55 protein-coding genes and 1 pseudogene are annotated in these 57671 nt (G+C 39.8%); 32 read left to right on the top strand and 24 right to left on the bottom strand.

The annotated features are described in order from the left end of the window. Positions 1-293: 293 nt before the first annotated feature. The 3 genes from IPU53_RS03290 (at position 294) to IPU53_RS03280 (ending at position 5565) form a co-directional block, all read left to right on the top strand. Positions 294-1019, top strand: a complete 726-nt coding sequence (locus IPU53_RS03290) for a DUF998 domain-containing protein (protein ID WP_207447637.1) — start codon at positions 294-296, stop codon at positions 1017-1019. A 711-nt stretch (positions 1020-1730) separates the two neighbouring features. After that, positions 1731-4109, top strand: a complete 2379-nt coding sequence (locus tag IPU53_RS03285) for a polyprenyl synthetase family protein (protein WP_207447636.1) — start codon at positions 1731-1733, stop codon at positions 4107-4109. A gap of 238 nt (positions 4110-4347) precedes the next feature. Then, positions 4348-5565 carry a multidrug effflux MFS transporter gene (locus IPU53_RS03280; protein WP_242698044.1) on the top strand — a complete coding sequence of 406 codons (1218 nt, stop codon included), beginning with the start codon at positions 4348-4350 and terminating at the stop codon, positions 5563-5565. Positions 5566-6309: 744 nt separating this feature from the next. Here IPU53_RS03280 and IPU53_RS03275 read toward each other — a convergent pair. Further along, complete coding sequence (locus IPU53_RS03275; protein WP_242698043.1) at positions 6310-8520, bottom strand: heavy metal translocating P-type ATPase; 2211 nt, start codon at positions 8518-8520, stop codon at positions 6310-6312. 136 nt (positions 8521-8656) lie between these two features. On the opposite strand from IPU53_RS03275, the gene IPU53_RS03270 reads away from it, so the two are divergent. From IPU53_RS03270 to yunB, 3 genes are all read left to right on the top strand, one after another. Then, positions 8657-10039 carry a bifunctional metallophosphatase/5'-nucleotidase gene (locus tag IPU53_RS03270; RefSeq protein WP_207447634.1) on the top strand — a complete coding sequence of 461 codons (1383 nt, stop codon included), beginning with the start codon at positions 8657-8659 and terminating at the stop codon, positions 10037-10039. 67 nt (positions 10040-10106) lie between these two features. Continuing rightward, positions 10107-10409, top strand: a complete 303-nt coding sequence (locus IPU53_RS03265) for a YunC family protein (RefSeq protein ID WP_207447633.1) — start codon at positions 10107-10109, stop codon at positions 10407-10409. Positions 10410-10585: 176 nt separating this feature from the next. Next, positions 10586-11350: a sporulation protein YunB gene (yunB, locus tag IPU53_RS03260; protein WP_207447631.1), complete on the top strand. Its 765-nt coding sequence runs from the start codon at positions 10586-10588 to the stop codon at positions 11348-11350. A gap of 49 nt (positions 11351-11399) precedes the next feature. On the opposite strand, the gene IPU53_RS03255 is transcribed toward yunB, so the two are convergent. Beyond that, positions 11400-12401 carry a M23 family metallopeptidase gene (locus IPU53_RS03255; RefSeq protein ID WP_207448058.1) on the bottom strand — a complete coding sequence of 334 codons (1002 nt, stop codon included), beginning with the start codon at positions 12399-12401 and terminating at the stop codon, positions 11400-11402. A 41-nt stretch (positions 12402-12442) separates the two neighbouring features. Then, positions 12443-13108 (bottom strand): YhcN/YlaJ family sporulation lipoprotein, encoded by a 666-nt coding sequence (locus IPU53_RS03250; RefSeq protein ID WP_207447622.1) that lies wholly within the window; start codon positions 13106-13108, stop codon positions 12443-12445. A 364-nt stretch (positions 13109-13472) separates the two neighbouring features. Between IPU53_RS03250 and IPU53_RS03245 the strand changes: the two genes are divergently transcribed. Beyond that, positions 13473-13739, top strand: coding sequence for a YutD family protein (locus tag IPU53_RS03245; RefSeq protein ID WP_242698042.1), 267 nt, complete (start codon positions 13473-13475; stop codon positions 13737-13739). Positions 13740-13850: 111 nt separating this feature from the next. Here the strand turns inward: IPU53_RS03245 and IPU53_RS03240 are convergent, their stop codons facing one another. Further along, on the bottom strand, positions 13851-14162 hold the full coding sequence (locus IPU53_RS03240; protein ID WP_242698041.1) for a cytosolic protein: 312 nt from the start codon (positions 14160-14162) through the stop codon (positions 13851-13853). Between the two features lie 109 nt (positions 14163-14271). Between IPU53_RS03240 and IPU53_RS03235 the strand changes: the two genes are divergently transcribed. Further along, complete coding sequence (locus IPU53_RS03235) at positions 14272-14709, top strand: DUF86 domain-containing protein (protein ID WP_207447618.1); 438 nt, start codon at positions 14272-14274, stop codon at positions 14707-14709. A gap of 30 nt (positions 14710-14739) precedes the next feature. Further along, a complete protein-coding gene (locus IPU53_RS03230; RefSeq protein WP_207447616.1) occupies positions 14740-15507 on the top strand; it encodes a TIGR01457 family HAD-type hydrolase in 768 nt (255 codons plus the stop codon). A gap of 239 nt (positions 15508-15746) precedes the next feature. Here IPU53_RS03230 and IPU53_RS03225 read toward each other — a convergent pair whose 3' ends face one another. Continuing rightward, positions 15747-16247, bottom strand: a complete 501-nt coding sequence (locus IPU53_RS03225; RefSeq protein WP_207447614.1) for a phosphatidylglycerophosphatase A family protein — start codon at positions 16245-16247, stop codon at positions 15747-15749. A 116-nt stretch (positions 16248-16363) separates the two neighbouring features. Here IPU53_RS03225 and yutH point away from each other — a divergent pair, with 116 nt between their 5' ends. Then, positions 16364-17368, top strand: coding sequence for a spore coat putative kinase YutH (yutH, locus tag IPU53_RS03220; protein WP_207447612.1), 1005 nt, complete (start codon positions 16364-16366; stop codon positions 17366-17368). A gap of 177 nt (positions 17369-17545) precedes the next feature. On the opposite strand, the gene IPU53_RS03215 is transcribed toward yutH, so the two are convergent. Together IPU53_RS03215 and IPU53_RS03210 are read right to left on the bottom strand one after the other, a co-directional pair. Next, positions 17546-17782 carry a NifU family protein gene (locus IPU53_RS03215; RefSeq protein ID WP_207447610.1) on the bottom strand — a complete coding sequence of 79 codons (237 nt, stop codon included), beginning with the start codon at positions 17780-17782 and terminating at the stop codon, positions 17546-17548. Positions 17783-17851: 69 nt separating this feature from the next. Beyond that, entirely contained in the window at positions 17852-18919 is a 1068-nt protein-coding gene (locus IPU53_RS03210) for an NAD(P)/FAD-dependent oxidoreductase (protein WP_207447608.1), read from the bottom strand. A 285-nt stretch (positions 18920-19204) separates the two neighbouring features. Between IPU53_RS03210 and IPU53_RS03205 the strand changes: the two genes are divergently transcribed. Further along, positions 19205-19441 carry a YuzB family protein gene (locus tag IPU53_RS03205; RefSeq protein ID WP_207447606.1) on the top strand — a complete coding sequence of 79 codons (237 nt, stop codon included), beginning with the start codon at positions 19205-19207 and terminating at the stop codon, positions 19439-19441. A gap of 83 nt (positions 19442-19524) precedes the next feature. Continuing rightward, positions 19525-19887 carry a HesB/IscA family protein gene (locus IPU53_RS03200; protein WP_207447604.1) on the top strand — a complete coding sequence of 121 codons (363 nt, stop codon included), beginning with the start codon at positions 19525-19527 and terminating at the stop codon, positions 19885-19887. 75 nt (positions 19888-19962) lie between these two features. Here IPU53_RS03200 and IPU53_RS03195 read toward each other — a convergent pair whose 3' ends face one another. Next, entirely contained in the window at positions 19963-20901 is a 939-nt protein-coding gene (locus IPU53_RS03195; protein ID WP_396019897.1) for an NAD(P)/FAD-dependent oxidoreductase, read from the bottom strand. Between the two features lie 677 nt (positions 20902-21578). Between IPU53_RS03195 and IPU53_RS03190 the strand changes: the two genes are divergently transcribed. Then, a complete protein-coding gene (locus IPU53_RS03190; protein ID WP_207447600.1) occupies positions 21579-22799 on the top strand; it encodes an NAD(P)/FAD-dependent oxidoreductase in 1221 nt (406 codons plus the stop codon). A gap of 518 nt (positions 22800-23317) precedes the next feature. Next, complete coding sequence (locus IPU53_RS03185; RefSeq protein WP_207448054.1) at positions 23318-23635, top strand: YuiB family protein; 318 nt, start codon at positions 23318-23320, stop codon at positions 23633-23635. A 152-nt stretch (positions 23636-23787) separates the two neighbouring features. On the opposite strand, the gene IPU53_RS03180 is transcribed toward IPU53_RS03185, so the two are convergent. Continuing rightward, positions 23788-24297, bottom strand: a complete 510-nt coding sequence (locus tag IPU53_RS03180; protein ID WP_207448052.1) for a GNAT family N-acetyltransferase — start codon at positions 24295-24297, stop codon at positions 23788-23790. Positions 24298-24694: 397 nt separating this feature from the next. Then, positions 24695-25894, bottom strand: a complete 1200-nt coding sequence (locus IPU53_RS03175) for a DUF418 domain-containing protein (protein WP_207447598.1) — start codon at positions 25892-25894, stop codon at positions 24695-24697. A 158-nt stretch (positions 25895-26052) separates the two neighbouring features. Here IPU53_RS03175 and IPU53_RS03170 point away from each other — a divergent pair, with 158 nt between their 5' ends. The 3 genes from IPU53_RS03170 to IPU53_RS03160 all read left to right on the top strand — a co-directional run bounded on the left by IPU53_RS03170 (position 26053) and on the right by IPU53_RS03160 (position 29472). After that, positions 26053-26766 carry a response regulator transcription factor gene (locus tag IPU53_RS03170; RefSeq protein ID WP_207447595.1) on the top strand — a complete coding sequence of 238 codons (714 nt, stop codon included), beginning with the start codon at positions 26053-26055 and terminating at the stop codon, positions 26764-26766. Beyond that, positions 26763-28493, top strand: coding sequence for a HAMP domain-containing sensor histidine kinase (locus IPU53_RS03165; protein WP_207447593.1), 1731 nt, complete (start codon positions 26763-26765; stop codon positions 28491-28493). Before IPU53_RS03170 ends, IPU53_RS03165 begins: the two co-directional genes overlap by 4 nt. Before the next feature lie 298 nt (positions 28494-28791). After that, positions 28792-29472 (top strand): 3D domain-containing protein, encoded by a 681-nt coding sequence (locus IPU53_RS03160; RefSeq protein ID WP_207447591.1) that lies wholly within the window; start codon positions 28792-28794, stop codon positions 29470-29472. An 87-nt stretch (positions 29473-29559) separates the two neighbouring features. Here IPU53_RS03160 and IPU53_RS03155 read toward each other — a convergent pair whose 3' ends face one another. Beyond that, positions 29560-30051, bottom strand: coding sequence for a divergent PAP2 family protein (locus tag IPU53_RS03155; protein ID WP_207447589.1), 492 nt, complete (start codon positions 30049-30051; stop codon positions 29560-29562). A gap of 869 nt (positions 30052-30920) precedes the next feature. Here IPU53_RS03155 and IPU53_RS03150 point away from each other — a divergent pair. The 4 genes from IPU53_RS03150 (at position 30921) to IPU53_RS03135 (ending at position 34788) form a co-directional block, all read left to right on the top strand. After that, positions 30921-32414, top strand: a complete 1494-nt coding sequence (locus IPU53_RS03150) for a leucyl aminopeptidase (protein ID WP_207447587.1) — start codon at positions 30921-30923, stop codon at positions 32412-32414. Positions 32415-32613: 199 nt separating this feature from the next. Further along, entirely contained in the window at positions 32614-33930 is a 1317-nt protein-coding gene (locus IPU53_RS03145) for a Na+/H+ antiporter family protein (RefSeq protein WP_207447585.1), read from the top strand. A gap of 145 nt (positions 33931-34075) precedes the next feature. Beyond that, complete coding sequence (locus IPU53_RS03140) at positions 34076-34330, top strand: hypothetical protein (RefSeq protein ID WP_207447583.1); 255 nt, start codon at positions 34076-34078, stop codon at positions 34328-34330. A gap of 77 nt (positions 34331-34407) precedes the next feature. Further along, positions 34408-34788, top strand: coding sequence for a hotdog fold thioesterase (locus IPU53_RS03135; protein WP_207447581.1), 381 nt, complete (start codon positions 34408-34410; stop codon positions 34786-34788). Between the two features lie 71 nt (positions 34789-34859). On the opposite strand, the gene mnhG is transcribed toward IPU53_RS03135, so the two are convergent. From mnhG to IPU53_RS03100, 7 genes are all read right to left on the bottom strand, one after another. Then, entirely contained in the window at positions 34860-35204 is a 345-nt protein-coding gene (gene mnhG / locus IPU53_RS03130; protein ID WP_207447578.1) for a monovalent cation/H(+) antiporter subunit G, read from the bottom strand. After that, on the bottom strand, positions 35188-35472 hold the full coding sequence (locus tag IPU53_RS03125; RefSeq protein WP_207447576.1) for a Na(+)/H(+) antiporter subunit F1: 285 nt from the start codon (positions 35470-35472) through the stop codon (positions 35188-35190). The genes mnhG and IPU53_RS03125 overlap by 17 nt, the downstream gene beginning before the upstream one ends. After that, positions 35472-35948: a Na+/H+ antiporter subunit E gene (locus IPU53_RS03120; protein WP_207447574.1), complete on the bottom strand. Its 477-nt coding sequence runs from the start codon at positions 35946-35948 to the stop codon at positions 35472-35474. The genes IPU53_RS03125 and IPU53_RS03120 overlap by 1 nt, the downstream gene beginning before the upstream one ends. A 104-nt stretch (positions 35949-36052) precedes the next feature. Beyond that, positions 36053-37537: a Na+/H+ antiporter subunit D gene (locus tag IPU53_RS03115; RefSeq protein ID WP_207447572.1), complete on the bottom strand. Its 1485-nt coding sequence runs from the start codon at positions 37535-37537 to the stop codon at positions 36053-36055. Beyond that, the gene (locus tag IPU53_RS03110) at positions 37530-37871 is read right to left on the bottom strand and encodes a Na(+)/H(+) antiporter subunit C (RefSeq protein WP_207447570.1); all 342 of its coding nucleotides are present in this window, start codon (positions 37869-37871) and stop codon (positions 37530-37532) included. Before IPU53_RS03110 ends, IPU53_RS03115 begins: the two co-directional genes overlap by 8 nt. Further along, a complete protein-coding gene (locus IPU53_RS03105) occupies positions 37871-38293 on the bottom strand; it encodes a Na(+)/H(+) antiporter subunit B (protein ID WP_207447568.1) in 423 nt (140 codons plus the stop codon). Before IPU53_RS03105 ends, IPU53_RS03110 begins: the two co-directional genes overlap by 1 nt. Further along, positions 38290-40695, bottom strand: a complete 2406-nt coding sequence (locus IPU53_RS03100; RefSeq protein WP_207447566.1) for a Na+/H+ antiporter subunit A — start codon at positions 40693-40695, stop codon at positions 38290-38292. Before IPU53_RS03100 ends, IPU53_RS03105 begins: the two co-directional genes overlap by 4 nt. 306 nt (positions 40696-41001) lie before the next feature. Here IPU53_RS03100 and IPU53_RS03095 point away from each other — a divergent pair, with 306 nt between their 5' ends. Continuing rightward, entirely contained in the window at positions 41002-42036 is a 1035-nt protein-coding gene (locus tag IPU53_RS03095) for an LLM class flavin-dependent oxidoreductase (protein WP_207447564.1), read from the top strand. 82 nt (positions 42037-42118) lie between these two features. Beyond that, positions 42119-42328: a hypothetical protein gene (locus IPU53_RS03090; protein WP_207447562.1), complete on the top strand. Its 210-nt coding sequence runs from the start codon at positions 42119-42121 to the stop codon at positions 42326-42328. A 29-nt stretch (positions 42329-42357) separates the two neighbouring features. Here IPU53_RS03090 and IPU53_RS03085 read toward each other — a convergent pair whose 3' ends face one another. Continuing rightward, a complete protein-coding gene (locus tag IPU53_RS03085; RefSeq protein ID WP_207447560.1) occupies positions 42358-43416 on the bottom strand; it encodes a DUF4037 domain-containing protein in 1059 nt (352 codons plus the stop codon). A gap of 105 nt (positions 43417-43521) precedes the next feature. Here IPU53_RS03085 and IPU53_RS03080 point away from each other — a divergent pair, with 105 nt between their 5' ends. Beyond that, positions 43522-44067, top strand: a complete 546-nt coding sequence (locus IPU53_RS03080; RefSeq protein ID WP_207447558.1) for a GNAT family N-acetyltransferase — start codon at positions 43522-43524, stop codon at positions 44065-44067. An 89-nt stretch (positions 44068-44156) separates the two neighbouring features. Here the strand turns inward: IPU53_RS03080 and IPU53_RS03075 are convergent, their stop codons facing one another. Then, positions 44157-45371, bottom strand: coding sequence for an MFS transporter (locus IPU53_RS03075; RefSeq protein ID WP_313886442.1), 1215 nt, complete (start codon positions 45369-45371; stop codon positions 44157-44159). 367 nt (positions 45372-45738) lie between these two features. Beyond that, a complete protein-coding gene (locus tag IPU53_RS03070) occupies positions 45739-46536 on the bottom strand; it encodes an AraC family transcriptional regulator (protein WP_207447556.1) in 798 nt (265 codons plus the stop codon). A gap of 226 nt (positions 46537-46762) precedes the next feature. Between IPU53_RS03070 and IPU53_RS03065 the strand changes: the two genes are divergently transcribed. The 3 genes and pseudogenes from IPU53_RS03065 to IPU53_RS03055 all read left to right on the top strand — a co-directional run bounded on the left by IPU53_RS03065 (position 46763) and on the right by IPU53_RS03055 (position 50312). Beyond that, complete coding sequence (locus tag IPU53_RS03065) at positions 46763-47425, top strand: FAD-dependent oxidoreductase (protein ID WP_207447554.1); 663 nt, start codon at positions 46763-46765, stop codon at positions 47423-47425. Further along, positions 47335-48630: pseudogene (locus IPU53_RS03060) on the top strand (FAD-dependent oxidoreductase); the annotation flags it as partial. The gene IPU53_RS03065 and the pseudogene IPU53_RS03060, both read left to right, overlap by 91 nt. A gap of 377 nt (positions 48631-49007) precedes the next feature. Continuing rightward, the gene (locus IPU53_RS03055; protein ID WP_207447550.1) at positions 49008-50312 is read left to right on the top strand and encodes an ABC transporter substrate-binding protein; all 1305 of its coding nucleotides are present in this window, start codon (positions 49008-49010) and stop codon (positions 50310-50312) included. Positions 50313-50546: 234 nt separating this feature from the next. On the opposite strand, the gene IPU53_RS03050 is transcribed toward IPU53_RS03055, so the two are convergent. Continuing rightward, entirely contained in the window at positions 50547-50942 is a 396-nt protein-coding gene (locus tag IPU53_RS03050) for a kinase-associated lipoprotein B (RefSeq protein WP_207447541.1), read from the bottom strand. A gap of 300 nt (positions 50943-51242) precedes the next feature. Between IPU53_RS03050 and IPU53_RS03045 the strand changes: the two genes are divergently transcribed. From IPU53_RS03045 to IPU53_RS03035, 3 genes are all read left to right on the top strand, one after another. Then, positions 51243-51833: a peptidylprolyl isomerase gene (locus tag IPU53_RS03045; RefSeq protein WP_207448048.1), complete on the top strand. Its 591-nt coding sequence runs from the start codon at positions 51243-51245 to the stop codon at positions 51831-51833. Positions 51834-51942: 109 nt separating this feature from the next. After that, on the top strand, positions 51943-52161 hold the full coding sequence (locus IPU53_RS03040) for a hypothetical protein (protein ID WP_242698040.1): 219 nt from the start codon (positions 51943-51945) through the stop codon (positions 52159-52161). A gap of 545 nt (positions 52162-52706) precedes the next feature. Then, positions 52707-53246 (top strand): superoxide dismutase family protein, encoded by a 540-nt coding sequence (locus tag IPU53_RS03035; RefSeq protein WP_396019890.1) that lies wholly within the window; start codon positions 52707-52709, stop codon positions 53244-53246. Between the two features lie 52 nt (positions 53247-53298). Here IPU53_RS03035 and IPU53_RS03030 read toward each other — a convergent pair whose 3' ends face one another. Then, on the bottom strand, positions 53299-54462 hold the full coding sequence (locus IPU53_RS03030; protein WP_207447534.1) for a MalY/PatB family protein: 1164 nt from the start codon (positions 54460-54462) through the stop codon (positions 53299-53301). 67 nt (positions 54463-54529) lie between these two features. Beyond that, positions 54530-55366: an alpha/beta fold hydrolase gene (locus IPU53_RS03025; protein ID WP_207447532.1), complete on the bottom strand. Its 837-nt coding sequence runs from the start codon at positions 55364-55366 to the stop codon at positions 54530-54532. Between the two features lie 178 nt (positions 55367-55544). Between IPU53_RS03025 and yugI the strand changes: the two genes are divergently transcribed. Continuing rightward, a complete protein-coding gene (gene yugI / locus IPU53_RS03020; RefSeq protein ID WP_207447530.1) occupies positions 55545-55934 on the top strand; it encodes a S1 domain-containing post-transcriptional regulator GSP13 in 390 nt (129 codons plus the stop codon). Between the two features lie 494 nt (positions 55935-56428). Continuing rightward, positions 56429-57671, top strand: a 1243-nt coding sequence (locus IPU53_RS03015; RefSeq protein ID WP_207447528.1) for a Glu/Leu/Phe/Val family dehydrogenase, incomplete at its 3' end; no start/stop codon positions are given.

The raw sequence follows: 57671 nt of genomic DNA, 5'->3' as shown, positions 1-57671 counted from the left end.
ATCTTATCAGTTGGAAGTGTAAAGCAGGGGAGAGTTAGCTGAATGAGGAATTCATATATTTATAACAGAGTTGAATGCATAGAATGGGTGCGACTTAGAAGCCGCACCCATTCAAATTATAGACAACGGCTTCTTTATTTCTTTGATTTTGATAATAAAAGCAAGCAGCAAACCGCATTAATTTATTAAATAAAATATGTAATATACATAAAATTATGCATTGGCAATTTTATTAGAATGATGGATTTGACATAGCAAGGATGGGTGAGAAAAACGGGGGGAAGGTGAATAGAATGTATGATTGGTTCCATGAGGTACTAATGATACTTGTCGCAATTGTTTCTGGATCAGCACTCTCTTTATGCCGTAAATTGAATAAGCAGCCTGTTATAATTGGCTTTATTTGTTGGATTGCATTAAGTGGGTATTTTATGATAGAAGCAATTGTTATTCGCGCAACCACCGCTCCCTATAACTTTCTTAAACAACCGATGAGTGATCTTGGAGTAACTACTTGTGGAACAGACACGTATGTACTTGCCCAATACGACATTTGCTCACCATATCATTGGCTGATGAATTGGACGTTTTTTCTAACAGGCTTAGCGATTTTTATAGGTGCCATTTTACTCTATCGTTTATGGCCGAAAACTCGCGCTTCTACAATAGCAACAGTTTGTATTTGTATTTTTGGAATAAGCTATGGCATTTCAGGAATCATTCCTGCTGATGCTCATTTTTATTGGCATACACTAAGTGCACTTCCAGGGATGATAGTACAGATTCCTGCTATGATTCTAATTAGTAAAGTTACCTATAAAGAATTGCCTTATTTAGCATGGTGGACGATTGTTTGTACCGTGGTGACTGCGACATCACTTTTTATTTTATTTTTACAGCCAGTTTTTGCAGATATTCCAGGAGGATTAGTTCAGCGTATATTATACGGCTCTGTATATTGGTGGTTGACGGTGACGACTATCATTCTCTGGAGGAAACGTTATTTCACTTTACGTTAAAAAAATTTGGAAGGTGGAGCTGTAGATGTTGGCTCAACGTCCAAGTGGATTGACTGTTTTCATCAAAAGACGGTCTTGTCACGCTATCAACAGTGAGGTTAATAAAAGGATACCTGAATGTATAGAGCAACTGACCAGGGGTTTGCCTACTCGTAGTGTTTTTATTGTATAATGAATATTAAATATAGGGTTCGATAGGAGTTTTATTGATGAAAAAGCTCACATTAGAATCACAAGAATTTCAACAAGTTCTTAAAAATCTTCGTTTTACAGTTACCTTTATCCCTTCAAAATAAAGTCATTGAAGTAGAGGTTAGTATAATCTAGAGGGAAATGATGTTTTTTTAAAAAAACAATCTTTTAAGTGCTACTTCGTTTGCAGAGCAGAAGCTTTTGCTTACGATTTGTGTAGCAGAATTAGAAAGAAATGGTTATGATTACCTGCAACCTGTTTCTTTTTTAGAAAAATTTAAATAGCTATACTACCAATTATTTCAAGATATCTATCCATTTGCAGGAATGTTTTCGTAAAGTACATTTTGCCAAGGCAGTTTATTAAGACTAGCTGATTTATTTAGGCAGTTACTTCATGTTGCTATTTTAGTCTTTTGGTTAATAAGCATGCTGTTTTTAAACAATGAATTGTTCGTTTTACTGATTGCCATGAAACCATATAGAGATAACCAATCTTACACAGAGGGAATGAGCTGAATGAATGATCATCTAAGGAAAGACAGCGATACGGGTTATCTACATGCTCAACAGAAAGCTGCTGATTATTTTAACATACTAAATGAACAAGTCTCCCACTACTCCTATATCCCTGTTTTGACAGAAGACTTTCATTTATGGAAGAAAGATCATCTTCCTCGTTTTTCCATTTCCCCTTTTTTTATGGGCTGGAAGAAAAATCCAGAAAGACATGATTATCATCAATATATAGGGTGGATGAATCGAACAGGAAAGCTGGATGATTATCTGGATCGCAGTATTTCTTATATCTTCATGCGTGATCTTGGAAAAGCGTTGGATTCTCCTAATATCCAACATCGTGTTCAACGTTCTATTAAGAGGCTGAAAAGGCAGCTGATTTTGCCGGACATCACTGTTCAGGAAGAGGAAATTTTCAGCATGGCAGGGTTGTATCGTTTTGCTCAAAAGGAGGGCTTGGAATCCACTCTAATTTGGGTGATGGAGAAATTAAAAAAGGTTTCCTCCAAAATTCCGGCTGGGATGGATGCAACTGAAGCACAGCGAAAACTGATAAAGATCATTACTGGGGTCGTGATGCAGGTCATAGAGGAAATGGAAGATGAGGTGTTGCTCGAAGAACGGACAGAGCGACTCGAAAAAGCAATCCGTTTGGGATATTCTTATGGATTGACCTACCCTTTTATTGATGATCTTCTCGATGCCAAGATATTATCCCCTAATGAGGAAAGGCAATACTCTGAGTTAATTCGTACAACGCTGATTACTGGAGTAGTCCCTGATCTGGGAGAATGGATAGGTAAGAATAAGGAACTGATTGAATATATCCATAGCGAACTTCGAGAGGCCTTTCTATATATTAGGGACCACCAGGAAGCAGACACTAGAGATACTTTCCTTGGGCAATCATATGTGTTCTTTAAAGCGCAGGAAGTGGATAGGACCAAGGATCTTTCCTATGGTCATTACACGAATGAGGAGCTTTATATCCCTGTAATTGTGAAAGCTGCTTCCTCCCGACTCATTGTCCGGTCGATCATTCGTGCTGCAGAAGATGAAGGCATTGACAGCAGAACTTTTTATTATGGAATCTACAACCAGCTTGCAGATGATTTTGCGGATATGTTTGAGGATATGAAGCAGGGTGGAGTGACACCGTATACCTATTACTTGAAATATCATGATAAGCGCCCGGATTTGGTCAACCCGTTTGAAATGTATTGGGCAGTAATTTCCTATTTAATCCATGAATTATATGGTTCAGACCAAAAAACATGTGAAGTGATTTTAGACAGAGCCATTAATGGTTTGCAACGCTATAAGGTGCGAATTGGGGCTGAAAAATACAAGGAAGTTATGGATATTTTTGCAGCTGGTATTCCAGAATTCAATGAATTGATTCAATATATGGTCAAAAATGCCAAGGATGTGGATTTTTTTGATAAACTCCTCAGGGATCATATGATAGCAGATTTACAACAGGAAAAAAGGGAGCAGGAGGAGTTTATCGCTACGGTTAAGTCTGTCAGGCATCAAATGAATGACAATCTGCTTATTACAGAGGATGAGCAGGATTCTGCTATCAAGGAATCTATAGTAGAAGCTTGCAACTATAGCCTGCAAGGAGACGGCAAGCGGCTAAGATCCATTATGACATGGGTAATGGCTGTAAACGAATATGGTCTTGATCAGACTGCTATTATGCCGCTTCTAAAATCATTGGAATATATGCATACGGCCTCGTTGATTTTTGATGATTTGCCATCACAGGATAATGCGTCAATCCGCAGGGGACGGCAAACCGTTCATGAGGTGTATAACCATGCTATTGGAGAACTAAGTGGTCTTTTTCTCACTCAAAAAGCTGTGGAGGAACAAACCTCGCTTGAGGGATTCGATCCGCAAACGGTACTGCGGTTGATTGGCTATTCTGCCAAGATGACAACAGAAATGTGTAAAGGACAGGCAATGGATCTCGATACTAAAGGGCAGGAATTAACGCTAGAAGAATTGCGTACCATCTGTTTTTACAAAACAGGAATCGCTTTTGAAGCTTCTCTCATTATGCCCGCCATTCTTGCTGGCAAGGAGGAAGAGGGAATGGCTGCTTTGAAAAAATTCGCCTATCATGCAGGTCTTGCTTTTCAAATTAAGGATGATTTGCTTGATGTGGAAGGCGATTCCGCGATACTTGGCAAGCCCCTATTAAAAGATGCGGAAAATAATCGCTCGACATTTGTGTCCGTTCTTGGGATAGATGAGGCGAAAAAGGCAATGTGGGATCATTATTCCTTTGCCATTGAATCACTGCAGAAATTCCCACAGCAAACTACTTTTTTGAAACATTTAATGAATTATATCGTAAATCGAGAGTATTGATGGTTTGTTTTAAGTTAAGTCTTTCTTATTGCTTTGTAGGGCTTTTATTGTGATATACAAGCTGATAGTCTATGTGCTTGTCACAATTCTCTCTAATGAGTGGCAAGTCTCTCGCATGTTATAATGTTTGAGTGTCACATAACAATTGGCTTACACTCATTACCGTGACGCTTGCATGTGCGAATCATTAGGTGAGGGGTGTATAGGTGATTTTGTATATAGGGAGGACTTGTTTAGTATGATTGAAATGAATCGAGCAATCGATCATCAGCCGACATCTAAACCATTCAATAAAGCTTGGATGGTGCTGATTTTAGGGTTGCTTACGGCTTTTGGGCCGTTATCGATGGATATGTATTTACCGGCGCTTCCAACGGTGACAGAAGACTTTCAAACAAGTGCGTCGTTTGGCCAGTTAAGTATAACGGCCTGTTTAATCGGCTTGGCAATGGGGCAATTGATATTTGGTCCGTTAAGTGATATCAAGGGGAGAAAGCGCCCGTTGCTTGTTACCTTGACTATTTATGTTGTAGCCTCGCTACTTTGTGCATATAGTGCTAATATTTGGATTTTTATTGGTTTACGCTTTGTTCAAGGCTTCTCCGCTGCAGCAGGAATCGTCATTGCCCGTGCTTCTTCCAGAGACATGTATACAGGTAAAGACTTAACGAAATTCATTGCACTTCTGGCACTTGTGAATGGGGCTGCTCCGATTTTAGCACCGTTATTTGGTGGCGCCGTGTTGAATTGGTTATCCTGGCGAGCAGTTTTTGTCATTTTGTTTGCGATTGGCCTTTTAATATTTTTTGCGGTGACGTTTACGCTACCAGAGACATTACCTAAAGCGAACCGAAGACAGGGTGGGATGTTGGAGACGGTTCAAACATTCCATGTCTTGTTAAAAGATAGAGTATTTATGGGAATCGCATTAGCTCAGGCCTTTGTAACAATGAGCATGTTTGCCTATATTTCGGGTTCACCATTTGTATTGCAAAATCTTTACGGGTTTACTCCACAGCAATTTTCGATCATGTTTGCTATTAATGGGGTAGGGATTATCCTGGCAGCACAAATTACAGGAAGATTGGCTGATAAAATTGAAGAAGCCCGTTTATTGCAATGGGGTGTGCTGTGCTCCTTTATAGGGAGTTTGCTCTTGATCTTGTCTGTCTTGTTTTCACTTTCCTTATGGATATTGCTATTTGCGTTGTTTCTAATTGTTTCGAGTGTGGGGATTGTGAACACTACAAGTTTCTCACTGGGCATGCAACGTCAAGGTGAGGTTGCAGGAAGTGCGTCCGCGTTTCTTGGTATTCTTCCATTTGGTGGAGGTGCGCTTGTTTCTCCGCTTGTTGGTATTGCAGGCGATCAGACAGCCGTGCCAATGGCAGTGACCATTTTTATTTGCAGTCTTTTGGCATTCATGATTTATTATGTTTTCGTTAAACGCTCATGAGTATACCCTGGTAAAAACTAAACCGTCTGTCTGGATGATCCAGACAGACGGTTTTTAGCTTTAAATCCGAATAGCGGAGCTTTATATCTTGAATAGTCGGTCTTTAATCATGTATAGAGGAAAATAAACCCTTATAGTTGAGTTTTAAACCCGAATAGTCGGTCTTTAATCACGTATAGAGGAATAAATCCTTATAGTTGAGTTTTAAACTCGTATAGTCGGTCTTTAATCACGTATAGAGGAAAATAAACCCTTATAGTTGAGTTTTAAACCTGTATAGCCGGTCTTTAATCACGTATAGAGGAATAAACCCTTATAGTTGAGTTTTAAACCTGTATAGCCGGTCTTTAATCACGTATAGAGGAATAAACCCTTATAGTTGAGTTTTAAACCCGAATAGTCGGTCTTTAATCACGTATAGAGGAATAAACCCCTTATAGTTGAGTTTTAAACCCGAATAGTCGGACTTTAATCACGTATAGAGGAATAAAATCCTTATAATTGAGTTTTAAACTCGTATAGTCGGTCTTTAATCACGTATAGAGGAAAATAAACCCTTATAGTTGAGTTTTAAACTCGTATAGTCGGTCTTTAATCACGTATAGAGGAATAAACCCTTATAGTTGAGTTTTAAACCCGAATAGTCGGACTTTAATCACGTATAGAGGAAAATAAACCCTTATAGTTGAGTTTTAAACCTGTATAGCCGGTCTTTAATCCCGTATAGAAAGTCGATGTCTGGTTCTATGCATGCAGTTTGAGCTTTTTTAATCTTAAGGCATTTAATACGACAGATACAGAGCTGAAGGCCATAGCGGCACCTGCTAGCCAGGGGGCTAAAAGACCAAGCATGGCAAATGGGATCATGATAATATTATAGAGAAAGGCCCAGAGAAAGTTTTGTTTAATGTTTGTCATTGTTTTTTTACTAATGTGAATGGCGCTGACGAGACGGCGGAGGTCTCCTTGGATGATGGTGACATCTCCGGATTCAATGGCGATTTCTGATCCACTACCAATGGCCACCCCGATATCTGCAACAGCGAGAGCAGGTGCATCATTCATACCATCTCCAACCATAATGACTTTTTCTCCCTTTTTTTGTAGATTCTGAATGATGCGAGCTTTATCCATGGGGCTGACATCTGTTTGCAGCTTTTGGATGCCAACTTGTTTGGCAACCGCCATGCCAGTATATTGATTATCTCCCGTTAATAACATTGGCTTTAGCCCCAATTGCTTTAAATCCGAAATAGCAGGGGCAGAGGAGCTTCTTATTTCATCTGCTACCGCGATGATACCGGCAAAACGAGCATTTATCCAAGCGATCATCACGGTTTTTCCCTCTGCTTCCAGCTCGTGCACTTGTTGTCTTTGTTTTGAGGATAATGAGTGAAGTCGATAGGCAGGGTTGACGATCATTACCTTTTTCCCAAGAACGGTCGCTTCTACGCCATGTCCTGGAATTGTTTGTACTTGCTCAGCGACAGGAACAGAGGGGAGTATCGTTTGTACCTTATCGACAATGGTTTTCGCAATTGGATGATTAAATCCTTGTTCCACTGCTCCGATAAAACTCAATACTTCTTCTTTCTGTCGAGGATCAATACGCATGTCTGTTACATATGGCTTTCCTTTCGTCAAGGTACCTGTTTTATCAAAAATGATCGTGCGGCATTTGCCTAATCCTTCTAGAATTTTCCCTTCCTTAAATAAAATCCCCATTTGGGCAGCCCGTCCACTTCCAACCATCACGGAAGTAGGCGTAGCCAGTCCCAGTGCGCATGGGCAAGCAATAATTAAGACCGCGATAGTTTTTTCTAAGGCAACTCCCAATTGATCTGGCTGCAAAAATAAGTACCAGCCTATAAATGTTGTTAGCGCGATAATTAACACAATTGGTACAAAAACAGCGGTTATTTTATCAGCCGTCTGTTGGATGGGTGCTTTAGAGCCCTGCGCTTCCTCGACAATTTGAATGATCTGAGATAATGTCGTTTCACTATCTATTTTTGTTACTTTCACTCTTACTAAGCCGTGTTGATTGATCGTTCCAGCATAAACAGAATCACCGATGGTTTTCTCAATAGGAATACTTTCTCCAGTTAACAAGGATTCATCGATCATCGTTGAGCCCATTATCACTTCACCATCAATCGGTATTTTTTCACCTGGTTTAATAATTAAAATATCTCCAGGGACAAGTCGATGAATCGGCGAAGTGGATTCTCTACCATTTTCATATAGAGTAGCTGTTTTTGTTTGTAATTGATACAGCTTTTTAAGGGATTCGGTCGTTTTTAATTTTGTCTTTGCTTCAAGCAACTTCCCTAATAATATGAAGGTGATAATAAATGCACTTGTTTCAAAATATAAGACAGGAGGAGGCATGGATGAGTGTAAGGTTGTAAATGTCAAATAATGGCTATAGAAAAACGCGGTCGATGTACTTAAAACAACTAATACATCCATATTTGCATGTCCGCTTTTAATAGCCTTCCAAGCCCGCTCATAAAAGGGAAAGCCAATGACAAATTGGATTGGAATGGTGAGAATCAATTGTATTAAGGGCTCCATTAGGAAGGCGGGAGCATGAATAAACGGAGTCCATGTAAAATGATCGAACATCGCCCAAGCTAAAGGAATCGTTAGGAAGGCAGATAGAAAAAATCTCCGCTGTAGTGTTTGGATGTTTTTGTATGGATTACCTTCTGTAGAGAGCTTGTCTATTACTTTTGCATCAAAACCGATTTTGCGGATTTTATCGAAGATTTCATTAAGGTTTGTCCGTTTTTTATGAAAGGTCACACGTCCCTTTTCCGTTGCAAGATTAACATGGATGTCTTGCACTCCTTCTATTTTAGAGACGACTTTTTCGATCCTTGTCGCACACGCAGCACAGTGCATACCTGTTATAAAAAAATGCTGTGTTTCTTCCATTATTCTGTTCACCATCTTTTCTTCCAGCCTACTATAGTCTATTGGCGATCTAAGATGGTTAGAACAGGCGCTAGCACTTATCTTTCCATTTTCCTCATTTTTTGCTATAGTTTTTAGTAATTATTTTTAAGCGGAGCTAGGAAGTGAATGAATGATTGAAAGGATTCATATATACCATACAAATGATTTACATAGCCATTTTGACTATTGGCCGAGAATTCAATCGTTTTTGCTAGAGAAACAACAGTTACATAAGGCGGCTGGAGAGGAAGTTTTTCTATTTGATATTGGTGATTTCTCCGATCGCTGGCATCCTTTCACAGAAGGGACAAGAGGTAAAGGGAATACTGAATTGTTAAATGAGACTGGGTATCATGCCGTGACGATTGGCAATAATGAGGGGATTACATTCGCTCATGAAAATTTGGATGACCTATACCGAGAAGCGCAGTTTGATGTACTGGTCGCCAATTTATATGAGCCTGGACAGATTCGACCGGAGTGGTGTCTGCCTTATAAAATCTATCAAACAAGAAAAGGGACAAAAATTGGTGTCACGGCTGTCACGACCTATTATCAGAATTTATACAATCTACTTGGTTGGGAGATGACGGAACCTTTTACTGAACTGGAAATACAATTCAATCGGATGAAGGAAGAGGCTGATATCCTAATCGTTCTATCGCATTTAGGGATTCATGAGGATCAGAAGCTAACGCAATTATTTCCCCAAATTGATTTGATTTTAGGGTCTCATACTCACCATTTTTTTATGGAAGGGGAAAAAATGAACAACACGATGATGGCGGCGGCTGGTAAATATGGCCGTTTCGTTGGATATGTCCAACTTCATGCTGATCCCAAGGCACAAACTCTTCCAGTGTTCAAAGCGAAGCTATTTGAGTCTCATTTACTGTCAGCTGTGCAGGAGGAAGAGAAGGTTATTCAACACTATATGGATGTTGGCAAAGCACAATTAGCTGAGACCGTTACGGTGATTAAGGAGCCGCTTTTCTATTCATGGAAGGACACATCTCAACTTGCTTTATTGCTTTGTAATGCTGTCCATGAGTGGTGTGAGGCAGAATGTACGATTATTAACTCTGGTTTAATTTTAACAGATTTAAAAAAGGGTAGGGTGACGAAATTCCATCTGCATCAAATGCTTCCCCATCCGATTAACCCTTGTACAGTCGAGCTCTCAGGAGCAGAGCTAAAGGAGATTATTTTGGAAGCTGAAAGAGAAGATTGGCCAGAGGTTGAAGTGATTGGACTCGGTTTTCGAGGAAAGGTAATGGGGAAATTTGTGTATCGTGGAATTGAAGTGGATAAAGAGGAGCTCCAGGTTCAAATTAACGGAGAACCACTTGATTCAGAGCGAACGTATAAGCTAGGGACTGTGGATTTATTTACATTCGGAAAATACTTTCCTGGAATAAAACGTTCTCCTGATAAAACTTATTTTATGCCGGAATTTTTACGTGATATCATGGCTTGGAAATTAAAGGGGTTTGATGGATTTCATAGTAGATAACTCGTGTTTTGGGTTCAACTAATTCATGCTTTTCTCATACATATAACTATGAGAAGGGGTGATAAATATGGTGTCAATTGAGCCATTAATGATTGATGGCAAGACTTTTATCGCTACATCTGTGTCACTGCCAAAAACCACCTTGTTGACGATTTCGAATGAAAAGGGGTATATCATGTGCGGGGCACTGGATGTTGGTTTACTAAATGAAAAATTAGTGGATCGAAAAATAATCGCTGGGCGTGCAGTGGGAGTTAAGACGATTGATCAATTACTGCATGCTCCATTAGAATCCGTTACAGTGGAAGCAGAAGCATTGGGAATTACAGCTGGGATGATTGGAAAAGATGCTTTGTTAAAAATGAGTTAAATTGCTTGAAATAGATGTTCAAAAAGTCCAGTAAAAATACCACTTCGAATTTTTTGTTTGTTTTCAGCTGACTTGGTCCTATTTGTCCTCCATTTTGAACTCGCAATTTAAAAATTAAATGCATTTGCGCTAAATCCTTCCTCTTCTGCATATATTTGATGAGAGGAGGGATTCTTTTGGCTCGATTCCATGCAAAACATAGGCAACGGGGTCCATTACCCTTTCGATATGTTTTACTGCTGTCATTTGTTTTCTTTGTTTTCTCGACATTATTGGGATTATGGATTGTGAATAAAGGGATGAAACCAACTTTAATCAGTTATGCGGAGACCCAAACTGGAAAAATTGCACCCATGGTTGTCACAAAAGCTGTCAAAGATGTGCTACCTGAAGTGAAGGATCTATCAGAAGTGACGGAAATGGTTCCAGATGGTAGCGGTCGGACAACCGTTCAATATCGGACAGATGTGATTAATCAGATTCAATCAGAATTGTCCAAGGAGATACAATTAAATCTAAACGAGGCGGAGAGAGGCAACTTAGAACCATTAGAAATGGATACTGGGGTGGAAATTGATTATGACAAATTGAATGAAGAAGAGGGCATCTCTTATTCATTCCCACTTGGGCAAGCAACCAATAATGCACTATTAGGTAATTTAGGCCCAAAGGTTCCCATCCGTTTCTCTGCGGTAGGGAATGTCCAGACTAATGCAGAGCACAAGGTTGAGCATTATCCGATTAATAATATTTTTATTACCGTTATTGTTGCGGTAGAGGTCAATGTGCAGATTATTATCCCATTTGGTACGGAAACAGCTGTAGTCAAACAGGATGTCCCGATTGCAATGGGATATTATCAAGGGGATGTTCCCCAATTTTATAATGGGCAAGGGGTGAATCCTTCGATTAACTTGCCAGAATCGAAACCCGCAGAGTGAAATAAAGTATCAAAGGCAAGAGGAGTTGGAAATCAATATCCAAACTCCTCTATTGCTTTTTATACTCGTAGCGTTCCCATATTTTTAAATGAGGATAAGGATCAAAGGACCATTCGCGAATACCATTATCTTTGTACATACCAAAATGAAGATGAGGGGGAAACTTTCCGGACGTTCCAGGCGGTCCATAGCCTGAGCTTCCAACGCTTCCGATTACATCACCAGGCTTCACGACATTCCCAATCTTTAAATCCTTGGAGTAGCCATTTAGATGAGCATAGTAATGGTACGTATTATTTAAATCGCGAATCCCGATGCGCCAGCCTCCATATTTATTCCATCCTTTTAATTCGACTACGCCGTAAGCAACCGCGCGTACAGGAGTCCCATATCCAGCAAAGATATCCGTTCCTTCATGAATTCTTCGTCCGCCCCACCCACGACGATCCCCCCATGTATTTTTATAGGTGTAGTTATAGCTCCTTGGAAGAGGAAAAGCTTTCTCACTTAAATCAACTTTGCCCATGGTCCGGTAAATTTTAGCATTTGCCATTATCGAACGAACTGTTTGATCTCGTTCATAATAATCCCAAAGCGCTAGTCGGAAGGATTGATCATCTTCTCCATATTCACGCAAAAACTGTGCCAATGTATATAGTAAATCTTCGCCATTGGACTGATCGATTTTTCCGTCCCCATTCCCATCTTTCCCGATGCCGCCGAAAAGTTCAATGGTGTATGGATTGGTATCTTTTGGATTAGGATTAAGAGGACCTGACCACTGTTCAGGTGGAAGATAATAGCCGATAATCGCCGGTGGATCAGGTAAATCATCTCGGACATCCCGAATACTTCTTTCGAATTGGTCAACAGCTGCTAGATAATACCAAGGGGTAGATGTAAGAGCTTCGATCTTTTTGTATACATCCATTCTTTGCTGATAGATTTCATCCTGACTTAGCTCCTTTGCTTTACCTTCTTTCATACCAAAAAAACAAAGGAAGATAAGGAGCCAGGGGAATAGCTTTTTCAAATGATGCCCTCCTTTCATCTTGTTGCTAGGGGAGAGAGCTCCCCCAGATGAATTCATTGCTATTTAAGGTCACGATCGTTTTGTTGTTTATATTTTGTCTTTTCTATATAGTCATTGGTTTCGCCAGTTTTTTCGCCATTGGCATTTTCACCTTCACCCATTGTTCGTCCTTGAGGAGAACGTTCAAGCATATGCTCGATCACCATTTTGACTGAACGGTCTTTATTAGGCGATTGTGTTGTCATCGAACCGATATTCTCAACATCTTGTCGTAATGTCGGATCATCTGTTACATACACGTGATACCATCTTGGCACATAATTTAAAACGGATTTTTTCACCTGGTCAGCTATTTCAAACCGCCCTTTTTCATCATCTGCATCAGTTGTATAAGCGACCAAGACCTCTTGATCTGTTACAATGACACTAGCATCTGATACATGAGGCAAGACAACAAGTATTTCACTAATATGAAGGGCTGCTTTTTCACGATCCATCCATTGAATCGTTTTTGTATCATTTTGATTAGCTGGTGTTGGATTTTTCACCTGACGAACAAAGCCAAATTGGTCATCGGAGGTTTCCTCATTATAAATATCTGCCTGCTCATCTGAATTGATTGAATTTCCACTTTTTGGATAGAAATCGTCATTTTCAGCAATATTATTACTTCCACAGGCTGCAAGGGTCGCAGTTAAAAGGATGATTGGCCATTTTGCTTTCATTTCAACACCTCCTTATTTATTAGTGTATGTTCAAAAAGGAGGATAAAAAAGACCGAGTCGGCGACTACACTAATGTCATTGCTAACGTCCAATACAAAGGAAAGTTTCGCATCGTACGAAGGAAAAGTGGTTTTCTTCTCCAAGTAGCGGACTTGTACAGGATGTTCTGACTTCCGTGTTGCCCATAGGACGTGTCGCTACATAGTCGAAGAACCTATATCTCGTAGTGTCATTTTTACCGGACTTTTTTGAACCTCTCCTATTAGCGTGCTCAGAAAATATATTTTTTACTTAGTAATTGTTGGGGATTAAGCTATAATTAAGATAGACAGTTTAAATTGTGGAGGGACAAGGCGTGCTTATAATGAATAATCGGAAATATGAGTTGATTAGTGAATTCCGCGATGGGTTCCAAGAAGAGGCTGTGAAAGAGCGATTTAGCGATATATTAGCGAAATATGATTTTATTGTCGGCGATTGGGGATATGGACAGTTGCGCTTAAAAGGATTCTTCTCTGATCGAAATCAAAAAGCGGCTCACGAGAGTAAAATTAATTCCCTATACGAATATCTGTATGAGTACTGTAATTTTGGCTGTGCTTATTTTGTTTTGAAAAAAGTGGATAAATAAAGAGGAGAAAACACTTTCGATTACAAATGGTCAGCATCGTTTAAAAAACGGTCGGTACTCACAGAAAGGGGGGGAGAACGGCATGGGATTTTGCCGTTCAATTCCCCTTTATCATTCACTATCTTCGTATGGTGTTTGTGTATCCGTATCAGGATCATCATGGGTTGGATGGGCACCTGGAAATTGTCGCGGGAGATTTTGGTGCAATGATTTAAATTCATAGTTAAAAGCACTATATTTACGTTGCCCCTTCTTCCAAGGGGTTGATTTGTTTTCAACTGGCGTATTTTTTCCTTCTGCTGCCCCGTACCCACCTTCTGGAAATTCCTCTGCAGTAAGGAAGTTTTCCTGTGTCTCAGCATTCGAGACATCTGTATAGGGAATTCCTGTTACTTCATCTTTTTCTCGATCTTTCCCTGTCAAATCATTCACCCACCTTTCGTTTTCTTGTGCTTAGATTTCCCGAATGTCTGTGGACCATTCCTTCTTTCTTCTGCTAAAATAAGAACAGTACAATCAGGAGGGAAAAGGGATGTATTTTGTTGATCGTGAAAAAATAGAAGAGCGTCTCCTCTTTATGGAGGGGCAATTGAAATTGCTGAAATCCCATCAAAACTGGGAGACAGATCTTGAAAAAGCTGCGTTAGAGCGGATTTCCCATACGATCATTGAAGCGATATTAGATACAGGCAATGCGATGATTGATGGATTTATTATGAGGGATCCCGGCAGTTATGAAGATATTGTTGATATTTTAACAGACGAGAGGGTCATTACTGCCACTGTTTCTGATAGCCTTAAACAGGTGATCGCTTGTCGAAAAATGCTTGTTCAACAATATGAAGTGGTGGATCACAATGTGATTATTGAAAATGTTGTAAAGCAAGGGGAGTCATTAGCGGCTTTTCCAAACGCCATTAGAAATTATTTAGTTCATGAATTAGGTCCGATCTCTGCTTTTAAAAAATGATGGGGGACAAGGAGAAAAGGAGTTATCATTTTGGAAAATTATCAAGGATATTTAATTGATCTTGACGGCACGATGTATCGCGGTGTAGAAAAAATAGAAGAAGCTTTACAATTTGTGGAGAAATTAAAGGAACAGGGAATTCCTTATTTGTTTGTAACGAATAATTCTTCGAAACGTCCGGAACAGGTTGCGCAAGTGTTAAAAAATTTCGGTTTGGAAACAAGGACGGATCAAGTGTTTACAACCTCGATGGCGACAGCGAATTTTCTCCATGAGAAACAGCCTGGAGCTTCTGTTTATGCGATTGGGGGAGAAGGACTGCAATCAGCATTGTCAGAAAAAGGCTTCGAGTTGGTTGACGAAAAGGCTGATGCGGTTGTGATTGGGTTGGATCGAGAAATTACATATGAAAAATTAGCGAAGGCGTGTTTAGCTGTTCGAAATGGCGCGACATTTATTTCCACCAATGGAGATATCGCGTTGCCAACTGAACGCGGCTTTCTTCCTGGAAATGGGGCTTTAACCTCTGTCATTTCAGTGTCCACGCAGACGGAACCAATTTTTATTGGCAAGCCACATGCAATTATTGTCGAGCAGGCGCTGGCACAAATAGGGACAAGTAAGGAAAGCACATTGATGGTGGGAGATAATTATGACACAGATATCTTAGCGGGGATTCAAGCAGGCTTAGACACGCTCCTCGTTCATACAGGTGTGACCACAAGAGAAATGCTAATTGAAAAAATGGTCCAGCCTACCTATGTAGTTGATTCTTTAGCTGACTGGAAATTTGAATAAATGAGAAAAGCGCAAGGAGCTGCCCTTGCGCTTTTGTTCTCGTTTAGGAAACTATAAAATTCTTGGCATGTGGATAACTGTTTACGTTGCGGCTTGACATCCAGCTCCAGCGCCCAGCGACTAGCAAACTTTCGGTTTCTTCCTACGATAAGTCAACATCCATTCGCTTTCCAAGCTCATGGTGTTTCTCAGAACCCTAAAAAGTTTGTACGTCGCTAAACGGGCGCTTGCGCTTTTGTTCATTGTTCGCCTTTGCTACTATGCGCTAATCGACTTGAGGCGGCTGCGGCGATGGCTCCAACAATGTCATCAAGGAAGGTATGACATGCTCCAGTCGAATGATCGTTTAATTTTTCTAAAATGCCTGGTTTTTGTTTGTCAATATAGCCATAATTTGTAAAGCCAATTGAGCCATAGACATTCACGATGGAGAAGGCTAAAATTTCATCCACGCCATATAAGCTTTCATCATCCGCTATAATTTGTTGTAAAGGTTCATCCAAAAGGCCTTTTTCTGCTAGTTTATCCAATTGGATGCCTGTTAAAATCGCATTTTGTACTTCTCTTTTTTGCAAAACTCGTTCAATATTATCTGTACACTCCTCTATTTGAAGATCAGGGTGATATTTTTTTTGCAGATACATCACCAATTCCGCAATATCTTCAATCTTTACTCCTCTTTCTTCTAATAAACGTCGTGCAGTCTCTTCCGTTTTTCCAACTTTTCTCTTTTGGTCCATGATTTAACATCCTTTCTACAATCTAAAAGGGCCTATATGTTTTTTATCCTTACACCCATAAAGTGGGGTGATCGCACATATAAATAAGATAGATCAGGTAAAAAGAGGGATGTAGCATGTCAGAAGACATTTTGCGAAATTATTTCAATATCCACCCCGAAAACTCCATACAAATAGGCGATATGGTGTATTACCTTGTTGAAGGTTCCGTATATAGTACGATTCAAGTGACCCAATTGGGAGAAGATGTGTTATTAGAATTATATGAGATGTCAGAGCATATGGCAAAGATTGGAGATAAAAAAGTTTCAACATTTGTTGCGGGTAACGACCAAAAGTATTTGGTGACATTAAATGAGCAAGATTATGTCGTGTTGCATAACTATTATGTTAATAGCTCCAAGAGGAAAAATCGAGGAAGACAGTTGGCAAGGTTCCATGAACGTGGGAAACAGTTGCAAGCCCCTATCACGCATTTTAATCGTGAAGGACAGTGGAAGGAATATTGGATTCAAAGATTAGAGCAAATGGAAAAGGTTTGGTCAGGACTTGTTCGTGAGTCAAGTGAAGAGCGATTCAATCAATTATTTGTAGAATCATTCCCTTATTATTTAGGAATTTGCGAAAATGCGATTCAATATGTAAAAGATACGGAGCTTGATGAAGCTTTTACACAGGTAGATCAACGAACGATTTGCCATCAAAATTTTCAGGAGAGTACATGGGATTCAGACCAATTAGCAATACGAAGTCCATTTGATTGGGTACTCGATCATCGGGCAAGAGATATTGCGGAGTGGGTTCGAGAATGTTATTTTCTCCATCAGCGCTCGTATAAGCCTTTGCTCACGAAATTTTTGCAGGGATATCAATCGATTGCACCTCTATCCAGGTACTCATGGAGATTGATCTATGCGCGTTTGTTATTCCCGCTGCATTATTTTCTTTGTGTGGAAAACTACTTTTTGAGCTCTTCAGAAGCTTCGCAAAAGCAACTTGAGGAACAACTCCATCGATACATTCGTAATGCCCACAATTACGAACTTTTTTTAAAGGAGTTTTATCATATAGCCAATCAACAAATTGGCGACATGCCCCCGATTGAATGGTTAAATCTGTAACACTCATAAAAAAAGAACCGGAGTATGACCGGTTCTTGAAGGGTAATCGATGAATAAGCTTAGCGCTGACTAGTAAAAGCAGACGTCAGCGCAGAAAGCTTTTTTCGTCCAGCTTCAGGCGCCAACAGCTCAGATCATATGCTTGTCGAGAGTATTGGAAACCTTGTGCTTTTGTATTTAAAATACCTGCTCCACTTCCAGGATACCAGGTACTTCCTCAATTAAGGCGCGTTCAATGCCGGCTTTTAGAGTGATGGTCGAACTTGGACATGTTCCACATGCACCAAGCAAGCGGAGTTTTACAATCCCCTCATCTACATCAACGAGTTCACAATCGCCACCATCCCGAAGGAGAAAAGGGCGTAATTTATCTAAGACTACTTGAACTTGATCTAACGTTGTTTCTTCGTTCATTGTGATCGACTCCTTTCCTACCTACCATTATAATCAGATTTAGAAAAAAAATCTAGGGAATGAAACTCATTATCCTTTATGAAATTTGTACATCCAAAGGACGCCTGATTTTAAAATCCGGGCGATTCTTCCTGTAATCGGTCTGTCTACCATCATGCCAAAACCTTTTTTCTTCCCCAAAGAACCGAGTGTTCCTTTTAATTTTATTGATGGCATTTCTTCTGGCAATGCCTGATTATTCCATTTCTTTTTCATGATTTCTACAATTTGTTCGGCTTGTCCTTCAGCAAGCTGTGCACTTGGTGCATGAGGAAGACTTGCACAATCTCCTACAACATAGACATCTTCATATTGAGGAATATTATGATAAGGGGTGAGAATGGCTCGCCCTTGGCGATCTTTTTCAATATTCATGGATTGAATGATTTTATTTGGTTGAATGCCAGCCGTCCAGACAATGACATCTGCGGAAACAGGTTGATCATTATTATAGAGAATGCCTTCTTCTACCTTTGTAATATTGGCTTCATTAACGACTTCGACCCCATTTGAAGCAAACCAATTTTGGACATAGAGACTAATTCTTTCAGGAAAGGAAGAAAGAACGGTTTTTCCCCGGTCAAAAAGTTTAATAATCAAATCCGGGCGACTTTCCCTTAATTCACTTGCAAGTTCAATCCCGCTTAATCCTCCACCGACAATGCTGACGACAGAATTGGCCGATAAATTATTTAGCGTTTGAGATGTATCACGCGCTTTTCCAATTGATTGAATGCTATGTGTGTATAGATCAGCCCCAGGAATATTATGATATTTATCTTCACAGCCTAGGCCAATCACTAATTGCTCATACGAAATGGGTTCAGAATGAGCTACATGCACCAATTTTTCATCCAGATCAACATTAGTTACCTCTCCATATTGTACGTTTAACCTCGATTCTTCTGGAAAAGAAACCCGTACATCTTGATCGGATATCGTTCCCGCTGCGAGGGCGTAATACTCTGTTTTTATAGAGTGGTAAGGAACCTTATCAATTAATGTAACTGTCCAATCTTCGGGAAGGTTGTGAGGAAGCAGTTCCCGAAGCACCCGCATATTACCATATCCTCCGCCGAGTAGTACTAATTTTTTCATAAAAATATCTCCTTTTGCCAGCTACTTGTGTGAGTATAATATTGCGAAGAAGGATCGTTGAAGATGTTTCTTCATAATAAAGGCTTTTCATAACAAGTTTCAAAGTATGAATCGTTTAATATGTATGGTTAATCCCACGGTAAAGTATACCGAATTCAGGCTTGATATACAACCATTCATGCTGAGTTTCTAGAGAGAAAAATACCCCTCATTTTTTCTATTGAATAAGATTTTTGACTAATGGGACGAATGCGAGTACGATAATAATGTGGATGAGGTGATTGTGTGAATCCGATTATTGAATTTTGTATTAGTAATCTTGGGATGGGAAGCTATGAAGCATTACAAATTTTAGAGGAAGATCCCAATTTGGATATAATCGAATACGGCTGCTTGGATCATTGTGATCTGTGTGCTGAATCTTTGTATGCCCTCGTTAATGGGGAGGTTGTGACGGGAGACTCGCCAGAATTGCTTGTAAAGGCGATTTACCAATATATTGAAGAAAATCCGATGTTTTAAAACCAATTGCATTGGTTGAGAATATCGTGTAAGAGGTATATACTTAAAGGATACCGAAGCACAAATAGATGGGGGTGCAAATAATGAGTGAAATTATTACGCTTACGGAAGCAGCAGCTTTACAGATTAAGGATATGATGAAGCATAATGAGGAAACGGATGCTTATTTTCGTTTTTCGATCAATGGTGGTGGATGTAGCGGCCTATCTTATGGCATGAGCTTGGATCATGATAAAGTAGAATCTGACCATTTCTTTGTTGCCCATGACGTCCCGGTTGTGATTGATGAGGAAACGGCGCCAATTGTGACAGGAACGGTGATTGATTATAAAGAGTCGATGATGGGTGGCGGCTTTACCATTGAAAACCCGAATGCCCTTGTTTCTTGTGGCTGTGGCTCGTCCTTCCGTACGGCGAAAGTGACAGGAACACCGGAGAAGTGTTAAAAATATAAAATGGAATACCATCCTTTAACGGTAAAAAATCAGTGAAGCACACATGCTCCACTGATTTTTTGCTTACTACTCAAATAACGAAGTACTATGCATCGGTTGTAGACGTGCTTTTGGATCAATATAGGCTTTTGCATTGCTAACGGCCGTTGGGGCTTCGCCGAAACCTGTAGCAATAAGTTTGACTTTACCGGGATAGGTGGTAATGTCGCCTGCAGCATAGATTCCTGGGATATTTGTTTCCATGCGGCTATTGACCACAATCGAGTTTTTTTCGATCTCTAAACCCCATTCTTTAATAGGGCCTAAGGAAGAAATAAAGCCATAATTACAAATAAGAGAGTCCAATTCCACAGTATGCTTGCGATCTCCTCTGACTTCCTCAAGTTCTAGACTACGGATGGCGATTTGATCGCAAATAAGGTCTGATGCCACAAAGGGTGTTAATATTTCGACTTTGGAGTTTTGTAATTGGGTTACGCTGCTCTCATGGGCACGGAATTTATCCCGTCGATGAATCAGGCTAACTTTTTCGGCAATCGGCTCAAGCATTAAGGCCCAGTCGACGGCAGAGTCGCCACCACCCAAAATCGCTACACGTTGTCCTTTAAACTGTTGCATATCGTCGACAAAATAATGAAGATTTTTTCCTTCAAAGGGAATAGCACTATCGAATTCAAGACGACGAGGTTGGAAAGCTCCAATTCCCGCTGTGATAATCACGGATTTTGAATAATGAATCTCTTGATCCGATGTTAATTTAAACGTCCCGTCTTCTAATTTCTCCAGATTGGATACAGATTGACCAAGACATAAGGTAGGAGAAAACATCGCCATTTGCTCCTTGAGATTTTGGACAAGGTCATGCGCCTTAATTTTTGGAAAGCCTGCAACATCGTATATATATTTTTCAGGGTAAAGCGTTGAAAGTTGTCCACCTAATTGCGGTAGGCTTTCAATCACCTTCACACTGGAATCACGCAAGCCGGCATAAAATGCGGTGAACATGCCTGCTGGTCCACCACCTAAAATGGTAATATCATATATTTGTTGATCTTCTTTCAAAGAAAATCCCTCCTGTAGTAACTAAGAAAATTCATTCTCTATCATACCATATAGTTGCTAGTGTTACATAATATCGAATCACCTAATAAAATACAATAAAGAGCTTCAAAATAATAAAAAAAATAATTGGATTAAAATAACTGCTTGAAAAAGGTGAATAAAAGCATATAATGTATATTGAGACTAATGTTAATAATTTGTGACAACATTCTGGGTTTCTAGTGTGGTACGTGAATAGAATCACATTATATTTCGTGCTTTCTCTAGATAAGTGTTCAAAAAGAAGATTTAAAAAAAGCGAGAATTTCAGAAAGAGGCTGTATCAAATAGGAAATTTGCACAGGAAAAGTCAGGTTTTGTTGAAACAGACAATTAAGAAATTCAAGTGTTATTTTTACTAGGCTTTTTGAACGTCCCGTTTAAAGTACGTGTTCAAAAAAGAGGATAAAAGGACCAAGAAGTTCGAAACGGCGCAATTTCGAGTAGCGGACTTGTACAGGATCTACTGACTTCGATGTTCGTTACAGGATGTCGAAGACCATATATCCTGAAGTGTCAATTTTACCGGAATTTTTGAACATCCTCTAAAAGAAGAAGATGTAAAAGGGAAGGGATATACTATGAACAGGCCAAAAATTGTCGTGCTAGGTGCTGGATACGGTGGACTTATGACCGTGACTCAATTGCAAAAGTATCTTGGAAATAATGATGCTGATATTGTATTGGTAAACAAGAATGACTATCATTATGAAACAACATGGCTTCATGAAGCTTCTGCTGGAACACTTCATCATGACCGAGTACGTTATGATATTTCGAAGGTGATTAATCCAGGGAAAGTAAATTTTGTCCAAAAAACGGTAACAAAGATAGAGCCTGAATCAAAAAAAGTGATTCTTGAAGACGAAGAGCTTTCTTATGATTATTTGGTTGTCGCTCTAGGTGCTGCTCCTGAAACATTTGGTATTCAAGGTTTAGACAAATATGCATTTTCAATTGTAAACGTGAATGCTGCTAGACAAATTCGCGAGCATATTGAATATCAATTTGCGACGTATAAAGTTGAGGGAGAAAAGGATCCTGAGCGTTTAACTATCGTAGTCGGTGGAGCAGGCTTTACCGGAATTGAGTTCCTAGGTGAACTTGGTAATCGTATTCCAGAGCTTTGTAAAGAATATGATATTGACCAAAAATTAGTGAAGATCGTTTGTGTGGAAGCTGCGCCAACCGCTTTACCAGGATTTGACCCAGAGCTTGTTCAATATGCGATGGCAAACCTACAGAAAAAAGGCGTTGAATTTATGATTGGAACAGCCATTAAAGAGGCGACACCAGATGGAATCGTCGTGGCAAAAGGAGAAGACGAAACAGAAGAAATTAAAGCTCAAACAGTTGTCTGGGCTGCTGGGGTTCGTGGTAACCCAATCGTTGAAGAATCAGGATTCGAAAATATGCGTGGCCGTGTAAAAGTAGATCAATATTTACGTGCACCTGGATATGAAGATGTCTTTATTATTGGGGACTGTGCTTTGATTATTAACGAAGAAATTAATCGTCCTTTCCCACCAACAGCACAAATTTCTATGCAGCAGGGAGAACTTTTAGCGAGGAATTTTACCAAATTAATTAACGGTAATACAGATCTTCAAACGTTTAGTTTTGATAACAAGGGAACAGTATGCTCTCTTGGTGATGATGATGCGATTGGAGTTGTCTTCGGTAAAAAAGTAACCGGCACAAAAGCTTCTTTCATGAAGAAAATGATTGATAATCGTGCACTACTGATGATTGGCGGCGTACCGCTCACCATGAAAAAAGGTAAATTTAACTTATTTAAATAAAGGTTATGAAAAGAAGCTTCCAAAAAGGTCAATGACTGACCTTTTTGGAAGCTTCTCTTTTTTTCTATGAACACGAAATCTTCAAAATATCGCAGAAATGTGTTCATAGCTAATTCTATGGACACAAAACTGTCGAAATATCACAGAAATATGTTCATAGGCGCTTATTAAAACACGCAACCATCGCAGCTTCCTAATAGGCGCTTGCGCTTTTTTTATTGTTAAGGAAACTATAAAATTCTTGGCCTGTGGATAACTGTTTACGTTGCGGCTTGACATCCAGCTCCAGCGCCCAGCGACTAGCAAACTTTCGGTTTCTTCCTACGATAAGTCAACATCCATTCGCTTTCCAAGCTCATGGTGTTTCCTTTATCTCGTCAGAACCCTAAAAAGTTTGTACGTCGCTAAACGGGCGCTTGCGCTTTTTTTACTTTACAAGTAATTCCGATTGACGCGTTCTGCTAGATTCAGTAAACTGAAAGATAGTGTAAAATAAGGGGGAAATATCTGTGCCATCCATGAGTTTACCAGTTTTAATTATTTCAATGTTACTTTTCTTTGTGCTTTTTTTTGGGATTGGATTTATCCTAAACATGCTATTGCGTATGACATGGGTCATGGCTCTTGTGTATCCGGTTGTTGCATTATTGATTATAAATACATTGCCGTTCAGTCAATATTTTACAAATAGTAAAACAGCTTTCTCGCAATTAGGAAAGAATTTGACGAATCTGGCCCCAGCAGATATTACAATTCTATGTGCTGGTCTTGTGGGAGCGATTTTATCCGGTTTTACTATGCGCATCCTCAGGGCAAAAGGTTACCGGATGTTTTAAATGAGGGTCGATAAATAGATGCTGACACCTCGCTGGTCAATCCTAAACTTTCAGCTTGAGATTTTGAAATTGAAAGATTACTAGTATCATTAGCAAAAGAACGCCAAAAGGGGAGAGTGGCCTTTTGGCGTTATGCGCCCTTTTCACATTACCTACCTCCTTCTATATTCCATTAACCAATTCGTCTCATCATTTATTTTTTTCACTTTCATGAATCCACATTTTTCATAACATCTTATTGCCCTTATGTTGGACACAGCTGGGTCTAATAGAATGATCTCGGCATCGGTATGATGAGCTATATAATCCAGCATTAGACGAACCATGATTGCTCCAATCCCTTTGTTATAAAGCGAAGGGATACCAATAAATTGATCCATTCCATATATATTGAAATGTGCAGGATAGTCCAATTTTTCTTGTTCTTCTTTACTAAGTTTATACTGTTGCATAAAGCCTATGGACATGCTGTCTAATTCAACAATATAAGGGATGATAGGAATTGCGCCATTCACCCTCGGTTCGTATTTATCCTTCACCTGTTGCAAAGTAAATGGGGCATTCACATCTCCATAGAATTCCAACACCTCTTTAGTACTCAACCATTGTGCCATTACTTCAAAGTCAGTATGTTTCATCTTTCTGATGGATACATCGTTCATCTTCAATATATTTATCCCTCCCTTTGTCAAAAAATAGGATATCAATTTCATTTTACGATGAGGTATCCTAATAAGTAAAATTTACTTCGCATTAGATGAGGATGAACTCCCCTAATCTAGCGCCTATCAAAGTTACGGTTTCTTCCTAGGATAAGTCAATATTAATTCTTTTATTTCATCAAACCCCTTTAAATTTGTACGTGGCTGGATATCCGCTTCCGCTTTTTTGAGTAAAAGGCCTAATAATAGGCTGTTGGTCACAAAGGCGATGCGACGTATAAGGACTACTATGCAGGGTGTCGTATTTTGAGCCTGTCGCCAGGGCGGCACGAATTTAAGCCTTCGATCCTCTCAAATAAGTGGAGATGGGAGGAAAACCCACTGTTGAAGTTTCCCTTTATGCAGCTTTCGACTGCTTTTTTCGTTTTTTCAGTCTTCCTGTCCAGGAGAAATAGGTCCACATTCGGTTGATCAGCTCAAGTGGGCCAGAACGGAAATAAATTAAATAATAGCGACTAATGAACATTTGCAATCCAAAGATGGCAAGGCCGAGAAGGATGCTGAAGCCGATGCCCATTTTGCTGAATTGCCCTAAGCCATACCCATAGAAAATGGTTGTACAGACGATTGTATGTAATATATAATTCGTCAGGGATAATTTTCCTACACTTTCCAACAGTATACGCAGTTCCCCTGACCAATTTTGGCAGTATAAAAGCGCCATACTGAAAATATATCCAACTGCAAGCAATGGTCCGCCGAGTGTAATTGCCAATTCTGCCCAGCTTGTTTCTGGGAAGAACTGATATATGGTTTTTAAGACGAGCCCAACAGGAACTAGAATGGCTGCAGCATATTTATAAAGATTTTTTTCCTTTAATGGATTGAAAAATAGTTTGCGTTTTGCTGCATACATGCCAAAGAGAAACATAGGCGCCGTGAAAATCGGAGAAAAAAGGCTCGCAAACAGCAAGAAATAGACATCCTCTCCTAAAGGATCTTCATGATTACGGTGGTATTTGATTTCTTGATAGGTACCTGTTCCGTAAATATCATTGGTCTTTTCAATATAAGGGGCTAATTTTTGGGGAGAAGCAAGTTCAGTCTGCCCGCCATCTATAAAGGCACCAATCCCGACAAATAGCAGTAATAAGGAGGAAAGCAGGATGCCCCAAACGAGAATGGTCTTTTGTTTGCGTTTGAGAAACAGTAAAAGGAAAAAGCCCATAATGCCATAAAAAGTTAAAATATCCCCTTCCCATAAAAACGTTGCATGTAAGCCACCCACTACCAACAAAAAAATGGATCTCCGCACAAAATATCGTTTTACCTTCAGCCCTTTCTCTTCCAAATTTTCTTTCAACATCATCAACGAATAGCCAAAAAGAAAGGTGAAAATCGGCATAAAGCTTTCTTCTACAAAAATCCGTAAAAATTCATTCAGAAAGGAATCCATGGGGGAGAGCGTGAAGAATTCCATTTCATCCTTTCCCCAAATGCCGTACTGAAAAATCAACAGATTTGCTAATAGTATGCCTAATAGGCTAAATCCACGAATCCCATCAATAGCTTGAACTCTACTCTTTTTATTTTTCATTTAACCATCTCCTAAAAACATTTGATCCTGTTTTCATCATAAGAGAAGGAATTAACCAGGAAGCAACCTGAACCTTACCATTGCCTTAATTCTTACGACAACTTGTTTAACTATAAGAAAGGTTCTTATGCTAGGATGAGGGAGAAGGAGTGAGACTTATGAAAGACAGTCCGATTTTATTAGTGGACGATGAAGTAGCAATCATGCAGATGGTTGAAATGGTGTTAAAAAAAGAAGGATTTACCCATATATATAAAGCAGAGACAGGCGAGGAAGCAATGGCGTGGGTTCGAAAGGTAGCAATCGACTTTATTGTCTTAGATGTTATGCTCCCTGATGCAAATGGTTTTGACTTATGTGAGAAAATCCGTGCATATTCGGATGCGTATGTGTTATTTTTAACCGCAAAGATAACTGATTTTGATGTTTTAACAGGGTTTGATAAAGGCGGGGATGACTACGTGACAAAGCCATTTAACCCGCTTGAAATTGTTGCTCGCATTAAAGCGCAACTAAGAAGAAAGCAAGACGTGAGCACTTCTCCCATTCGCCATCATAAAAAGCGACATGATTTCGGGCACTTTATTTTAGATGAGGAAACAGGGGACTTACTTGTCGAAGGGAAAATGGTACCGTGTCCGGCCCAAGTCTATTTATTGTTACTTTATTTTTGCAAACACCCGAATCGTGTTTTATCAAAGGAGCAACTATTTACTGCGGTCTGGGGCTATGAACATATGGCTGATGATAATACGGTCATGGTTCATATTCGCAGAATTCGCGAAAGAATTGAACCAGATCCTAGCAGTCCTATCTTTCTGCTTACTGTGCGTGGACTTGGTTACAAGCTTGTAAAGGAAGTCCCCTCATGAAACTGCAAAGAAGGCTTGCTTTCCATTTTTCTATTCAATTTATTGTTCTATTCATTTCCGTTTTTTTATTGTTTGTTTTTTTGCTTATTTTAGTAGCCAATTTAATGACACAGGATGAGTTAAACACTAATACAGCAGATGGCTTAGTAGAGGCGATTCCAACCGTAGCTGTTATTGAGAATGATACCGTAAAACTAGATCGTAAATGGTCAGACTTATTAGCGGAAAACGATATGTGGATGCAAATTATGAATAAGGATGGTCGCGTTATTTATTCTGCTCATACACCAGCCTCTTTACCAACGTCCTACACGGTTAATGAACTGTTTTTAATGGAAGAGACACGAGAAATTGATCATTACCCGATCCGAACCAATTATGATTCGTGGTTGTATGGGAAGCATTACTATGTCTTTGGCTTCCAGCATAATGATAAAGAAATGCTTGGTGAATGGTTTTCTGCCTATAGTCATGAGGGCATGGTGCTGGAACAAGCTCTCCCTGCTCTCGAAATTGAATTACAGGAAATGGATAGCTATTTGCAAATCTTTGATGGGGGAGAACTGGTCCAGACAATTGGCGAGGGTGAAGAGCAAAGTTGGAATGCATTAGAATTGATTGGTCGTATTTATGAGCCAGGGAAGCATCCGACACAGGTAAAGGTTTATAATGACCCTGCTTCCAATATATCATGGGTATTGCATGTACCTAGTAAAGAGGCAGAAAAACCGGTTTGGTTGTTTTCTGATCAAGAAGCGCAAATTTTAATCATCTCGATTGTAGTGAGCTTGCTTGTTACGATTTTCTTTTCTGCTTGGAATGGCTATCGCTATGGTCGCCCATTAATTTTGTTTGTTAATTGGTTGGAGCGGATGGAGAATCAACGCTATGATGAAGTATTGACTGAAAAAGAGAAAAAACGACTGTTCAAGAAAAAAGGAAAAACAAAGTACCGCTATCGCCTATATCAAGAGGTGTTTCACTCCTTTTATCGGATGGCTGAGAAGTTGAATAAGGCAGAGGTGGAAAGGGAAAGGCTTGAACGGTCAAGAGAAGAATGGATGGCGGGGATCTCACATGATTTGCGTACGCCCTTATCGACAATTCAAGGTTATGGACATATGCTAGAAAGCAATAAATATGACTTTTCTAGGCGTGAGCTTGAAGAGATTGGCAAAGTGATTCGCAACAAAGGTGATTATATGCTCCAACTTGTCAATGATTTTTCCTTAGTTTTTCAATTGAAAAATAGTGTGATTCATTTGGAAAAGCAAGAATTAGAGTTAAATCAATATGTAAAGAAAATCACGGCGAAATTTAAAGCAGATCTTACACTTGCTCATTTTTCAATGAAGTTTGTTGGGACTGATCAGCCGCTCTATATTGAGTTGGATCCGAAATGGTTTACAAGAGTGTTGGACAATCTGATTCATAATGCAATCAAGCATAATCCTCCTCATACGAAGGTTGTTGTTAGAATTGTAGCAGATCAAGAGATGGCGCATATCCAAATCGAGGATAATGGCAAAGGAATGGAAGAGGCCTTTGTGCAAAATTTGTTTGATCGTTATTATCGTGGGACGAATACCAGTGAAAAAGAAGATGGACTCGGCTTAGGCATGAGCATTGCCAAGGCAATTGTCGAGTTGCATGGTGGGGAAATAGACGTTGAATCCTCCGTTGGAAAGGGGACTAAAATGGTGATTTGCCTGCCCTATCAAACATAAAATTTTGAACTAAACGAGTGAAATCTAAGGGCTATTGAGAAGAACTAAAGCGGTTTTTGGTCATTTTTCCCGCATTAACGGTCAGTAATCCCTACCGTTAGGATTCAGATTGGTTCATCCCCGCTGAACGCAGGTCATAAAGACGTTTTGACGTACAGAAAGTGATGAGATAGAATGTCATGCTTTGGGGCAAATCAGTGGGATGGAAGAAAACCCCACTGATTGAAGTTTCATTTAATGATTAAAACCTCTCAAACTGGGAAAAGATATAGTTTGAGAGGAGTGTTATAAAATAAAGATGAAAATATTCATTAAAAGAACGTGTATGGTGCTGTTATTTTCATTAGCACTTATCACGACAATCGAATTTTTAACGGGGATACAAATGAAATCATTGGCTATGATGTGGACAACGCATTCAACACCTCAACCACAAGAGCATCCAAAAATTACAATGTCGGCCATGAAGGAAACAGCAGAGAAGCTAGAAGCGCCTGATACATATCATGGAAATATCCTTCGAGATATAAATCAGCTAGAAGACCTTGATAAGCAAGATTGGTCCAAATATCCGAGTAAAGAAGTAGTTGCCACTGGTTATACAGCTGGAGTAGAATCGACAGGAAAAGAGCCTGATCACCCTTCTTATGGCATCACCTATTCAGGGGTTCAGGTAACAAGAGATGTCTATTCTACGATCGCAGCAGATACGGAAGTCTTCCCGCTAGGGACTATTCTTTTTATTCCAGGTTATGGATATGGAGTTGTTGCGGATACGGGTTCGAAAATAAAGGGCAATAAGATTGATTTGTACTATCAGACTGTGGACGATGTATATAATGAATGGGGAAAACAAACGGTAGAAGTGTTTATTATTGAAGAAGGCGATGGGAAGTTGACGGAAGAAACACTAGCATCTTTGAATGAAGAAGAATCCATTCAAGTATTCCGGCAGAATTTCTTGAAAAAAAATAAATAAAAAGATCTGTCTCACTCTTTGCAGAGGGTGAGACAGATCTTTTTTTTGATTAAGGTTGAACTTTTATAAAACCAGAGGGCTATTAAATTATAATAATTCAAATAGGTTATAGATCACAATGGCCCATAGAATCCCCGTTACACAACCAAAGAATACTTCTACTGGTTTATGTCCTAGTAATTCTTTCAAATGTTGAAATTCTTCCTGCTTTTGTTTGGCTGTTCTACCTTGCCAAGCTTGTATATCGGAAATCATATTTTGAAAATCAACTCGTAGCCGATTAATGACAGCTGCTTGCTCCCCAGCTTGTCTGCGAACGCCTGTTGCATCATACATGACGATCGTAGCGAAAACAGCCGAAATAGCAAACAAGGTAGAGTCAAAGCCAGAATCAATTCCCACACTTGTCGCTAAAGCCGTCACTCCCGCGGAATGGGAACTAGGCATGCCACCAGTGGAAGTGATTAATTTCCAATTTACTTTTCTTGTCACAACAAACTGTAGTGGTACTTTTACAAACTGTGCAAAAAAGATCGCAGATATCGCAATCCAAAGCGGATAATTATGAAGGAGACTCATCCATGACATCCTTTCCATCACAAGTAGATGGTTTCAATTTATTAATTGGCATAAGTTTCCCACTTCAAGAATTTAAGCGGGTCAAATGCTAGTAAATCCTCGATTTGTCCAATTTAGATCAATCGGGAATGAAGTTTCACTTTATCATACCACAAAATATTCTAAGAAAGAATTATAAATACTGCAGGGAAGGATTGACTTTTTATCCCGAATCAACTGGCAGTAAGTCCCCCACTTCAAAAATTCGAGGTGAAAACGAGAATTGTAAATGGGGGACAACTGCCAGTAAATACCTGATTGGTTCAACTAACATTCAGTGGGGGATGAAAAAAACCCCCACTGAATGAAGTTTCACTTTATTAGGTGGCTGAATCTCATTAGGGAGGGGGCGAAATCGTATGGCCGTGACGTTAACCATAGAATGGATGAAAAAGTTAGAATAAGTTGAGTGGCCGTGCCCGAAAAAGGGGAATGGCGGGGAGTGTGGCCGTGCCCGAAATAGGATGAAGTGAGGAAAAGGGGAACGGCGAAGGGTGCGGCCGTGCCCGAAATAGGATGAAGCGAGAAAAAAGGGAACGGCGAGGAGTGTGGCCGTGCCCGAAGTAGGGAGAAGCGAGGAAAAGGGAATGGCGAAGAGTGCGGCCGTGCCCGAAATAGGATGAAGCGAGGAAAAGGGGAACGGCGAAGGGTACGCCGTGACGTTAATTGAGAGGATTATGAAAAAGCGTAAGGCTGAATCATCCGACCGTCATGTCATTCAGGAAAAACAGAGTAAGGGCCATAAATCCGGCGTTTTTTCTTGTTACTAAGTCCTTCTAATTCAATCCCATTCATTCATTCGGTATAATTGAATGGAAGGAGGTATGTGTATGTTTACAGTGAAACATGAGGATCTATTTGCAAGTCAACAGGAATGTCTGGTGGTTGGGTTATGGGACCAACCTGAAAAATTCGCGGGGAGGCTGAAGGCACTTGATGAGGCATTGGATGGCCAATTAACAGAGCTAGTGAAATCAGGGGATATATCAGCCAAACATGAGGCGCTTTCGCTCATACATACATTTGGAAAAATAAAAAGTAAGCGACTTTTATTTGTTGGTTTAGGCAGGGAAAAAGCCGAAGCAGATATAAAAACAGCACTCGGTCAAGCTAGTAAAAAAATTCAAGATTTACGAATTCACTCTTTTGCCATTGATCTGGATTCTTTTACAAGCGCGAAGATCAGTGTAGCAGAAGCGGCTTTTGCTTTTGGAGAGGCTTATTCATTATCAACTTATGCGTTTAAAGGGTATAAGCAGAAACTCAATGAACCTGATGTGGAAATCGAGAATATTGATGTGTTTACAGAGAATTCAGCCGAAGAAATCGAATCCTCTTTACAGGTTGGACAGATTTATGGCGAGGCAACCAATTCTGCTCGAACGCTTGTCAACACGCCAGGGAATTTATTAACAGCGGCTGATTTAGCAGCTTATGCAAGGGCATTAGCTGAAGAAGTGGAATTAGAGGTAGAAATTTTAGAGAGGGAGGAAATTGAGAAGCTTGGCATGGGGGCACTTCTTGCTGTCAACCAAGGTTCAGTTGAACCTCCTTATATGATTGTGTTGAAATATCAGGGTAAGAAAGAATGGGATGACGTGATTGGGTTAGTTGGAAAAGGGGTGACCTTTGATACTGGCGGCTATTCACTGAAACCGAAAACAGGCATTGTTGGGATGAAAACGGATATGGGGGGAGCGGCGGCTGTTCTAGGAGCCATGGAAGTGATTGGAAAGGTACGGCCAAAACAAAATGTTGTCGCTGTTATCCCAGCTACAGATAATATGATCAGTGGGGATGCCATGAAACCTGATGACGTGATTACCTCCATGAACGGAAAAACGATCGAGGTATTAAATACAGATGCAGAAGGCAGATTAGTTTTAGCGGATGCGATGACATACGCCAAACAACATGGAGCCAATTATCTTATTGATGTGGCTACTTTAACAGGGGGTGTGGTTGTTGCCTTAGGTTTAGATAAAACGGGGGCTTTGACCAACCATGAAGAACTATTTGAGGAAGTATTGCTTGCTTCCAAAACTTCTCGGGAATTCATTTGGCGCTTGCCTTATACAGAGCAAGATAAAAAACGCGTACGCTCCAGCACGATCGCGGATTTAAATAATTCACCTGGCAGGGAAGGGCATGCGATCATGGGGGGCGCTTTTATTGGCGAGTTCGCAGAAGACACGCCATGGGTTCATCTTGATATTGCTGGGACCGCCACTACAAATAAAGCTCATTCCTTAGGACCTTCAGGCGCAACAGGGGTGATGGTTCGTACCCTTGCCTTACTAGTGGAAAATCACGAAGAGGCATAACCATTTCGATATAAACATGAGAAAAATATAACTCAATTTTTAAAGTCGTAAGAAGCGTTGGGACGAGGTCCGCTTCATTCTTACGGCTTTGTTTATTTTAGGAAACGAGCCAATATTGACAAAATAAAAGAGAAAAGGTAAGCTTAAATATGTTATTTTATTACTCTACCAATTTAGCAAACTAAAGAAGGTTATCTGAATGAATGCTGTTGTAATCGCTGTTGTCGTGATGTTAGTCTTAAGTTTATGTAGGGTCAATGTTGTTTTTGCTCTGATTATCGGAGCTTTGTTTGGAGGAATTGTTGGCGGGTTAGGCGTGAATGCGACTGTGGGGGCTTTCTCTGCTGGAGTAGGTGGCGGAGCAGATATTGCTCTTAGTTATGCCTTATTAGGTGGTTTTGCTGTTGCGATTTCTCATGCTGGCTTGCCCAAATGGCTTGTGGAAAATCTCTTAAAAGTAGTGGGGAGAGAAGGAGACTCGCGAAGAAAAGCTTTATCGAAGACGTTGATTATTTTTGTCATTTTCGTCACTGCCTGTTTCTCACAAAACGTGATTCCCATTCATATTGCTTTTATTCCATTACTCATACCGCCTTTGCTCTATATTATGAATGAACTACAATTAGATCGTCGATTAATTGCCTGTGTTCTCACATTTGGATTAACGGCACCTTATATATTATTACCAGTCGGCTTTGGCCAATTGTTCCAGCAAATATTGGTCGATAATATCTCCAAAAATGGATTGAACATCGAAATAGCGGATATTGCTGCGCCGATGCTTATTCCGGTAGCTGGAATGTTTTTAGGACTGTTATTTGCGGTCTTTATTTCATATCGAAAACCTCGTCAATACAACTCTTCTACCTCTGCAAAAGAGGAAGAAAAAGAAGGTTATCAAATGTGGGGCGTGATTTTTTCGATTGTGGCAATTTTTGTTACGATGATTGTCCAAATCGCCACAGATTCCATGGTGTTCGGTGCAATTTCTGGTATTGCTGTTTTATATGTTAGTCGTTCGATCTCTTGGCGACAGTCTGATGCTTTATTTACCAAAGGAATGCAAATGATGGCGTTCATTGGTTTTACAATGATCGCAGCATCTGGCTTTGCTGAGGTATTGGAGCAGACAGGGGATATCGAGAAGCTTGTTCATAATGCTGCAAATTTAATTGGAAATCATCAATCGATTGGCGCTTTGCTGCTGCTTGTGGTCGGCTTACTTGTCACAATGGGAATCGGTTCCTCATTTTCAACCATCCCCATTATTGCCTCGATTTTTGTTCCGTTATCGTTAGAACTTGACTTTAGTCCAATTGCGACCATTTGTATAGTTGGCACAGCTGCAGCGTTGGGAGATGCCGGTTCCCCTGCTTCTGACAGTACATTAGGTCCGACCGCTGGCTTAAATGCCGATTTACAGCATAATCATATTTGGGATTCATGTGTCCCGACATTTTTACATTATAATATCCCCCTTATTTTATTTGGCTGGCTCGCGGCGATGATTTTATAAATGAGGACAATGCCCAATCCACCTCCGCTTTTGTCGCATATAAAGAATAGAAGGAGGCGCTTTTCAGCCTCCGCCCTATTTTGGCTAAGTGTGTAAGCTTAGAAAAATAGAGAAGTTCTGTATAGACAAAGGAGGTAGCTAAATAATGCATTATTATCGAGGACCCCAGCCTTATCAAGATCAACGCTTTTTCTTTGGCGCTCCGCTTATTGGTGGATTTGTAGGCGGCTTACTAGGCGGCGGACTTGCGAATGCGGTTTTCCGTCCACGGCCTTATTATCCATTGCCTTATCCACCACGTCCGGTCCCATATGGATACGGACCTGGTGGCCCGTATGGTGGTGCCCCGGGTTACGGACCTTATGGTGGTTATGGTGGCATAGGTCCGTATGGATATTAATATAAATTTTTTGATCGACCATTATTCCCCCAATATTTTGGGGGTTTTATTATACAATGAATAGAGAGGTGTTGAAGATGAAAAAGCAAACATTAGTTGAAAATTTAGGGATTCACTTTCTTGAGGTAAAAAAGGGGACAATCATTGCCAACATGCCAGTTGATGAACGGACGATTCAACCCTTTGGCTATTTGCATGGCGGGGCGTCAGTTGCGCTTGCTGAAACGGTCGCCAGCTACGGGGCTGCTCAGCTCATTGATCCTGCGAAAGAAATTTGCTTTGGATTAGAAATTAATGCGAATCATATTCGAGCCAAGCAAAATGGACAAGTCACAGCGACCGCAGAGGTACTTCATCATGGAAAAAGTACGATGGTTTGGGATGTGAAAATTCGCGATGAGGAGGGACAGCTTATCTGTGTCTCGAGATGTACGATCGCGGTGGTGCCGAAGAAATAAGCTTGCTTCCTGAAACAATATTAGAAAAACGATGAACGATCGCCAAGAACGAACGCTTCATCGTTTTTCCATTAATCTTGCTTATCTCTTGCTAAATCATCTCGTACACTATAGTTTGATAAATCGACACCTGTTTCATAGGCGGCACGGCTGATTAAGTGGCCGGCAACAGGAGAGGTAATAAAGATAAAAAGGATACCTAGTAAAACGCGAGATTGAATAACTCCATCACTTGCATAAAAGAAAATCAGGGTCCCAATAAGTGTACAAAGGACTCCTAAAGTCGTTGCCTTCGAGGCTGCGTGATTTCGCGTATACACATCGGGGAGGCGTATGACCCCCGTAGCAGAGACAAGACTTAAGAAGGTGCCAAGTAGGACAAAAAGAGCAATAATCCATTCAACGACGGCGTTCATTTTCGATAATCTCTCCTTTCTCAAGAAACTTCGAGAATGCCACGGTTCCAATAAAGGAGAGAATTCCGAATAGAAGGATGGCATCAAGAAACGCTGTTGTATGATAAATCATTGAAGCGAGTGCGGTAATCGCCGCTAAGTTGATCCCCATTGCATCCAATGCGACCACTCTATCTGACACGGATGGACCTTTGATCACACGGATGAGCAGGATGGCAGAAGATAAGCTACAACCAACTAATCCAATTTTTAAGATGATCTCTAACATTAGCGACTCACCTCCATAATAGCCTTCTCAAAGGATTGTTTAATACTATTGATCGCATCATCCACTTCCTCGATATCAATCGCATGAATGTACAAGGTTTTGTTGTCCTCTGACAATTTCACGACCAATGTTCCCGGTGTTAATGTGATCAAATGGGAAAGCAATGTGATCTCCCAATCGGATCGGAGCTCTGTTTGTAATGCGAAAATCCCTGGGCGTATCGATAGCTTAGGGCTTAATACAACCTTTAAAACAGCTATATTGGAAAGAAGTAATTCTCTTATAAAAATAAGGACCAATTTTATAATCGCAAACACTTTGGCTAAATAAAATCTGGATGGAAAGAAACGTCTCATAATAAATATAATGAGGAGTCCAAGTAAATAGCCAATTAAAAAAGTGTTTAATTGGAAGGAGCTTTCAAAAAACATCCAGAGAAATGCCATGAAGAAATTTAATAAAATTTGAAATGCCACTAAAAAACCTCCTTTGAACCTGGTTTAGAAAGCGATCGTACTACAGCAACGCCGACAGAAGGTTCGTCTAATCAATCTCGCCCATAAGCGGTCTTTATGGGCGTTTAGCTTTTTCCTAAAACGGCTTGAATATAGATATCAGGATTCATTAATACCTCTGTGGCTTGACTGATATAATGGTAGACCCCTTCTGAAAAGATTCCGAAACAGATAGCGACAATGGTGAGGCTGATGACTGGAACAAGAAGCTTGCCAACTGCCACTTCAGGATTTTTGCTGCTGCCATTGGGGTCTCCCCAAAAACCATTTAGAAAGACTCTCATTAGTGAATAAAGCACCAACAGGCTCGATAGTAGAATCACGATCGCCCCAAACACATCTCCAGCTGCAAAGCCGCTCCGTGCGATCAATAGCTTTCCAACAAAGCCACTAAGTGGTGGGATTCCAGCCAAGGCTAAGACGGCGATAAAAAATGTCCAGCCAAGCAAAGGGTAATGATTGATCAGGCCTGTAAATTTACGATAGTCGACCGCGCCCGTTATTTTGATGATAATTCCGACTAATAGGAAAAGCACAGCTTTAATGATCATATCATGTATTACATAAAAAACGGCTCCTGATAAACCATCTGCATTCATCATCGCAATTCCGTATGTAATGACGCCAATCGCCACGATAATATTGTAAATAACGATCTTCTTCATATCCTTAAAGGCAATAGCTGCAATCGATCCTAGAATAACGGTCAAAATCGATAAGACGGCTAATAGTTGATGTGTAAAGCCTGTGTCATGATAGAAAAATAATGTGTAGGTGCGTAGGATCGAATACACGCCAACCTTTGTTAATAATGCTCCAAACAAAGCCATAATCGGTGCAGGCGGTGCATAATAGGATCCTGGAAGCCAAAAGAATAGCGGGAAAATCGCTCCTTTTAAGCCAAAGACAATCAGGAAAAGGATGGCAATTACGGTTAAAATACCAGGTTGGTTCACTTCTGAAATTCTTTCAGAAATATGCGCCATATTTAAAGTCCCTACGATTGAATACAGGTAACCAACCGTAATAACAAATAGGGCAGAAGATGTGACATTTACTAAAATATATTTAATCGATTCCCGTAACTGAATTTTTGTTCCGCCAATCACAAGTAGAACATAAGATGCCATTAGCATCACTTCGAAAAAGACAAACATATTAAAAATATCGCCGGTTGTAAAGGCTCCATTAACCCCAACTAATAGAAATTGGACAATCGCGTAATAATAGTAATTTTCTCGACCTTTTCCAATCGAGTAAAACGAATAAAGGACACAGCCTAGAGCGACCAAGGTAGCCGTTGTGACGAGTAAAGCTGAGAGCATATCCGAGACAAGGGTAATACCAAATGGAGCTGGCCAGCTACCAACGTTTAACGTCTGAATACCGTTTTGATCAATCTTATGGATTAAAAATAGTGATACGACAAACGTAGTCATCAAGGAGATGGCGGAAATCCAACGCTGTACAGAAATTTTTTTACCAAAGAAAAGTAAAATCGCTGCTGTCAATAATGGGATGATTATCGGTAGTATTAATAAATTAATCATTGTTTTTAGAACCTCTCATCTCATCAATATTATCTGTACCTAGTTCTTGGTAGGCCCGATAGGCGAGAACGAGGAAAAAGGCCGTTACCCCAAAACTAATAACAATCGCCGTTAATATAAGAGCTTGAGGAATCGGGTCCGTATAGGTTTCCGCTTGTTCCCCTAATAATGGTACACTTCCTCGTTTTAATCCTGCCATCGTCATCAGTAATAGGTGAGCCCCATGACTTAAAAGGCCTGTCCCAATAATAATACGTAGCAAGCTTTTAGAAAGCATCAAGTAAACAGCACTAGCAAAAAGCAAGCCGATCAAAATCGCCATTAAAATCTCCATTATTCACTTCCCCCAATCGTTTGAATAATGGTCATCGTCGCTCCCACAACACAAAGGTAAACCCCGATATCAAAGAGGACGGCTGTATGCAAGGAAGTCTTCCCAAGTAAAGGCAGGTTGAAGTAATCAAAAGCATGCGTAAGAAAAGGGACGTTAAAAAATAGGGCGCCTGCTCCCGTTCCTATTGCAAAAAGCAAACCGATTGCAATCATAATCCGAAAATTAAAGGGTAAGCTGTTTGCCACTGTTTTGATATCAAACGCAAGCAGGAGCAAGACAAGGGCGCCTGAAGTTAATAACCCTCCAACGAATCCTCCACCTGGATAATAATGACCTGCAAAAAAGATATGGAGGGAAAAGAGTAAAATGATAAAAACGGCTATTTTCGTCGTCGTTTGTAGAATAAGGTCATTGGACTTCATTCATTTCTCCTCCTTGAAAGTCGTAATTTAATCATGCCATATACACCTAATGCGGCAATGCCTAAGACTGCAATTTCAAACATTGTATCAAAGCCACGGAAATCAACGAGAATGACATTTACCATATTTCCACCCCCAGCTTTGTCCGCTGTGTTTTCAACATAATATTTTGAAATTGAGTCAAACAATTTCTGACTATGAGCCGATAAAGCAATCAATGTAACGATGACCCCTACACCAAGCGCGACAATCGCATTCGTTACCTTAAAGCCCATTCTTTCTTCCTTCCTATTTAATTTTGGTAAGTGATAGAAAGCAAGTAGGAATAACGCGACTGAAACTGTTTCAATCACTAATTGTGTTAACACAAGATCAGGTGCTCTAAATAACAGAAAGAAAAGGGCGACTGTATAGCCTACAGCCCCTAGAGCAATGATCGAAGTAAGCCGCGATTTTGCGACTAAAATCGTAATGGAAGCCGCAACAACAATCAAGCTCAAAACGACTTCATACAGGCCGATCGGCGCAAGATTGGATGTATCAACCAAAAAGGCTTGATTTCTCACAATCGCATAGGTTAAAAACCCGATAAAGGAGATAAAGATATAGACCATATAATGGCGGATCGAGCCATTCATATAGAAATTTGTAAGCCTATTCGCTCCCTTTTCTGATTGCTTTAAACCAGCATCATACACATAATTAAAGGCTAAAAAGGAAGGGATTTTTCCATAAATCGGTATCCATTTTTCCATCGTTTTATATAAAATAATCCCAAAAAGAATAACGCCTAAAGTCATGAATAATTCCGGGTTAAATCCATGCCAAAATTTAATATGAATATCCATCTCATGACCGGCATCAACTAGGCTTGGTAAGATCGAGGATGCGACCGGTTCTAGCACGGATTGCGATAAGATATTTGGGAAAAAACCAAATACAATCACAAGAGCGCCTAAGATGATTGGGGGAACCAGCATCCCAATCGGAGCCTCGTGTGGCTTTTTCTCCAATTTTTCAGACTGAAGCTTACCTGTAAATGTTTTGAAAAAGAGCATCATACTATAAATAAAGGTAAACACACTCGCAATCCAAGCTATGACAGGGAACAGCACTCCCCAAGTCTCTAGGTTGAAAATATCCAAGTGTAAGACATTGACCATACTTGTAAAAAACATCTCTTTACTCAGGAATCCATTGAACGGAGGGAGACCAGCCATCGAAAAGGTCCCTATAAAGGCGATTGTAGCTGTGATCGGCATAAGCTGTATAAGTCCACCTAATTTACGGATATCACGTGTTCCTGTTTCATGATCGACAATCCCTGCAACCATAAACAAGCTCCCTTTAAATGTCGCATGATTGATCAAGTGGAAGACAGCCGCAACCGTTGCCCCCATATAAAAATTCTCTAGCAAATAATCATAATGAAGAGCGGCAGCCCCTACTCCAAGCAACGACATAATCAAGCCAAGCTGACTAATCGTTGAGAATGCGAGAATCGCTTTTAAATCCGTTTGTTTGACAGCATTGATTGATCCCCAGAATAGGGTGAGTAATCCAATCCCACCGACTAACCACAACCAGAGTCCTTGCTCTGCAAAGACAGGACTCATTCTTGCCACCAGGTAAATACCGGCTTTAACCATTGTTGCAGAATGCAAGTAAGCACTGACAGGTGTCGGGGCTTCCATCGCATCTGGTAACCAGATATGAAACGGAAACTGGGCTGATTTTGTAAAAGCTCCCAGTAGAACGAGTATTAATGCAACAATAAATAGTGGTTCCGTTGAAATGGAGCCAGCTTGACTAATGATCTCACGAATACTGAATGATTCCGTTAGTAGAGAAAGGATCAAAAAGCCACCCAGCATCGAAAGCCCACCAAATACAGTAAGTAGCATGGATTTTTGCGCGCCATAGCGGGAACGTTCCTTATGATTCCAAAAGCCAATTAAGAGGAAAGATGAAAAAGAAGTCAACTCCCAAAAGACATAAAGCACGATTAAATTATCGCTGAGGACAACCCCGAGCATGGCCGCCATAAACATCAAAAGATACACATAAAAATGCCCTAAATTCTCCTTTGTCTTATCGAGATAGAAAACAGAATAAAGGACAACCAGCGTACCAATCCCAGTAATTAAGAGGGCAAACAATAATCCAAGCCCATCTACATAAGCGGTAAAATCAATTCCTAAAGAGGGAATCCAAGCAACAGTTTTTTCAACGGCTCCTTGATTTTGGATTTGTGGAAGGAATTGAAGAAAGTAAATAAATAATAGGGCTGGTAGCCAGACAATCAACCACCCAGTATGTATTGCTTTCACCTTCTTGTATAAAAAAGGAATGAAAATTGCAAGGATGAGTGGTGCAATGATCGAAAAATGCAATAATGACAAAATAAAATCCTCCTTTTTTCACGGCTTCGACCCAAAGCATTTAATGTGAGTATAACGTAGAATCGCTTTTCTTTCACAAAATAAACATTGGAAAACAAAAATGAGTACGTAATTATTAAATAAGTAGAAACAAATAATGCGATCGGATTATTCACAAAATGTTCACATTTGACGGAGCGGGGAATTAAGATGGTACACTAGTATACATATATTCTTTTGCAACATACGAAAATTACTCCCAGGTAATCTTGGAAGTGTGAATGAAAAAAAGAATCAAGCATCCAAAGTGGAAGGAATTGATTGACGATGGCAAGTAACCAATTAAATGGAGATGTAAAATTATCTATTTTAGATTTAGCGACCATGTATAATGGGGAGTCAGCCACGCAAACACTACAAAGTTCTACGGATTTGGTACAGCTAGCCGATCGTCTTGGCTATACACGCTACTGGTTTGCGGAACATCATAACACCAAGCATCAGATGAGTACCTCTCCGGATGTTTTAAGCGCTCACGCAGCGGCTGTTACGAAAAACATTATCATCGGTTCTGGCGGGATCATGTTGCCGAATCATAGTCCACTAAAGGTAGCAGAGAATTTTTCCTTATTGGAGGCATTGCACCCTGGGCGGATTGATTTAGGGATCGGACGAGCTCCTGGGACGGATGGTTTGACCGCCCTGGCATTAAGACGCTCAAGAGAAGCGGTTACAACATATGATTTTCCAGAACAATTAGATGAATTACTTTCCTTTTTAACGCATGATTTTCCAAATGAGCATCCGTTCAAAAATATTACACCTTCACCGGATAAGGGGTTGATTCCGGATATTTATATGCTTGGCTCGAGTGATGGGGGGATGCAATTTGCTTCTCACTATGGACTTGGCTTTGTTTTTGCAGCACATATTTCACCACAGTTAGCTGTTCCAATGTTGCGAGCTTATCGTGAAAACTTCAAGCCATCCGCTTTTATGCAGGAGCCGAAAAGTCTCCTAAGCCTGATTGTGATTGCAGCAGAGACAGAGGAAGAAGCTGAATATCTAGCGGGACCAGCGGAATTACAATGGGTAAGATGGGGAACAGGTGCGTTTCATCATGCTCCTCCAACACTTGAAGAAGCAAGTTCTCATAGATATACAGCTCAGGAGGAAGCAGTGCGCCAAGAAAATAAAGGCCGTTTTGTGGTCGGGAATGTGGAAAATGTAGCGGAGAAACTCAAGAAACTCGCAACAGAGGCTATGGTGGATGAGATCATGATCTTGAATATGTTGACCGAAAAAAATTCACGGCATAAATCATACGAATTATTAGCGGACACCTTTAATCTAAAGCCTTAAGGCTCCATAACAGAGGAATGATAATAATATTGGCACTCTACTCCTAAGAGTGCTAATATTATTTTTAATAGGGAGTGATTTGATGGAAACTACCAAATTAATAATGGTTGAAGGGATTCCTGGGTCGGGAAAATCCACTACTGCACAATCCATTTCAAAAAGCTTGGATAGGATGGGGTTTAAACATAAGTGGTGGTACGAAGAAGAGCAAGGACACCCAGCGTGGGTTCGTTGGTTGCATCAACAGAATAGGCGATCCATGAGAAGGAAGTGGACCTCCCATTTCAATTAATACTTAATCTTCAAGCAGTGACTAGTTTTTTACCGGGATTTTGAAAGTGCTTTTGCATAACCTTCTCGGAGGATCTTTGTCCAATCTGAAAAATTAATCATTGCATCAGAAACATTGGTCATTTGGTCAACAGTTCCTACAAAAATTAATTTTTGTAAAGTTGGATCTTCAATACTTTCGGTACAAGCGTCCTTATAGGCGCTAGAATTGAATGTTTTGTAATGACGGACTGCATTATTTATTCCGACCTCGTAAGAAACGATTGTAGGATTAATTACCTTAGATAATCTAAGTCTATTATGGTTTTCCCCTAATCTAACAAGCATTTGTTGCAACAATTCAATTTGTTTATTCTTATCATTAGTAGAAAAAATTTCCCAGGATTTTTCTCTGAAAAAATCAGATCCTGCGATTTTCCCAAAGGCTGAACCAAGCCATTTATCATAAGGTTTGTACTGTTTATTTTGTAGAAACCACATTTCAATAATATATCGAACTACCTTTTGCACAATGAGTTGGGAACCTAAATAATCTTTTGCTTCTAAAGTGCGTTGTATCAGTCGTTCACTGGCCCAAATTAAATACCACTGTGAAGCCATAGCCCACCGCCATACATCATCAGGATACCATGAAAGAATTTGTTTGGCCTTTTTATAATCACCAAGAGAATCTGCGAAGGAAATTCCGCCGACAAATTGCAGTAAGTGCTGTTGCGGAAACGATAGCCAATCATCATAGGATAAAGCGTGAATATCTTTAATACCTAAATTGTTCTGTAACCATTCCTTAGCTGTAATAACCTGAATATTGCTCGTATCCTCATCTATAGAAGTAGAATATCCAAGAAACTTTTCTGGTAAATTGGCTAAAATCCTGTTCCGGATTGAGTGGATTTCATTATTCTTGGAAACAAAAATAGTTACTCGCGGCCCCCAATCATGATCTGTCGAGATTGGCTGATCAAAGCCTAAAACATCAGATCCCTCCCCAACCAAAACTGCATCATGAGGGATGTTTACTAATAAAGGTTGGATAATCTCCCTATAGAACTGACTTGAAAGAGTTCTTCCTTGTATGAATGTATTCAAATATTACCCTCCCATTTCTAAGTTCATTTGTAATGATTCTATCAATAAGGCGTCGTTGGTTAAAGGTTCTATTCAATTATAATAAATAATTATGGAGGGGAATCAATGATTAACATAAGGAGAGTAAAAAAAGAAGATTATCCAAATGGAAAAAAAGTAATTTATCAATATAGCTCCGATCAATATTATGATATATCTATAATGGAAAAAGAAAATGGATGGAGTTTTAACTTATCCGTAATGAATTTCAAAGAAAAATTCGAAAAATATGAGGAAGGCGACATTTTTGATGAGAGTTTACCTCAATTGGAATGTTATGCAGCGGAATTACATGGTGATGAGGTTGGGGTCATTAGTTTCAATCATGAAAAATGGAATAATGTGTTGAGGATACAGGATATTCATGTAAAGAAATCAATGAAAGCAAAGGGGATTGGTAGTAGGCTAATGAAATATGCAAAGAGACGTGGAAAAGAGATAGGAGTTAGAGCCATTGTCTTAGAGACGCAGACATCCAATTTTTCTGCAATAAAATTTTATAGGAAACATGGATTCAAACTAACTGGTTTTGACCTACTAAGTTATTCAAACAACGATATGGAAAAGAAAGAAGTGAGAATTGAGATGGGATATATTTTAGGGCAGAAATAAACTTTCTTCATAATGAATAAAAATGAAAGGGTGGATTTTTATGTTAGAACCAACATAATACAAAAAGACTCCCAGGAATCCTAGGAGTCTTACATACTTTCACTTAAATGCTTTTGTTGGTCGTGCCTAAAGCTTACAAATAGAAGAATAAACCCAACAAGGAATAAACCGCCAGTTACATAAAAGACGTTAGAAATTCCTCCGAATCCAGCAACAAATCCTCCTAAGGCAGGACCAATCACATTGCCTAAAAATCGAAAGCTTTGATTATATCCAAGCACTTCTCCTTGCATATCCAGCGGTGCTTCAAGGCGAATATAGGCCGTAATACAAGGAAGCATGCCTCCGACCGCCATACCATATAAAAACCTTAAAAGCACAAGCTGCCAGAGATCTGATACAAATGCTTGCGGAATAATCAAAATCGATGCGAGCACAAGCAAGATCAGTAACACTTTTTCAAATCCAATGGAATCTCCTAATTTTCCCCATTGACGGGTGAGCAGTAAATTTCCAAACCCTGTGGCCGAAAAAGCCATACCTGCAAGAAAGGCAACACTCGTTGCTTGGGTCAGTTCATTGACATACAACGCTAAAAGCGGTTGTATGCTGAAATTACCGATTTGGATTAGCAATGCAACAAGCATAACCATAATCAGCAATTTGCGACTGAAAATCAGTTTTATCACATCTTTACTAGTATGAGGTTTAAATTGCTTCCGTTCTTCCTCTGTTTGCTTGATCTCACGTATTCCAAAGAGAACAACAGTTGAAGCAATGGCTACACCGATTGCGGTAATGATAAAGGTATATTGGAAACCAAAGGTGTCCGCCATTAAACCTCCAAGCAAAGGACCAAAAAGGCTACCTGAAACATTCCCCATTTGCAATGTTCCAAGTGTTTTACCAGCTTCATTTTTGGGCGTCTGCTTCGAAATTAATGCTATGGACGTTGGAATAAAGCCTGTCACAATCCCCATAAACATCCGCAGAATAAAGAGTCCGAGCACATTACTTACAATTCCCATAATAAAAACGGATAAAGCAATTCCATATCCTGTAATAAGGAGAATCGGCTTAAATCCGTATTTATCCCCAATTTTCCCCCAGATAGGAGAAAATAAAAAGGCACTGATAAAGGTTACTCCAAAAACTAAACCAGCCCACCTTTGAACATATTCGTTGCTAAAATCTCCGAACGTTTCAATGTATAGGGAGATAAACGGTACAACCATTGTCATGCTTGCCGCAACTAAAAAATTACAAACCCACATGATTAGCAAATTACGCTTTGCAATACTAATAATAACACCTTCTTGATGATATTTATTTCGTAACACTAAATATTATTATAATCCAATCGTGAAATAATTCAATATGTCCGCCCTTTAAATGACCGATATGGAGAGGGGGAAAGCTAGCGACGAACAAGGGATTTTTGCTTTTTTTTAAAAAAATTAAAGCATACATATGGCTAATACTGGATCCAGCTTCAGGTGCCATCGGTGACCAGGACGGTGTGATTTTAGCCGCTGTTCTCTTTTCTAAAGGGGGATATGGAATTGCCATCGATAGAAATTCCATCAACATTAACCATTCATGAAAAAACTAAATAGAATTTATGGCACGGACACTCTTTTTTACATCTAACTACAAGTAGATGAATAGCCTCTAAAAACGATTGATTTTTCGGTAGTCAGAAGGTCGAACATTCATATGCTTATGGAAAATTCGACTGAGATAATAACCACTTTCATAACCACTTTCGTGAGCAATCGTCTCCAAATTCCAATTGGTTTCCAATAATAAGTTGGCCGCTTTTTCGATACGGATGGAAGTCAGATACTGCATGGGGGTCATATGATAAACATTTTTGAAGCGACGAGTCAATTGAACGGATGACATGTGGAATTTGCTGGCAACACGCTTGATTTCGATCGGTTGATGAGCATGATTTTCTAGATGAGCAAGGACTTGTTTCATTACAGGATCGTCCTGGTGTTTTTGTCCCTTTCTCTCGAAGACAGGTGGGTTGTAGTTGCTCATAATGATCCACATATCGTGAAAATAAATCTGTTTTAACGGAACCACATCAGAGAGGGGATGTAGTTTTCGGAGTTGCTGATAATTTTCAAATAAGCGTGTAGTAAGCGGAACAAATAATTTATGTTCATTTTGTCGCAACATTTCTTGCAAGAACCCCGTTTCATGATAAGGAAAATCAAAAACAATGGCATGAAAACTTAAAGGAGTTTCAGTTTTGCGGTGAAAAGCAACCCGTGGAGGACAAAACACAATGTCTCCCTTTTTTGCGTGTCCTGCGGATTTATCAATTTGGTATGTAAAATCCCCTTCTTCGATGGCGAATAACATCCACATGGAGTACGTATCTTGTTTTCGTAAAAAGTGTTTCTTTTTATTCCAAAATACATGTCTAATCAACTTTGGTAATGTTATCGAGTCCTTCATTTTACTCATCCTTTTTTGAAATTTTGGATATGACAAAATAAATTATGTGCATTTAAAAGTTTTTTAATTTCCTATATTCTGTTTATTAAGGAAATTTCTTCAAATTATATCATAATGAATTTGGCTTCGGTGGAAAGGAGTTGTCTTTCCAGAACTTAAAAGAGAAAGCGTTTTTAAAGCCTTCATTTTACTTCGTTAAACATTAATTTGAAAGGGGGAATGAAAGATGAAACATACAGACTTGTATTGTGATATATTAGTCGCTGGAGGTGGAGCAGCTGGAGTTCCAACGGCAATTGCAGCTGCACGAAACGGGGCTAAAGTGATCTTATGCCAAGATCGTTCTGTACTGGGAGGAAATGCTTCCAGTGAGGTGCGTATGCATATTGTTGGAGCTGATGCCAGTGGAAAACGGGGAAAAAAATTAGAAACGGAAGCAAGAGAAGGTGGGATTATTGAGGAAATTCGTTTAGAAACGGCTGTACGAAATCCTCAACGTTCACCCTCAATGTTGGATCTAATCTATTATGAAAAATGTCGTGAAAACGACAATTTAACCTTATTATTAAATACAGTCGTAACAGATGCTATAGCCGATCAAGGTATCATAAAACAGGTAATTGCGGAACGGCAATCTACAGAAGATATTTTTACAATTAAGGCCGCTATTTTTGTCGACTGTACAGGTGATGGACGCTTAGGAAGGAAGCGGGCGCATCTTATTTTTGGGGACGAGAGAGTAAGAAAACGCATAATGAAGAGTTCGCGAATGATGAAGGAGATAATTACCGGCAGGGTTCAAGCTTATTGTTTCAAGCAAGAGATATTGGTTACCCTGCAAAATTCCAGGCGCCAACATGGGCAAGAAAATTTACAGAAGAAGACCTAAAGTTGCGCCCTCATGCCTCAGCTGGTACGGATAGGGGACTAGAATATGGCTATTGGTGGGTAGAATGGGGCGGAACATTAGACACCATTAAAGACAATGAAACGATCCGCGATGAATTATTAGCCATCATGCTAGGCGTATGGGATCATATTAAAAATGAAGGCAATCATGGTGCCGATAATTGGGCATTAGAATGGTTTGGCTTTTTACCCGGAAAACGGGAAAGCCGCAGATTTAAGGGGATGCATGTTTTAACTCAAAACGATATAACAGACGCTAAACCTTTTAAAGATTCGATTGCTTATGGAGGATGGCCGATTGATTTACATCCCCCTGAAGGGATTGATGCAAGCGATATGAAACCAACGAATAGTATTCAAGTTCCACATTTATATGATATCCCTTTAAGTGCATGTATATCAAAAGACATTGAAAATTTAATGTTTGCTGGGCGTAATATTTCCGCTACACATGTGGCCTTTGCTTCAACTAGGGTCATGGCTACCTGTGCGGTAGTTGGACAGGGGGTTGGAACAGCTGCAGCGCATGCCGTGAAAAAGGAACTGACGCCACATAAGTTACTACTGGATCATCTGTCACTTTCGGCGATCCAACAAAATTTACTCAGAGATGATGCTTATCTCATTGGTGTCACTAATGAAGATACAAGCGATTATGCGAGAAAAGCTACTATTACCGCATCAAGCGAGAAGAATGATGGCCGCGCCTTAAATATTATTTCTGGACAGACGCGAGCTACTTTGGGTCCTAAAGGGGTTAAAGGAAGTAGAGGGATAGAAGGCACTAATCGTTGGATAAGTGCTGTCCCACCTGGAACAATGCCAGAGTGGATTGAATTAAGCTGGGATGATCCATTTCAACTTGGCGAAATCCGATTGGTCTTTGATAGTGGCCAACATCGAGTATTGACGCTTAGTCATTCAGATGATTATGTAAAGAAAATGAAATGGGGCGGTCCACAGCCAGAGATCGTGAAGCATTATACAATCGAGTGCGAGGTTGGTGGAAAGTGGCAAACACTGATTGAGGAAAAAGACAACTATCAACGACTACGTATCCACTCTGTCACAGGTGCTCCAGCTACAAATAAGCTACGAATAAATGTACATGAAACACATGGTTCCGAACTGGCTAGAATAAATGAAGTGAGAACTTATCCGGCACCAGAAGGAAACAACGCCTAACATACAAGAAAATGAATTGATTACATTAGAATCGAAAGTACAAATATGGGTTAGTCCCCCAAAAAGGAAATTATTTAACATGTTCATTCCCCTCTATGAAAACACTAGAGGATATGTCTAAACAAATATGGCTTTTTTGGGGGGTGACAACCTATATAGATTGAAGAACGATATATTCATAGAAGTAACCCCTCATCCAATAGAAGTGACGGTTAAACTTTTCATCATAAAGAAAAAAATGACACCGATGTCAAAAATCGGGAGATTAGCTAATTGACGACTTGATTGAGAGATATTCCTAAGGAAACAAAAATTGAATAGAAAGGAAGGTTTTCTAAATGAGATTTTGTAAGGGGTTTCTTAAAGGGGTAATGGGCATGACGACTATGATTTTGTTCGCATTTATTATAGCAGCTTGCTCAGGGCAAGTAGACTCTCCCTCGAATGAACGGGACGATGATGAAGAAGAGCAAGTGGAAGATGTTACTGTGACGATTATGACGCGTAGTTTTGATGACGAGCGTTTCGCGGAATTTATAAAAGAACCAGTTGAGGATAAGCTGCCACATATTACTATAGAGCGAATTGAGGATACGCCAATGGAGGATTTGATTTTAAACGATGCGGTACCGGATATTATTTGGATAGGCAATCAGGGCGGGATTTATTCCGATATAGTTGAATACGAGCTTGAAGTTGATTTGATTGAGTTGGCGGAGAAACATGATTTTGACTTGGATCGTATTGAACCAAGTATTCTTACCTCCTTCATTAACCAAGATCCGACGGGGGAAGGAAGATTACTGGCTATGCCTTATAATCGAGGGGTTCGAGCCCTGTATTACAATAAAGATATTTTTGACTTATTTGGGGAACCGTATCCTGAAGATGGGATGACATGGAAAGAGACATTGGAATTGGCCTATCGTCTTACAGGGACAAGGAACGGTGTGGATTACAAGGGGTTTACGTTTGATATGAGAGAGAAAGATACCGCCTCTCGACTTCCAATCCAACAACTGCCAATAAATTTTACAGATCCTGAAACGGGCGAATTGCTTTTTCAGGAGGATTCAATCTGGTCTGATATTGCTTCCCTGTATCAAGACTTTGTAAACATTCCGGGGAACTATCCATTTCCACCGTTCTATAAAGGGTTTATCGAGGAAGGGACAGTGGCTATGTCTCCATATTGGAATGCAATTACAACAGTGCATAATGATGGAAATATAAACTTTAATTTGACAACCTTCCCACTTTGGGATGGGCACCCGGAGTATGCACCGATTTCATGGAGCAATGCTTACGCGATTACCGCAACGAGTGAGCATCCAGATGAAGCGTTCGAAGTTTTAGCCTATATATTATCCGATGAGGCTCAAGAAATGCAATCAAGTAAATATGCTGTGGCCTCACCGTTAAAAGATCCAAAGATGCAGGAGGTATTTGGGGAGGAAGTAGAAGGGATGCAAGAATACAATACAGATGCATTTTTTAAATACCCACCTAACCCTGGACCGGAGAACGTCAGTCCGTACGATCGCTATTTAAATCTGAATACTCTAGTCGAGTCGATTGATTGGAGAGTTTTATTTGATGAGGATATGGATGTGAATTCATTTTTGCGCCAAGAGAAAGAGCGCTTAGATATTTTGATTCAAGAACGAATCAAGAGTGAATAGGGAGCAAATTAGGAGTGCGATGAAATAAGGCGATAGGAATAAAATCCTTATCGCCTTATTCTTCTTACTGTCATATTTATTACTGTCATATTTAAACTCTCTTTATTCCTTCACTAATTTAAAGCACCCCTTTGTGAGGACAAAAAAATCCTGCATCATCCCTTTAAATAACCCATAGGGAGATGGGGAAAGGGGTCTTTGTTTTTTTAAAAAGAAAAATGCCCGAGATTGGCATTAATCGAAGGTGATGGAGTACATCAAGGCGTATTCCTTGGCAATGCTGTCTAATGCTTTTAATGCGAGCTGATTATACGAATCATCTGCTTCAGCTTCGAGCTTTTCTTTTAATGCTTGGAATGCCTTCTTTAAAGAATCCTTATAGTCGGGAATATCCCCTTCATAAGGTTTGACAATTCGGGTCTGGACATTGGTTTGTTCGCGATAAGCTAACGCTTTGCGTTCATGAAAAAAAGGAACATCTGCTTGCAAGGGGTTATGTAAATCCCCTTGTCGAGGATGGTTCAATACCGCTAAAATTCGCACTGTTAGCATATCCTCTTGAACAGCTGTAATCTCCCCGATGTATTTTCCGGTTTTTTTATTGGTTACAATGATATCACCGATTTTCATCAACTAACTCCTTTCTCTGCTTTTATCTATTATCGGAGAAATGGCGTGAAAATGAAAGGGAGAGGTCTTTTATTCCCGGATAGCGTGAAATACTCTCGTATGGCGAAGAAATACTCTCGGATAGAAAAAAATACCCTCGTATAGCAGGATTTATTCCCTTTCACTGCTTGAATTCGATGTTCTAACCTCGAAATATTGCGATTTCCCTTGGAATCCTGTAAAGTTACTTCTGAAACGGAATGGATCCGTACATATTTCTTATTTTACAAAAAAGGAGATGCAGAAATGACCGAACAAAACATGTATCCACAGTTATCAACAGAGGTAGCGGAGGATGAAAAAGCAGTACAAATAAATACGAATGCAGGTTCAATTCGAATCAAGCTTTTTCCAAAGCAGGCACCAAAGGCAGTTGAAAACTTTGTTACCCATGCAAAAGAAGGATATTATAACGGTATTATTTTTCATCGCGTGATTCCTGATTTTATGATCCAAGGGGGCGACCCGACTGGTACTGGAGCCGGTGGAGAAAGTATCTATGGTGAAGCATTTGAAGATGAATTCACAATGGATTTGTTTAATCTTCGTGGAGCATTGTCCATGGCGAATGCGGGCCCTAATACAAACGGAAGCCAATTTTTTATTGTCCAGAACAATCAATTAGATCCAGGTTTTAAGCCGCAATTAGAAAAAGCAGGATTTCCAGAGGAGATCATTCAAGCTTATATAGAAAAAGGCGGTACTCCTCATTTAGATCATCGTCATACGGTCTTTGGCCATGTGCTTGAAGGATTGGATGTTGTTGATAAAATTGCCAACGTCGAAACACAGCCTGGTGACAAGCCAGTCGAAGATATTGTAATCGAAAGCATTGATATTATAAAAGAGTAAAACGAAGCCGTCAAATGGCGGTTTTCACATATTTGTCGAAGATGATCATTGGTTCTTGTCTATTTGCTTTGATATAATAGGATCATACTTATCAGAAAGGATGTTTCCTTTGTTATCAATTTTCCACATATTTGTGTTGAATATTATCCCAATGTATTTTCCAGAGGACAAAACAGAATATATTCCTGCCTTTATCCAATTAGCTCTTGTAGTCATTGTGGCGGGCTTAGTTGTTTTCTTTTTCAAAAAGATTTCCAAGAAACAAGAAGCAAAAGCGAAAGAACTAGAAGAGCGATTGAAGGAAGAGCAGGAAAACCAACATTCTTAAAATGAACTGCATCCCAAAATGTTAGAGTTACCTGACATTTTGGCGGTGCAGTTTTTTTATAAAAAGATAAGAAAGTATAAAGTTTTTCTTAGATTGCTTCAAGGCTGGGTAGTTGTTGTCAGCTTCAGGCGCCATCGACTCGAGGCTCGCAGGAGCGAGTCCATCGACGTTGCGCCAGGACGACGCGAACTTAGCCGATGTTCTGCTTAATACCCTGAACCTATAAAGGGAAAATGCACCCTTTATAGGTTCAGGAACATTTGCTTGTCGCCGATAGGTGGGCGCATTACGCTTTTCTTATAAGGTAAGAAAGTATAAATTTTGGCTAATGTTTTGATCTAGCTCCAGCGCCTAGCCCCTCGAGGTCAAATAACCTGAGCCAATAAAAGTCAAAACCGGACTTTTCTTGTCTCAGAACATTTGCTTGTCGGGGCTGAGCAAGGCGCTTACGCTTTTCTTAAGAAGAAAAATTCTCCCTAAAAGGATATTTCATTTTTGCTAAGGAAATAATGACGAACAATGACTTCTTTTTTGGAGGGATAGATGTGAAAAAAATTCTCCCTTTTTTGTTTTGTTTTCTGCTTGTTGCTTGTGAAAGTTCGACACCCCCTAAGAAGTTAGAGGTTGACGTGATCAATCGAGATGGTGATTCTTTAGGAAAAGTGACACTTGAAGAACAAGCAGATGGGATGAAGGTAAAGGTTGATTTAGAAGGACTTCCCCCTGGTGAACATGCGATGCATGTACATGATCAATGGAAATGTGAACCACCAGATTTTCTTTCAGCAGGTGATCATTTTAATCCAGATGATAAAGAACACGGTCTGTTGAATCCAGAAGGGCCGCATGCAGGCGATCTTCCCAATTTAATCGTAGAAGAGGATGGGAAGGCCGAAGTAGATTTTATGGCAAATGGATTGAAATTAACAGAAGGAAAAAACTCCCTTTATACAAAGGATGGCACTTCAATTGTTATCCATGAGGACGCGGATGATGGGGTGACCCAGCCAGCAGGGGATTCCGGCGAACGGATTGCTTGTGGTGAAATCACAAAAGATAAAAAGCCAGTGAAGGAAAAAGAATAGCATGATAAAGCACCCACGAAAATTGAAATGGGTGCTTTACTATGCGTTGTTATTATTGAAATGCTAATTTTAGTCTTTCCAGTCCTTCTTCTACAATCGAACGATGACAGGCGGGATTTAAGCGAATAAATCCTTCTCCGCCTTCTCCGTATGAAACACCAAAGTTTACGGCTAATTTTGCTTTACCTAAAAGGTTTTCCCTTAATTGTTTATCACTTAATCCTGTTTTTCGGCAATCAATCCATACAAGATAGCTACCCTCTGGTCTCATCACTTCAAGTTCTGGAAGAGAGCGTGATATTTCTTCATCAATAAGATTTATATTTTCTTCGATGTAAGCAATACATTCATTTAACCATTCTCCACCATCACGATAAGCGGCTTCCATCGCAATCATTCCGAATGTATTTAAGCTTGTAAGGTTTAATGTTTGTTGAATGATTGTCAACTTTTTGCGCATATCTTCATTCGGAGCCACGATAAAGGATGCCTGTAAACCAGCAAGGTTGAACGTTTTGCTTGGTGCCATAAACGTCACAATAAAGTCCTGATAAGACGGATCTAGTGAGGTTAATGCCCGGTGTTGATGCGGTGCAAACGTAATATCGGCATGAATCTCGTCTGCTGCGATCAGTACCCCATATTGCTTACAAAGCTCGGCTATTTTCGTTAATTCTTCTTTGCTCCATACACGTCCACCTGGGTTGTGAGGACTACATAATAGAAATAGTTTTACACCTGATTTTAATTTTTCTTCAAAATCCGCAAAATCAATTTCATAATGTCCATCAACCAATTGCAAAGGTGAATTAACCACTTCTCTCATATTGTTCTCAATCATATTGAAAAATGGTGTGTAGACAGGGGATTGCAGTAATACTTTATCTCCTACTTCGGTAAAAGCCTGAATCGCCATTCCGATTGAAGGAACAACACCAGGGCTGTATAAAATCCATTCAGGCTGGATTTCCCACCCATGTCGTTTATTCGTCCAATCAACGATCGCCCCCGCTGTGTTGACATTGGCAATTGTGTAGCCAAATACGCCGTGGTCGATTCTTTCTTTCAGCTTCTCGATCACAGCTACCGGTGGACTAAAATCCATATCTGCTACCCACATTGGCAGAAGTTCATTTTTTCCAAAGGCTAGCTTCATTCCATCCCATTTTAGGGAGGAGGTATTGATTCTATCGACTTTTTCACTTAGCTTGTACATTCCTTTTCCTCCTCAGCACACTTACGTCATCTCTATTCTAGCGATATTTAAATTAATTTTAAAGTATCTACTCAGAATATATGAAATCTCTTATATGCTGATAAACTTCAAATGGTTTTTCTTCTGGTAGCAAATGTCCTGTCTGAGGCAAAGAAATAAATTGTGAATGGGGTAAGTCTTGGGCCAATCTCTTCCCTGTCTGAAGCGGAACTACTCGGTCATTTTCACCCCAAATCAATAGGCTAGGAGCTTGAATGGTTTTCAAAATGTCGGTGGAAAGATCGCCTTCCCAATGCCGAATCATTTTTTTAAAAGCACGAAACATCATATCATCTTCAAAAGGCTCGGAATAGCCGCGAATCATTTCCTCATCAATCATATTTTGATCATATACGACATGGTGTAGATTTCCTAGCACTCCTGTTTTCCCAAGTTGATGCTTAATCACCTTTTCAAAGAAAGGGAAGTACGAAAAATAAGTGTAAGGTGGCTTAAGACGGGATAAATAGCCGGAGCTACAAAGAAAAACCCCTTTTTGGATACAATTAGATCTTTGATGCATCATATTAAGTATCAATTGACCCCCCATAGAATGGCCAACTCCGATAAAGGATGAATCCTGCAACTGATCCACTAAACACCAAAGAGTATAAGCGATATTTTGGTAAGAATAATGAAACGAAGACGATCTTCCACTTTTGCCAAATGGTGGAAAATCGACCACCACAACATGAAAGTCTTGAGCAAGAAGAGGCGCTAATTTCCGAAAGCTAAAAGTCGAAGATAGAAACCCATGAAGTAATAAAATTGTAGGAAGCTTAGGTTTGTGCTGATGATAGTAGCTTTCATAATAAAGATCAATCCCGTTTATCTGGGTGGAATGTGTAGAAAATATCGCAGTCATAGACTCACCTCTATTCTTATAGTTACCCGAAATAAAATGTTTAAACAGAGGTTTGAAAGAGAAAATAACGGGAATAGAAATTGGTAGGTATGGTTATGTTTTGATTTGGATTGGAATCTATGTTAAAATGTTTAATTGCGTAAAAAGAAGATATTATATAAAATTTGGGAGTGTTTCCATGACGACAAAATATGAACTAGGTACAGTATTGACAGGGAAAGTAACAGGTATTCAACCTTATGGCGCTTTTGTGGCATTAGATGATCAAACACAAGGGCTTGTCCATATTTCAGAAATTAAACATGGCTTTGTAAAAGATATTAATGAGTTTCTATCTATTGATGAAGAGGTGAATGTGAAGGTTCTTGAAGTGAACCCAGATAACGGTAAAATTAGCCTCTCTATTAAAGCTACAGAAGAGCCACCAGTTAAACAAAAAAATACGAAGCCAAGTAAACCAACAACCGAATCAACCATTGAAGCAAGTGGGGAAGGTTTCAATACATTAAAAGATAAACTACAAGAATGGATTAAGCAATCTGATAATAAAGATTTACTGAAGAAATAAGTAATAGCCGGAGGGTGTCTGATTGACAGGCATCCTCTTTTTAGGGTGTTGAAAAAGTGGTAGCTTCTTATTAAATCCTATGGAAAAGACCTATCCCAATACATGGAGAATATGGTAATATGAAGAGGCATAGCATTATGAATGAATAGGGAGGGGTAGGCGCATACAAATAAGATGGGAAGATGAACTAAAATAAAGGCTAACTTCATAAAATCGTGGCAGAAGGGGGAAAAATTGAATTCTTATTCTGTAAACGATAGAGGATTTTTTTAATATCTAACCTAATGCTATTGAAAAGCGAAAAAGTATTGGAAGCGTTCGCTTGGATCTATTCCATCTTTTATGTAAAATTAATAAATGTGTACCCTAACCATTTAATTATGAGTTTTTAGAAAAAGAATGTATTCCTTTGACCATATTGGTGGAAATTACAGGACAAACATGTTTGAATGTAAGATAAATTTGATTAATGAATAAAGAGGCGAAATAAAACGATGGTGGAAAATCTTAACTTATTTACATCAACTCAAGAGGTTATTAAAGATGGTCTCCACAAACTTGGCTTTGGCGAAGAAATGTATGAACTGTTGAAAGAGCCAATGAGAATGATGACTGTAAGAATTCCTGTTCGTATGGATGATGGTTCTGTTAAAGTTTTTACAGGATTTCGTGCCCAACATAATGATTCGGTAGGTCCTACGAAAGGGGGCGTCCGTTTTCATCCAGAGGTGAACGAAGAAGAAGTAAAAGCGATGTCGATGTGGATGACAATTAAATGCGGAATTGTGAATCTCCCATATGGTGGCGGGAAAGGCGGAATTATCTGTGATCCGCGTACCATGTCAATGAATGAAATTGAACGACTAAGTCGTGGATATGTTCGAGCGATTAGTCAAATTGTCGGACCAACGAAAGATATTCCTGCGCCCGATGTTTTTACCAACTCACAAATCATGGCTTGGATGATGGATGAATACAGCCATTTGCGTGAAAATGATTCTCCTGGCTTTATTACAGGTAAACCGATCGTGCTTGGAGGCTCTCAAGGAAGAGAGAAGGCTACAGCTCAAGGTGTAACTATTTGTATTGAAGAAGCAGCCAAAAAACGTGGCTTAAAAATAAAAGACACGCGCATCGTCATTCAAGGCTTTGGCAACGCAGGTAGCTTTCTCTCAAAGTTCCTTTATGATGCAGGGGCAAAAATTGTCGGGATTTCCGATGCATACGGGGCCCTGCATGATCCAGACGGGCTAGATATTGATTATTTACTTGATCGCCGTGATAGTTTCGGCACAGTCACAACCCTATTTGAAAATACAATTTCCAATAAAGAATTGTTTGAATTGGATTGCGATATTATTGTACCGGCAGCGGTGGCCAATCAAATCACAGCAGAAAATGCACCAAATATTAAAGCATCGATCGTGGTTGAAGCAGCAAACGGACCAACAACAGAGGAAGCAACCCGGATCTTAACAGATAAAGGGATTCTGCTTGTGCCTGACGTATTGGCCAGTTCAGGAGGAGTGACCGTTTCATACTTCGAATGGGTGCAAAATAATCAAGGGTATTATTGGACAGAAGAAGAAGTCAATGAAAAACTGACCGCCAAATTGGTAGAAGCATTTGAAAATGTCTACCACACAGCGGAAACTCGAAAAATCAATATGCGCTTAGCAGCCTATATGGTCGGACTCCGCAACACCGCCGAAGCCTCAAGATTCAGAGGCCGAGTGT

Origin of the sequence: Bacillus sp. SD088, assembly GCF_017355205.1 — a bacterium.
In the GTDB taxonomy this organism is placed as follows: Bacteria; Bacillota; Bacilli; order Bacillales; family Bacillaceae_C; genus Lederbergia.
Note: the sequence above shows the minus strand (reverse complement) of the source record. Positions and strands in the feature narration are given on the sequence as shown.

Excerpts from the sequence above, each read along its gene's own strand:
- IPU53_RS03290 (WP_207447637.1), top strand. The coding sequence starts at position 294 with ATGTATGATTGGTTCCATGAGGTACTAATGATACTTGTCGCAATTGTT.
- IPU53_RS03285 (WP_207447636.1), top strand. The coding sequence starts at position 1,731 with ATGAATGATCATCTAAGGAAAGACAGCGATACGGGTTATCTACATGCT.
- IPU53_RS03280 (WP_242698044.1), top strand. The coding sequence starts at position 4,348 with ATGATTGAAATGAATCGAGCAATCGATCATCAGCCGACATCTAAACCA.
- IPU53_RS03275 (WP_242698043.1), bottom strand. The coding sequence starts at position 8,520 with ATGGTGAACAGAATAATGGAAGAAACACAGCATTTTTTTATAACAGGT.
- IPU53_RS03270 (WP_207447634.1), top strand. The coding sequence starts at position 8,657 with ATGATTGAAAGGATTCATATATACCATACAAATGATTTACATAGCCAT.
- IPU53_RS03265 (WP_207447633.1), top strand. The coding sequence starts at position 10,107 with ATGGTGTCAATTGAGCCATTAATGATTGATGGCAAGACTTTTATCGCT.
- IPU53_RS03255 (WP_207448058.1), bottom strand. The coding sequence starts at position 12,401 with ATGAAAGGAGGGCATCATTTGAAAAAGCTATTCCCCTGGCTCCTTATC.
- IPU53_RS03250 (WP_207447622.1), bottom strand. The coding sequence starts at position 13,108 with ATGAAAGCAAAATGGCCAATCATCCTTTTAACTGCGACCCTTGCAGCC.
- IPU53_RS03245 (WP_242698042.1), top strand. The coding sequence starts at position 13,473 with ATGAATAATCGGAAATATGAGTTGATTAGTGAATTCCGCGATGGGTTC.
- IPU53_RS03235 (WP_207447618.1), top strand. The coding sequence starts at position 14,272 with ATGTATTTTGTTGATCGTGAAAAAATAGAAGAGCGTCTCCTCTTTATG.
- IPU53_RS03225 (WP_207447614.1), bottom strand. The coding sequence starts at position 16,247 with ATGGACCAAAAGAGAAAAGTTGGAAAAACGGAAGAGACTGCACGACGT.
- yutH (WP_207447612.1), top strand. The coding sequence starts at position 16,364 with ATGTCAGAAGACATTTTGCGAAATTATTTCAATATCCACCCCGAAAAC.
- IPU53_RS03215 (WP_207447610.1), bottom strand. The coding sequence starts at position 17,782 with ATGAACGAAGAAACAACGTTAGATCAAGTTCAAGTAGTCTTAGATAAA.
- IPU53_RS03210 (WP_207447608.1), bottom strand. The coding sequence starts at position 18,919 with ATGAAAAAATTAGTACTACTCGGCGGAGGATATGGTAATATGCGGGTG.
- IPU53_RS03200 (WP_207447604.1), top strand. The coding sequence starts at position 19,525 with ATGAGTGAAATTATTACGCTTACGGAAGCAGCAGCTTTACAGATTAAG.
- IPU53_RS03195 (WP_396019897.1), bottom strand. The coding sequence starts at position 20,901 with ATGTTCACCGCATTTTATGCCGGCTTGCGTGATTCCAGTGTGAAGGTG.
- IPU53_RS03190 (WP_207447600.1), top strand. The coding sequence starts at position 21,579 with ATGAACAGGCCAAAAATTGTCGTGCTAGGTGCTGGATACGGTGGACTT.
- IPU53_RS03185 (WP_207448054.1), top strand. The coding sequence starts at position 23,318 with ATGAGTTTACCAGTTTTAATTATTTCAATGTTACTTTTCTTTGTGCTT.
- IPU53_RS03180 (WP_207448052.1), bottom strand. The coding sequence starts at position 24,297 with ATGAACGATGTATCCATCAGAAAGATGAAACATACTGACTTTGAAGTA.
- IPU53_RS03175 (WP_207447598.1), bottom strand. The coding sequence starts at position 25,894 with ATGAAAAATAAAAAGAGTAGAGTTCAAGCTATTGATGGGATTCGTGGA.
- IPU53_RS03170 (WP_207447595.1), top strand. The coding sequence starts at position 26,053 with ATGAAAGACAGTCCGATTTTATTAGTGGACGATGAAGTAGCAATCATG.
- IPU53_RS03165 (WP_207447593.1), top strand. The coding sequence starts at position 26,763 with ATGAAACTGCAAAGAAGGCTTGCTTTCCATTTTTCTATTCAATTTATT.
- IPU53_RS03160 (WP_207447591.1), top strand. The coding sequence starts at position 28,792 with ATGAAAATATTCATTAAAAGAACGTGTATGGTGCTGTTATTTTCATTA.
- IPU53_RS03155 (WP_207447589.1), bottom strand. The coding sequence starts at position 30,051 with ATGAGTCTCCTTCATAATTATCCGCTTTGGATTGCGATATCTGCGATC.
- IPU53_RS03150 (WP_207447587.1), top strand. The coding sequence starts at position 30,921 with ATGTTTACAGTGAAACATGAGGATCTATTTGCAAGTCAACAGGAATGT.
- IPU53_RS03145 (WP_207447585.1), top strand. The coding sequence starts at position 32,614 with ATGAATGCTGTTGTAATCGCTGTTGTCGTGATGTTAGTCTTAAGTTTA.
- IPU53_RS03140 (WP_207447583.1), top strand. The coding sequence starts at position 34,076 with ATGCATTATTATCGAGGACCCCAGCCTTATCAAGATCAACGCTTTTTC.
- IPU53_RS03135 (WP_207447581.1), top strand. The coding sequence starts at position 34,408 with ATGAAAAAGCAAACATTAGTTGAAAATTTAGGGATTCACTTTCTTGAG.
- mnhG (WP_207447578.1), bottom strand. The coding sequence starts at position 35,204 with ATGAACGCCGTCGTTGAATGGATTATTGCTCTTTTTGTCCTACTTGGC.
- IPU53_RS03125 (WP_207447576.1), bottom strand. The coding sequence starts at position 35,472 with ATGTTAGAGATCATCTTAAAAATTGGATTAGTTGGTTGTAGCTTATCT.
- IPU53_RS03115 (WP_207447572.1), bottom strand. The coding sequence starts at position 37,537 with ATGATTAATTTATTAATACTACCGATAATCATCCCATTATTGACAGCA.
- IPU53_RS03110 (WP_207447570.1), bottom strand. The coding sequence starts at position 37,871 with ATGGAGATTTTAATGGCGATTTTGATCGGCTTGCTTTTTGCTAGTGCT.
- IPU53_RS03105 (WP_207447568.1), bottom strand. The coding sequence starts at position 38,293 with ATGAAGTCCAATGACCTTATTCTACAAACGACGACGAAAATAGCCGTT.
- IPU53_RS03095 (WP_207447564.1), top strand. The coding sequence starts at position 41,002 with ATGGCAAGTAACCAATTAAATGGAGATGTAAAATTATCTATTTTAGAT.
- IPU53_RS03090 (WP_207447562.1), top strand. The coding sequence starts at position 42,119 with ATGGAAACTACCAAATTAATAATGGTTGAAGGGATTCCTGGGTCGGGA.
- IPU53_RS03080 (WP_207447558.1), top strand. The coding sequence starts at position 43,522 with ATGATTAACATAAGGAGAGTAAAAAAAGAAGATTATCCAAATGGAAAA.
- IPU53_RS03070 (WP_207447556.1), bottom strand. The coding sequence starts at position 46,536 with ATGAAGGACTCGATAACATTACCAAAGTTGATTAGACATGTATTTTGG.
- IPU53_RS03065 (WP_207447554.1), top strand. The coding sequence starts at position 46,763 with ATGAAACATACAGACTTGTATTGTGATATATTAGTCGCTGGAGGTGGA.
- IPU53_RS03055 (WP_207447550.1), top strand. The coding sequence starts at position 49,008 with ATGACGACTATGATTTTGTTCGCATTTATTATAGCAGCTTGCTCAGGG.
- IPU53_RS03050 (WP_207447541.1), bottom strand. The coding sequence starts at position 50,942 with ATGAAAATCGGTGATATCATTGTAACCAATAAAAAAACCGGAAAATAC.
- IPU53_RS03045 (WP_207448048.1), top strand. The coding sequence starts at position 51,243 with ATGTATCCACAGTTATCAACAGAGGTAGCGGAGGATGAAAAAGCAGTA.
- IPU53_RS03030 (WP_207447534.1), bottom strand. The coding sequence starts at position 54,462 with ATGTACAAGCTAAGTGAAAAAGTCGATAGAATCAATACCTCCTCCCTA.
- IPU53_RS03025 (WP_207447532.1), bottom strand. The coding sequence starts at position 55,366 with ATGACTGCGATATTTTCTACACATTCCACCCAGATAAACGGGATTGAT.
- yugI (WP_207447530.1), top strand. The coding sequence starts at position 55,545 with ATGACGACAAAATATGAACTAGGTACAGTATTGACAGGGAAAGTAACA.